Origin of the sequence: Kitasatospora sp. NPDC088548, assembly GCF_044753005.1 — a bacterium.
Classification (GTDB): Bacteria; Actinomycetota; Actinomycetes; order Streptomycetales; family Streptomycetaceae; genus Kitasatospora.
Window position 1 is genome coordinate 1 of record NZ_JBIVMI010000030.1, and the last position, 56,273, is coordinate 56,273.

Annotated in this window: 55 protein-coding genes and 2 pseudogenes (1 of these 57 running past the window's edge); 25 read left to right on the forward strand and 32 right to left on the reverse strand. The window is 70.0% G+C overall.

Annotated features, from left to right (window positions below; genetic code table 11):
- Positions 1-215 precede the first annotated feature (215 nt).
- Positions 216-4,772 carry a polymorphic toxin-type HINT domain-containing protein gene (locus ACIP82_RS30470; protein ID WP_400658092.1) on the forward strand — a complete coding sequence of 1,519 codons (4,557 nt, stop codon included), beginning with the start codon at positions 216-218 and terminating at the stop codon, positions 4,770-4,772.
- 6 nt (positions 4,773-4,778) lie between these two features.
- On the forward strand, positions 4,779-5,414 hold the full coding sequence (locus tag ACIP82_RS30475) for a hypothetical protein (protein WP_400658094.1): 636 nt from the start codon (positions 4,779-4,781) through the stop codon (positions 5,412-5,414).
- Between the two features lie 223 nt (positions 5,415-5,637).
- On the opposite strand, the gene ACIP82_RS30480 is transcribed toward ACIP82_RS30475, so the two are convergent.
- On the reverse strand, positions 5,638-6,192 hold the full coding sequence (locus ACIP82_RS30480) for an HNH endonuclease (protein ID WP_400658096.1): 555 nt from the start codon (positions 6,190-6,192) through the stop codon (positions 5,638-5,640).
- Positions 6,193-6,237: 45 nt separating this feature from the next.
- Here ACIP82_RS30480 and ACIP82_RS30485 point away from each other — a divergent pair, with 45 nt between their 5' ends.
- Positions 6,238-6,870, forward strand: coding sequence for a HEAT repeat domain-containing protein (locus ACIP82_RS30485; protein WP_400658097.1), 633 nt, complete (start codon positions 6,238-6,240; stop codon positions 6,868-6,870).
- 491 nt (positions 6,871-7,361) lie between these two features.
- Here ACIP82_RS30485 and ACIP82_RS30490 read toward each other — a convergent pair.
- Positions 7,362-7,559 (reverse strand): annotated as a pseudogene (locus tag ACIP82_RS30490) (deoxyxylulose-5-phosphate synthase); the annotation flags it as partial.
- A 366-nt stretch (positions 7,560-7,925) separates the two neighbouring features.
- Between ACIP82_RS30490 and ACIP82_RS30495 the strand changes: the two are divergent.
- The gene (locus tag ACIP82_RS30495) at positions 7,926-9,359 is read left to right on the forward strand and encodes a hypothetical protein (RefSeq protein ID WP_400658099.1); all 1,434 of its coding nucleotides are present in this window, start codon (positions 7,926-7,928) and stop codon (positions 9,357-9,359) included.
- A 236-nt stretch (positions 9,360-9,595) separates the two neighbouring features.
- Complete coding sequence (locus ACIP82_RS30500; protein ID WP_400658102.1) at positions 9,596-11,221, forward strand: FAD-binding protein; 1,626 nt, start codon at positions 9,596-9,598, stop codon at positions 11,219-11,221.
- A 220-nt stretch (positions 11,222-11,441) separates the two neighbouring features.
- On the opposite strand, the gene ACIP82_RS30505 is transcribed toward ACIP82_RS30500, so the two are convergent.
- The 4 genes from ACIP82_RS30505 to ACIP82_RS30520 form a co-directional block, all read right to left on the reverse strand.
- Positions 11,442-12,251: an alpha/beta fold hydrolase gene (locus ACIP82_RS30505; protein ID WP_400658104.1), complete on the reverse strand. Its 810-nt coding sequence runs from the start codon at positions 12,249-12,251 to the stop codon at positions 11,442-11,444.
- 104 nt (positions 12,252-12,355) lie between these two features.
- A complete protein-coding gene (locus ACIP82_RS30510; RefSeq protein WP_400658106.1) occupies positions 12,356-13,078 on the reverse strand; it encodes a hypothetical protein in 723 nt (240 codons plus the stop codon).
- Between the two features lie 30 nt (positions 13,079-13,108).
- The gene (locus tag ACIP82_RS30515) at positions 13,109-13,537 is read right to left on the reverse strand and encodes a hypothetical protein (protein ID WP_400658107.1); all 429 of its coding nucleotides are present in this window, start codon (positions 13,535-13,537) and stop codon (positions 13,109-13,111) included.
- Positions 13,538-13,542: 5 nt separating this feature from the next.
- The gene (locus tag ACIP82_RS30520; protein ID WP_400658109.1) at positions 13,543-13,989 is read right to left on the reverse strand and encodes an ATP-binding protein; all 447 of its coding nucleotides are present in this window, start codon (positions 13,987-13,989) and stop codon (positions 13,543-13,545) included.
- Between the two features lie 221 nt (positions 13,990-14,210).
- Here ACIP82_RS30520 and ACIP82_RS30525 point away from each other — a divergent pair, with 221 nt between their 5' ends.
- The 8 genes from ACIP82_RS30525 to ACIP82_RS30560 all read left to right on the forward strand — a co-directional run bounded on the left by ACIP82_RS30525 (position 14,211) and on the right by ACIP82_RS30560 (position 18,851).
- On the forward strand, positions 14,211-15,071 hold the full coding sequence (locus ACIP82_RS30525; RefSeq protein ID WP_363612170.1) for a helix-turn-helix transcriptional regulator: 861 nt from the start codon (positions 14,211-14,213) through the stop codon (positions 15,069-15,071).
- The gene (locus ACIP82_RS30530; protein WP_400658112.1) at positions 15,068-15,301 is read left to right on the forward strand and encodes a DUF397 domain-containing protein; all 234 of its coding nucleotides are present in this window, start codon (positions 15,068-15,070) and stop codon (positions 15,299-15,301) included. Before ACIP82_RS30525 ends, ACIP82_RS30530 begins: the two co-directional genes overlap by 4 nt.
- 65 nt (positions 15,302-15,366) lie before the next feature.
- Entirely contained in the window at positions 15,367-15,600 is a 234-nt protein-coding gene (locus ACIP82_RS30535; protein ID WP_400658115.1) for a DUF397 domain-containing protein, read from the forward strand.
- A gap of 446 nt (positions 15,601-16,046) precedes the next feature.
- Positions 16,047-16,433: a pentapeptide repeat-containing protein gene (locus ACIP82_RS30540; protein ID WP_400658118.1), complete on the forward strand. Its 387-nt coding sequence runs from the start codon at positions 16,047-16,049 to the stop codon at positions 16,431-16,433.
- Positions 16,430-16,789, forward strand: a complete 360-nt coding sequence (locus ACIP82_RS30545; RefSeq protein WP_400658120.1) for a hypothetical protein — start codon at positions 16,430-16,432, stop codon at positions 16,787-16,789. The genes ACIP82_RS30540 and ACIP82_RS30545 overlap by 4 nt, the downstream gene beginning before the upstream one ends.
- Before the next feature lie 123 nt (positions 16,790-16,912).
- Entirely contained in the window at positions 16,913-17,719 is an 807-nt protein-coding gene (locus tag ACIP82_RS30550) for a GNAT family N-acetyltransferase (RefSeq protein WP_400658122.1), read from the forward strand.
- 144 nt (positions 17,720-17,863) lie between these two features.
- The gene (locus ACIP82_RS30555) at positions 17,864-18,247 is read left to right on the forward strand and encodes an ASCH domain-containing protein (protein WP_400658125.1); all 384 of its coding nucleotides are present in this window, start codon (positions 17,864-17,866) and stop codon (positions 18,245-18,247) included.
- A 187-nt stretch (positions 18,248-18,434) separates the two neighbouring features.
- Complete coding sequence (locus ACIP82_RS30560) at positions 18,435-18,851, forward strand: VOC family protein (protein WP_400658127.1); 417 nt, start codon at positions 18,435-18,437, stop codon at positions 18,849-18,851.
- On the opposite strand, the pseudogene ACIP82_RS30565 reads toward ACIP82_RS30560, so the two are convergent.
- From ACIP82_RS30565 to ACIP82_RS30575, 3 genes and pseudogenes are all read right to left on the reverse strand, one after another.
- Positions 18,779-19,489, reverse strand: a pseudogene (locus tag ACIP82_RS30565) (helix-turn-helix domain-containing protein). The gene ACIP82_RS30560 and the pseudogene ACIP82_RS30565 sit on opposite strands and share 73 nt — an antisense overlap.
- Positions 19,490-19,615: 126 nt before the next feature.
- Complete coding sequence (locus ACIP82_RS30570) at positions 19,616-20,050, reverse strand: NUDIX domain-containing protein (protein WP_400658129.1); 435 nt, start codon at positions 20,048-20,050, stop codon at positions 19,616-19,618.
- Positions 20,051-20,356: 306 nt separating this feature from the next.
- Positions 20,357-20,674 carry a hypothetical protein gene (locus ACIP82_RS30575; protein ID WP_400658131.1) on the reverse strand — a complete coding sequence of 106 codons (318 nt, stop codon included), beginning with the start codon at positions 20,672-20,674 and terminating at the stop codon, positions 20,357-20,359.
- 175 nt (positions 20,675-20,849) lie between these two features.
- Here ACIP82_RS30575 and ACIP82_RS30580 point away from each other — a divergent pair, with 175 nt between their 5' ends.
- Positions 20,850-21,722, forward strand: a complete 873-nt coding sequence (locus ACIP82_RS30580; RefSeq protein ID WP_400658134.1) for a glycosyltransferase family 2 protein — start codon at positions 20,850-20,852, stop codon at positions 21,720-21,722.
- Between the two features lie 23 nt (positions 21,723-21,745).
- Here ACIP82_RS30580 and ACIP82_RS30585 read toward each other — a convergent pair whose 3' ends face one another.
- From ACIP82_RS30585 to ACIP82_RS30615, 7 genes are all read right to left on the reverse strand, one after another.
- Complete coding sequence (locus ACIP82_RS30585; protein WP_400658137.1) at positions 21,746-21,919, reverse strand: DegT/DnrJ/EryC1/StrS family aminotransferase; 174 nt, start codon at positions 21,917-21,919, stop codon at positions 21,746-21,748.
- A 228-nt stretch (positions 21,920-22,147) separates the two neighbouring features.
- A complete protein-coding gene (locus tag ACIP82_RS30590; protein ID WP_400658139.1) occupies positions 22,148-22,738 on the reverse strand; it encodes a hypothetical protein in 591 nt (196 codons plus the stop codon).
- A gap of 993 nt (positions 22,739-23,731) precedes the next feature.
- The gene (locus ACIP82_RS30595; RefSeq protein WP_400658142.1) at positions 23,732-24,736 is read right to left on the reverse strand and encodes a trypsin-like serine peptidase; all 1,005 of its coding nucleotides are present in this window, start codon (positions 24,734-24,736) and stop codon (positions 23,732-23,734) included.
- Between the two features lie 496 nt (positions 24,737-25,232).
- Positions 25,233-25,853, reverse strand: coding sequence for a DJ-1/PfpI family protein (locus ACIP82_RS30600; protein ID WP_363612130.1), 621 nt, complete (start codon positions 25,851-25,853; stop codon positions 25,233-25,235).
- A gap of 95 nt (positions 25,854-25,948) precedes the next feature.
- A complete protein-coding gene (locus ACIP82_RS30605) occupies positions 25,949-26,494 on the reverse strand; it encodes an AAA family ATPase (RefSeq protein ID WP_400658145.1) in 546 nt (181 codons plus the stop codon).
- 138 nt (positions 26,495-26,632) lie between these two features.
- Complete coding sequence (locus ACIP82_RS30610) at positions 26,633-26,875, reverse strand: hypothetical protein (RefSeq protein WP_400658148.1); 243 nt, start codon at positions 26,873-26,875, stop codon at positions 26,633-26,635.
- A gap of 182 nt (positions 26,876-27,057) precedes the next feature.
- Positions 27,058-27,492: a hypothetical protein gene (locus tag ACIP82_RS30615; RefSeq protein WP_400658151.1), complete on the reverse strand. Its 435-nt coding sequence runs from the start codon at positions 27,490-27,492 to the stop codon at positions 27,058-27,060.
- Between the two features lie 409 nt (positions 27,493-27,901).
- On the opposite strand from ACIP82_RS30615, the gene ACIP82_RS30620 reads away from it, so the two are divergent.
- Positions 27,902-29,164 (forward strand): hypothetical protein, encoded by a 1,263-nt coding sequence (locus ACIP82_RS30620; RefSeq protein WP_400658154.1) that lies wholly within the window; start codon positions 27,902-27,904, stop codon positions 29,162-29,164.
- Between the two features lie 202 nt (positions 29,165-29,366).
- On the opposite strand, the gene ACIP82_RS30625 is transcribed toward ACIP82_RS30620, so the two are convergent.
- Positions 29,367-31,403, reverse strand: a complete 2,037-nt coding sequence (locus ACIP82_RS30625; protein WP_400658157.1) for a transglycosylase domain-containing protein — start codon at positions 31,401-31,403, stop codon at positions 29,367-29,369.
- 167 nt (positions 31,404-31,570) lie between these two features.
- Positions 31,571-32,215 (reverse strand): SRPBCC family protein, encoded by a 645-nt coding sequence (locus ACIP82_RS30630; protein ID WP_400658160.1) that lies wholly within the window; start codon positions 32,213-32,215, stop codon positions 31,571-31,573.
- A 191-nt stretch (positions 32,216-32,406) separates the two neighbouring features.
- Between ACIP82_RS30630 and ACIP82_RS30635 the strand changes: the two genes are divergently transcribed.
- The 3 genes from ACIP82_RS30635 to ACIP82_RS30645 all read left to right on the forward strand — a co-directional run bounded on the left by ACIP82_RS30635 (position 32,407) and on the right by ACIP82_RS30645 (position 34,850).
- Positions 32,407-33,060: a TetR/AcrR family transcriptional regulator gene (locus ACIP82_RS30635; RefSeq protein WP_400658162.1), complete on the forward strand. Its 654-nt coding sequence runs from the start codon at positions 32,407-32,409 to the stop codon at positions 33,058-33,060.
- Positions 33,061-33,155: 95 nt separating this feature from the next.
- Positions 33,156-33,725 (forward strand): DinB family protein, encoded by a 570-nt coding sequence (locus ACIP82_RS30640; protein WP_363612118.1) that lies wholly within the window; start codon positions 33,156-33,158, stop codon positions 33,723-33,725.
- Between the two features lie 282 nt (positions 33,726-34,007).
- Positions 34,008-34,850: a hypothetical protein gene (locus tag ACIP82_RS30645; protein WP_400658164.1), complete on the forward strand. Its 843-nt coding sequence runs from the start codon at positions 34,008-34,010 to the stop codon at positions 34,848-34,850.
- Positions 34,851-34,926: 76 nt separating this feature from the next.
- Here the strand turns inward: ACIP82_RS30645 and ACIP82_RS30650 are convergent, their stop codons facing one another.
- The 3 genes from ACIP82_RS30650 to ACIP82_RS30660 form a co-directional block, all read right to left on the reverse strand.
- Positions 34,927-35,490, reverse strand: a complete 564-nt coding sequence (locus ACIP82_RS30650) for a DoxX family membrane protein (RefSeq protein WP_400658166.1) — start codon at positions 35,488-35,490, stop codon at positions 34,927-34,929.
- A gap of 627 nt (positions 35,491-36,117) precedes the next feature.
- Positions 36,118-36,981 carry a DsbA family protein gene (locus ACIP82_RS30655; RefSeq protein WP_400658168.1) on the reverse strand — a complete coding sequence of 288 codons (864 nt, stop codon included), beginning with the start codon at positions 36,979-36,981 and terminating at the stop codon, positions 36,118-36,120.
- Between the two features lie 234 nt (positions 36,982-37,215).
- Positions 37,216-38,241, reverse strand: coding sequence for a DsbA family protein (locus ACIP82_RS30660; protein ID WP_400658170.1), 1,026 nt, complete (start codon positions 38,239-38,241; stop codon positions 37,216-37,218).
- A 369-nt stretch (positions 38,242-38,610) separates the two neighbouring features.
- Between ACIP82_RS30660 and ACIP82_RS30665 the strand changes: the two genes are divergently transcribed.
- Positions 38,611-41,355, forward strand: coding sequence for a M4 family metallopeptidase (locus ACIP82_RS30665; RefSeq protein WP_400658172.1), 2,745 nt, complete (start codon positions 38,611-38,613; stop codon positions 41,353-41,355).
- 724 nt (positions 41,356-42,079) lie between these two features.
- Here ACIP82_RS30665 and ACIP82_RS30670 read toward each other — a convergent pair.
- Positions 42,080-43,054 carry a helix-turn-helix transcriptional regulator gene (locus ACIP82_RS30670; protein ID WP_400658174.1) on the reverse strand — a complete coding sequence of 325 codons (975 nt, stop codon included), beginning with the start codon at positions 43,052-43,054 and terminating at the stop codon, positions 42,080-42,082.
- A gap of 62 nt (positions 43,055-43,116) precedes the next feature.
- On the opposite strand from ACIP82_RS30670, the gene ACIP82_RS30675 reads away from it, so the two are divergent.
- The 3 genes from ACIP82_RS30675 to ACIP82_RS30685 all read left to right on the forward strand — a co-directional run bounded on the left by ACIP82_RS30675 (position 43,117) and on the right by ACIP82_RS30685 (position 44,866).
- Positions 43,117-43,296, forward strand: coding sequence for a hypothetical protein (locus ACIP82_RS30675; RefSeq protein ID WP_363610400.1), 180 nt, complete (start codon positions 43,117-43,119; stop codon positions 43,294-43,296).
- Positions 43,293-43,760: a VOC family protein gene (locus tag ACIP82_RS30680; protein ID WP_400658176.1), complete on the forward strand. Its 468-nt coding sequence runs from the start codon at positions 43,293-43,295 to the stop codon at positions 43,758-43,760. Before ACIP82_RS30675 ends, ACIP82_RS30680 begins: the two co-directional genes overlap by 4 nt.
- An 839-nt stretch (positions 43,761-44,599) precedes the next feature.
- On the forward strand, positions 44,600-44,866 hold the full coding sequence (locus tag ACIP82_RS30685) for a winged helix-turn-helix domain-containing protein (RefSeq protein WP_400658178.1): 267 nt from the start codon (positions 44,600-44,602) through the stop codon (positions 44,864-44,866).
- A 49-nt stretch (positions 44,867-44,915) separates the two neighbouring features.
- On the opposite strand, the gene ACIP82_RS30690 is transcribed toward ACIP82_RS30685, so the two are convergent.
- The gene (locus ACIP82_RS30690) at positions 44,916-46,271 is read right to left on the reverse strand and encodes a tetratricopeptide repeat protein (protein WP_400658180.1); all 1,356 of its coding nucleotides are present in this window, start codon (positions 46,269-46,271) and stop codon (positions 44,916-44,918) included.
- Positions 46,272-46,514: 243 nt separating this feature from the next.
- Between ACIP82_RS30690 and ACIP82_RS30695 the strand changes: the two genes are divergently transcribed.
- The 3 genes from ACIP82_RS30695 (at position 46,515) to ACIP82_RS30705 (ending at position 48,984) form a co-directional block, all read left to right on the forward strand.
- Complete coding sequence (locus ACIP82_RS30695; protein ID WP_388014597.1) at positions 46,515-46,670, forward strand: hypothetical protein; 156 nt, start codon at positions 46,515-46,517, stop codon at positions 46,668-46,670.
- A 107-nt stretch (positions 46,671-46,777) separates the two neighbouring features.
- Positions 46,778-47,704: a hypothetical protein gene (locus ACIP82_RS30700; RefSeq protein ID WP_400658183.1), complete on the forward strand. Its 927-nt coding sequence runs from the start codon at positions 46,778-46,780 to the stop codon at positions 47,702-47,704.
- A gap of 35 nt (positions 47,705-47,739) precedes the next feature.
- Entirely contained in the window at positions 47,740-48,984 is a 1,245-nt protein-coding gene (locus ACIP82_RS30705; protein WP_400658185.1) for a tetratricopeptide repeat protein, read from the forward strand.
- Positions 48,985-49,128: 144 nt separating this feature from the next.
- Here the strand turns inward: ACIP82_RS30705 and ACIP82_RS30710 are convergent, their stop codons facing one another.
- The 9 genes from ACIP82_RS30710 to ACIP82_RS30750 form a co-directional block, all read right to left on the reverse strand.
- A complete protein-coding gene (locus ACIP82_RS30710; RefSeq protein WP_400658187.1) occupies positions 49,129-49,623 on the reverse strand; it encodes a phage terminase small subunit P27 family in 495 nt (164 codons plus the stop codon).
- A gap of 132 nt (positions 49,624-49,755) precedes the next feature.
- Entirely contained in the window at positions 49,756-50,256 is a 501-nt protein-coding gene (locus tag ACIP82_RS30715) for a hypothetical protein (RefSeq protein ID WP_400658189.1), read from the reverse strand.
- 1 nt (position 50,257) lies between these two features.
- Entirely contained in the window at positions 50,258-50,494 is a 237-nt protein-coding gene (locus ACIP82_RS30720) for a hypothetical protein (protein ID WP_400658191.1), read from the reverse strand.
- A 375-nt stretch (positions 50,495-50,869) separates the two neighbouring features.
- A complete protein-coding gene (locus tag ACIP82_RS30725; protein ID WP_400658193.1) occupies positions 50,870-52,540 on the reverse strand; it encodes a recombinase family protein in 1,671 nt (556 codons plus the stop codon).
- Positions 52,541-53,073: 533 nt separating this feature from the next.
- Positions 53,074-53,718, reverse strand: a complete 645-nt coding sequence (locus ACIP82_RS30730) for a response regulator transcription factor (RefSeq protein ID WP_363610404.1) — start codon at positions 53,716-53,718, stop codon at positions 53,074-53,076.
- Positions 53,682-55,046, reverse strand: coding sequence for a sensor histidine kinase (locus ACIP82_RS30735; RefSeq protein WP_400658196.1), 1,365 nt, complete (start codon positions 55,044-55,046; stop codon positions 53,682-53,684). Before ACIP82_RS30735 ends, ACIP82_RS30730 begins: the two co-directional genes overlap by 37 nt.
- Positions 55,043-55,855: a CPBP family intramembrane glutamic endopeptidase gene (locus ACIP82_RS30740; RefSeq protein WP_400658198.1), complete on the reverse strand. Its 813-nt coding sequence runs from the start codon at positions 55,853-55,855 to the stop codon at positions 55,043-55,045. The genes ACIP82_RS30735 and ACIP82_RS30740 overlap by 4 nt, the downstream gene beginning before the upstream one ends.
- A gap of 165 nt (positions 55,856-56,020) precedes the next feature.
- Positions 56,021-56,143, reverse strand: a complete 123-nt coding sequence (locus ACIP82_RS30745) for a hypothetical protein (protein ID WP_400658200.1) — start codon at positions 56,141-56,143, stop codon at positions 56,021-56,023.
- 21 nt (positions 56,144-56,164) lie between these two features.
- Positions 56,165-56,273 carry the 3' end of a hypothetical protein gene (locus ACIP82_RS30750; RefSeq protein WP_400658202.1) on the reverse strand. Its footprint extends 860 nt past the window's final position, so the window shows 109 of its 969 coding nt (coding positions 861-969); its start codon lies beyond the right edge, outside the window — the gene reads right to left on this strand; its stop codon occupies positions 56,165-56,167.

Below are 56,273 nucleotides of genomic sequence, written 5' to 3' on the forward strand. Positions count from 1 at the left end.
ACCGGCTGAGCGGCCAACCCCGCAGCGGCCGGGGGTGATGTCCGGCTCCGGACATCACCCCCGGCCCGTCGGCGATCGACATCTGCTGTATGTCACGGGCGGCGCGCTCTGAGCGCGCCGCCCTGGTACCAAGCGATCGCCAGCTGTCGGCACGGGTGCCGACAGCTGGCGATCGCTTGGTACCTGAACAGGAAGGAATCTCGAGTTCAATGAAAATGTCTTCGATACCACGGGCCGGGCGGCGCAAAGTCGCCACCGGGCTCGTGGCCGGCAGCCTGTTGGTGGGGTTGCTGACGATTCCGGCGGCGGCGGCCGATGCCCCACCGGCGACAGGACCGGTCGCCGACCGGGTGAAGGCGGTGGCGGCGTGGCAGACCGGCGGGCCGGCCGTGCGCCGGGCCGCGGAGACCGCGCTGGCGGGCTCCGACGCGGACGTAACGGCGTTCGTGCTGACCGGCAGGGCCATCGCCGCGGAATACGACCTGCGGGCGCGCGTCGAGGAACTGATCGCGATCGCCGGTCCGGGGGTCCGCGAAGCCGCAACCGCCGCACTCGCAGGCCCTGCGGCCGGCCTGCAGACCTTCCTCGACAAGGGGATCCAGAACCCGTACGAGCACGACCAACGGGTGCTGCTGTCACAGATCATGTCGACCGGCAGCCCGGCGGTGCAGGACGCCGCGAACAAGGCGATGGCCGGCACGCTGGAGGACGTCACCCAGTTCCTGAACGTCGGTCAGTTCAACGCCAGGGAGCACGACGACCGGGTCAAGCTGTCCCAGCTGATGAACGCGGGCGGCCCGCAGGTGCAACAGGCCGCCAACATCGCGATGGGCGGCGGCGCCGAGGACGTCCAGGACTTCCTGCGCTACGGCTACCAGACCGCCGCGGCCCACGACCAGGAAACCCTGACCGTCGCACAGTTGGCGGACCTGACGAAGAACGCCGCCGCCCAGGCCGGCGAGCAGGCGAGAATCGCCAGGGACGCGTCCGCCAAGGCGCTCCAGGCGACCGCGCTGGCCAAACAGGCGGCGGAGCGCGCCGCGGATGAGACCCGGGCCTCCCAGGCCGACGCCGCGAAGGCATCGAACGCGGCCGACCGGGCGGCGGACGCCGCCGTTCGGGCGGCCAAATCCGTCCAGGCGGCAACGACCGCGGCCAAGGCGGCGAACGAGGCCGCGCGGCAGGCAGCGGCCGCCACAGCCGACGCGGCGGCCGCCGCCATGAAGGCGGGCAAGGCCGCCACCCGGGCGCTGTCGGCGGCCGCCGGCGCCGCCGGCGACGCTCGTATGGCCGACCAGGCGCGCGCGGCGGCCGTCGCGGCCCGCAACGCCGCGGCCGACGCCCGCACCGCCGGCGAGGCCAGCGGCTGGGCGGAACGGGCATCGACCCAGGCCAAGTCAGCGGCGCTGGACGCCGAATCCGCGGGCGCCAACGCCGCTGCCGCCGCGCAGGCCTCCGCCGACGCGGCCGCTGCCTCGGGCGTCTCCGGGGACGCCGCGGACCGGGCCAGGAACGCAGCCGCCCGGGCCAGGAGCGCCGCCGCGGAAGCCAGCCGCGCGGCGAAGGCCACCACCAAGATCGCCGACGACGCCGCCGCGGCCGCCCGTGCGTCGAAGCAGGCCGCGAACTCCTCCGCCGCGCATGCCGACGCAGCGGCGGCGGCAGCGGAGGAGGCGGCCGCGCACGCCGGCGACTCGGCCAGAGCCGCCGCGACCGCGCAGGCCGCGGCCACCACTGCCGAGGCAGCCGCAGTGACCACGGAGAACGCGGCGAAGCAGGCCCACGACATCACGGCCATCGCCCGCGCCTCCGACCAGGAGCGCCTGGACGCGCAGCAGGCCGCCGAGGTGGCCATCGCGCAGCAGGCCTACCGGGACGAGGACCTGAAGAACCGAAGGGCGGCCTGGGAGGCCGGGAAAACGACCCAGCTCGCAGCCGACACCGAGCGGCTGATCTCCGAGGCCACTGCCGCCGGGGTGGACCAGAAGGCCGCGGTGGCCAAGGGCCGTCAGGCCGCGGTGCGGCTGCTGGACGCGGGCGGCCCCTGGGCCCAGACCGCGGCGCAGACCGCACTGGAGGGATCGGACGGCGCCGTCCTCGCGTTCCTCAGCTCCGACCTCGCGCAGGCCCGGGAACAGGACGACCGCGGCAGCGTCATGGGCATCGCCGAAGGATCCACGAACCTGGAGCACAAGCTCGCGGCCGAGACCGCCTCGGTGGGCACCGCCGCGCAGGTCCGCGACTTCCTGACCACCGGCGCCTACCCCGGCCAGGAACACGACGACCGGGTCCTGCTCTCACAGATCATGACCGCCGGCGGCCCCGGCGTGCAGGACGCCGCCAACACCGCCATGGGCGGCACCCACGCCGACGTCCGCGCGTTCCTGACCAAGGGTCAGTACATCGCGCGCGAACACGACAACCGGGTCCTGATCACCCAGGCCATCGCCTCCGGCGGCCCCGAGGTGAAGGCCGCCGCCCAGGCCGCCATGGCCGGCCCCGCCTCCGGCCTCAAGCCGTTCCTCGAAACCGGCCTGCCCCTGGCCCGCCAGCGCGACGCCTTCACCGCAGCACACGTCGCCACCATCAACTCCTACCTCGCCGCCATCGACGGCTCCGTCGCCCTGGCCCGCGAATACGCGGCCCAGGCCGCCCAGTCCTACGCCACCGCCCGCGGCGCCGCCAACGAAGCCGCCGGCTACGCCAACCAGGCCCAGGCCTCCGCCGCACAGGCCGCCGACTGGGCGACGAAGGCCGCCAACTCGGCCGCACAGGCCAAGGCCTCCGCCGACCAGGCAGCCGCCCACGCCAAGCAGGCCCGCACCGCAGCCGCAGCCGCGCAGGCATCGGCCCGAACCGCCGGCATCTCCGCGAACGCGGCAGCCGGATACGCCCAGCAGGCCAAGAAGTACGCGGCGACCGCAAAGACCGCCTCCGACGAGGCCCGGGCCTCAAAGATCGCCGCTGACAAGAGTGCCGCCGAGGCCGACCAGGCGGCGAAGGAGGCGCTGGCCGAGGTCGCGAAGAAGCAGCAGGCCGACACCGCCGAAGGCAAGATGCAGCACGAGACGGCCACCGTCGACAACAACGGCCGCGTCACCTACATCGACGTCATTCCCCGGCCCGACGTGAAGTACGAGAACGTCCGCGACACCATGGCCACGTGCGTCCTCAGTGACCCTCACCTGACGACGTCGAACGGCTATCCCGTCGCCCTCCCCAAGTCCAAGGCCTGGCACACCAACGCCGCAGGCGACTCCATCTGCACGATCACCGTCACGGTCAAGGTCACCGGCACCCACGACTACTTCCTCAAAACCTGCCCCGAGCCGAACCTCTCCATCGCCGCCTGCCAGGGCAAATACAGCACCTGGGACACCCTCCTCCTCCGCAGCGAGCCGATCAACTCCCAGTACGACACCACCGTCGACATCACAGAGTTCGACTACCGCACGAAGTACTCACCGCAGGGCGCCGCCAGCCGGTTCGTGGTGGACACCGTCACCAGTGACTTCGTCAACTGCTACAAGAGTCCCGGCGTCAACGCCTCCTGTGCCTGGGCCGCATCCAACTTCATCCCGTACAAAACCCTCCTCACAGGCGTCAAGGGCGTCGTCGCCTTCCGCTTCGCCCTCGAAACGGGTGTCGAGCTCGAACAGGCCAAGCTCGCGCTCCAGGCAACCCTCAACGGCTACAGCGACGCAGTCACCAGCAAACTGCTCGCCACCGCCGACGCCATCACCGCCTTCCGCAACACCCTCAAGGACGGCGTGGGCAGTGATGCAGCGCTCAAGGCCCTTCGCGATAACCGCAACATCGACCGAGGCCTGGTGCAACAGGCCGAATTTGAAGCCGAGATCGCGGACGGGGTCCGCACGTCGTGCCGGAACAACAGCTTCCCGGCCGGCACGAGCGTGATCATGTCCGACGGGACCAGCCGGGCCATCGAGACGGTGCGGGCAGGCGATCAGGTGCTGGCCACCGATCCCGCCACGGGTTCCACCGGGTCCCAGCCGGTGACCAGCACCTTCGGGCACCCCACCACCCGCCTGATCGACATCGACACCGAGCGCGAGGGCCGGATCACCAGCACGGCCGGACACCGCTTCTACGTCGACCGGGCCGGTTGGCGCGAGGTCTCCGACCTCCACGTCGGCGACGTCCTGGTCGGCAGCGACGGGTCGCACAACCTGGTGACCGGTCTCCACGAACGGACGGACGCCACCCAGGCGGTGTACGACCTCACCGTCGACGGCACGCACACCTTCTACGTGCGCGGGCCGCAGAACACCGGCAGCGGCATTCTCGTCCACAATTGCTTCGACCTGTGGGGCGACGAACTGGGCAGGAACCAGGACGCCCGCGCCCACACCATCAAGAAGCACGTGGCCCATGGCGCCTACGGCCCGAACGGCGAATTCGCAGGGGTCACGCCCGCAGAGGCGGCAGCGCTGACTACCGCCACCGACCCGAACGGGGTGTTCGCCGACCTCAGCATCGCTGAGGATGCACTGCGATCGGCCCTCGACAAGAGTCAGGACGCGCTTCGCACCTGGGGACAGCCGGGCCAGCCGGACTTCAAGGAGATCACCGTCGATGTCGATGTCATCAGGAGCGGCCAACGCCTGACCTCGTTGGGCAAGGTGTACCCTCCGGGTGGCAGTCTCGACGCTGCTGATGCTGGAACCAGGGTCAAGGTCCGGCTGCTGAGGGCGGACAAGCACAATGGCAAGAAGTGGATCATTGGTTCCATCTTCCCGCTGGGCCGGTGATGCGTGATGACTGAGAGATACGGCGGAGACGAGTTCGGGCTGCCTCACCTGGGGCAGGTGTTCCACCACAGCTGGCGGGACGAATGGGCCACCGAGGCGCAGGCACTGGCGTACTACGCCGACGGCATGCCGCCACACCTCGTCGAGGCGCTCCTCGTCGACGCTCTCCGGGTCGCCGCTCCAGCCGTGCCGACCTGGGTGTTCGAAACGCTCTGGGCGGTGGGAAGCGAGCGCCGCCTGGAGCTCAGGAACGAGGGGATCGACCCGCGCGACTGGATCCTCGAAGTCATCCGGCTGTGCCGGGAGCGACTCCGCGCGGAGGGCCTCACTCCCCCGGAAGAGGTACCGCCCAGCCCGTACCAGCACCTGACAGGAGCCGTCCTGGACGAGATCATGATCGTCACTCCCGGCCTCCTGGAGCTGGCACAGGACTCGTCCTGGAAGTCCATCCCCGGTGTGGTGCCCGCACTCAGCCACACCGTCCTCCACGCCTGCCCCGACCTGGCGTTCCGCTTCCTCCTGCGCGCGCTCACCTATGGACCGCAGATCACCCGGAAGCAATACGAGCGGTACATAGACCTCGGGCGTCGATTCGAGTACGGGGAACTCCTCGTCGGAGGTTACGAGCACCTGACGGTCTGAGACCGTCGACGGTCACGGGCGCGCAGTGGGTAAGGATCACGTACCCACTGCGCGCCCTTGCGGTTGCCTGACGGAGCCATCTACTCGTCGGCATGACGCTCAATACCATGGCCGACGCCGTCGGAAAGATCCTCGTCACGGCCGGGTGGGTCGTCGGCCGCAAAAGCGCATCGCCTTCAGATACCGCGTGAACCGGACGATCCGGAGTGGTCGGGTAGCCGGGTCACGTTGCCGTGACCCGGCCCCTCAGAACCGGACTTGCCCGATTTCCAGGCATCCGGCTCAAGCAAGCCCCGAGGGCTTCGCAGGTTGGTGTGGTTCGTTTGCCGTCGCCCGCGTGGTGCTGGCGGTGGCATTCGGAGTGCACGAGGCGGAGGTTGTTCCACTCGTCCGTGCCGCCGTCGCGCCGGTAGGTGAAATGATGCTTGTGGAGCATCTTCTTCGAGGCCGCGAACCAGTCGATCCGCTCGTGTGAGCTGTCCGGTTCGTACTCGGCTCCGGCGATCAGCGCTTGTTTGCAGAAGGGGCAGAGCCCCTGCTGCCGCACCGCCAGGACGAGACTGGCCTTGCCCATCGGCGGTGGCGCCTTGCATCGGCGGCGTTCCCTCCAGCGCTTGGTCGGGGTTGGGTCGTCCGGGGACGCTCCGCCCTTGACGAGTTGGTGGCGGACGATTCGTGTCCAGGCGAACTTGGGAAGGAATGCGCCGCTATCGCGGCTACCGAAAACCCATTTGTCCTGCAGCGTGCCGTCCCCGTCCTTGCCGCTCTCGCTGGACATCCCGGCGCCGATGTTCGCCGGCGGGTGGCGAGTTCTTTTGCGGGGGTGGCCACTGGACTGCCGGACGGGCCGGACATCCGCGCGCTCATCACGCTGACCCGCGACGAGGATCCGGAGGTCCGTAACCGGGCAACGTTCACGCTGGGCTTCCAGGTCGAAGTCGACAGCCCCGGGATCCGGGCCGCGCTCTGGGAGCGGACGACCGACGAGCATGCGGATACCCGGGAGGAAGGCATCCGTGGACTCGCCCGGCGGCATGACCGGCGCGTCGTCCCGCTGCTGGCCGAATTGCTCAACGACCCTACTGGCGCCCACGCCCTCACCTTCAGTGCGGCTCGGATCATGGGCATCCCCGAACTGCTGCCGGACCTACTGGAGTACGAGCCCGACGGCGCCGGAGTCACCGCCGCCGTCAACGCCTGCGACCCGGTGGAACGGGCCCGGTTGGATGCATCCGCCTGGGACCTGCTGTGCGCGCTTGACCGGCTCCGCCCCGACCTGGAGGCCTCTGTGCACATGGGGCGCTTCGACTCCGGTATCCGGCTTGGCCTCGGCGCCGGCTTCGCTTCACCGGGCTACGACGTCGAGGCGCTGCTCCGGCGGGCGGGCGGCGACCCCGCGCACGCTGCCGAACTGGTCGCGGCCGACCAGCCAAGGAGCCCCGGGCAGAGCAGCTGAGCCCTGGACCGGGGACACCCGGATCATCGTCCGGCGCGAGAACGCCCCACCCGGGGCACCCGGCTCTCCCTGTTCGACCTGGAGAAGGCCGCCGCACGTGGCCACACGGGCCGGGAACGCCGACCGTTCCTGACACCGCTACGAGCCCACGGGCAATCAGGACCACTACGGGCTCGACCAAGACCCACCGGGTGTCGGACAGATCGCCGCGGTACGACCTCCTCGTACACGGTCTTCACCAGCTGATGGTCAGCCTGGTGTGCGGGCGGGTGATGCGTGTTCCGGGGCCGAGCCGGTCGTCGGGGGTGGCGGCGGGGTGAGCGGTGACGGTGGGCTGGGCGGGGCGCTTCCGGCTCCAGTGGTGCAGGAGGTCTCCGGTGAGAGCGGCCAGCTTGTCGGCGTCCGGCCCGTAGGCGGCGATGCCGAGTTCGTCGGTGTCGTCGTCAACGGCTCGGGTGGTGAGGTAGGCGAAGGCCGCGCCTTGATGGAGGGCGGCGCCCGGCGTTCACCAGGACGGAGAGGGTCCGCCAGGCGGCGGCGTCCCGCCGCCGGGGCGCGGCGAAGGCCGACCCCACATGGGTCAACGGTCCCGCGCAGCGCGGGCAGATCCGCTGCCGTTCCCTGTCGTAGGGCTGCTTGTACGAGGCCCGGCAGGGCAGGCAGACGTACGAGGTCCTCGCGTGGGCCATGGCACCAGAGCATAGGCATCGCCCCACGCCGAGTTCGACCGATATTTCGGGAGCTGCGGCCGGCCGCTCCGGAACTGGATGCGGTGCCGCACCACTCCGCGCCGATCCGGCCGACGCCACCGGCCTCACCCACACCTTCGGCGACGCTCCGCGCCGAATTGCCGTCGGCCTGGCGGTCGTGCCCGCAGACGGCGGCGAGGCGATCGCCGACCCAGCCCCTCCTTCGAGACCAGCCCGAAGTCTTCGGGGCGGTGTCCTCCAGCCCGACGGCCCGGCGGCTGCCGGCCGGTATCGATACGACTGCGCTGGGTGAAACGCGGAGACTAGGATCCCGTCAGGTCCATGTGACGAAGGGGAGTTTTTCTCATGGCGATGACGGCATCCGGGGGCGGCGTGGTAGGGATCATCACCACCGTCGCGGGCACGGGAGCACAGGGGCACGCCGGCGACGGCGGACCCGCCACCCGCGCACAGCTCAACGGGCCGGGCGGTATGGCGGTGGGTCCGCAGGGCGACCTCTACATCGCCGACACGGACAACCACCGGGTACGCAGGGTGTCGGCGAGCGACGGGACCATCACCACCGTCGCGGGCACTGATGAGTGGACGAAGGATGACAACGGTGTACCCGCGACCCGGGCACGGCTCTTCCGGCCGTTCGGGGTGACGGTGGGCCCGCAGGGCGACCTCTACATCGCTGACACGAGCAACCACCGGGTACGCAGGGTGTCGGCGAGCGACCAGACCATCACCACCGTCGCGGGCACGGGAGCACAGGGGTACGCCGGCGACGGCGGACCCGCCACCCAGGCAGAACTCCACCGGCCGTTGGCGGTGGCGCTGAGCCCGCAGGGCGACCTCTACATCGCCGACGAGGACAACCAACGGGTGCGCAGGGTGTCGGCGAGCGACGGGACCATCACCACCGTCGCGGGCACCGGGAAGAGAGGGTACGGCGGCGACGGCGGACCCGCCACCCGGGCACAACTCAATTCGCCGACCGAGGTGGCGGTAGGTCCGCAGGGCGACCTCTACATCGTCGACCAGGGCAACCACCGGGTGCGCAGGGTGTCGGCGAGCGACGGGACCATCACCACCGTCGCGGGCACCGGGAAGGAAGGACATGACGGCGACGGCGGACCCGCCACCCGGGCACAACTCAATTCGCCGGACGGGGTGGCGCTGAGCCCGCAGGGCGACCTCTACATCGCCGACGAGGGCAACCAACGGGTGCGCAGGGTGTCGGCGAGCGACGGGACCATCACCACCGTCGCGGGCACCGGGAAGGGAGGGCATGGCGGCGACGGCGGACCCGCCACCCGGGCACAACTCGATTCGCCGGCCGCGGTGGCACTGAGCCCGCAGGGCGACCTCTACATCGCCGACGAAGTCGGCCATACCGTACGGAAGGTGACGTTCACCGCCGCGGCGCCGGCGCCCGCACCGGATCCCAGCGTGCCGAAGACCCGCGCGAACCTCTCAGGACTGGGGTCCTGCAACCACCAGAAGGCCGCGGCGGGCTCTGCCTTTAAGAAACGGCTCAAGGTGACCGCCACCGACGCCGCCGACGGCTCCCCCCTCCCGGGCCTGCCCGTCCTGTTCAGCCTCTCCGGCGGCACCGGCTCCCACTTCCCCGGCAACGCCACCAGCGCGGAGGCGGTCACCGACGCCCAGGGCACGGCAACAGCCCCCGCACTCACCGCAGGCCCCACCCCGGGCCCGGTGACCATCAGCATCGAAGCCCCCCACAACCCCGGTAGCAACCCGGCCCACTACCAAGCCGAAGTCACCCCTGCCTGACCCAGGGTCCGGCCCGAGGCCGGTGTCGCGGAGGACGCCGGTGCGGTGGTCCAGCTCTGGGAGAACACGGGAGGCCGCCCCCCTTACGCGGGGTGGCGGCCTCCTTGCACAGGACTCCGATAGGCGGTCAGGTCCGGGCAGAAATCGGAATCCCTTATGGCATTTAATCCATACGGACGTTCGCTTGCCCACTCCCCTGTTAGCGTCCGGCTTGTCAGCTACTCAGCATCGAGAGAGTGAGTAAGGACATGGGGGGAAAGCAATCCCGTCCCGGGAATCCGGGCAGTACCGCAGGGGCCGCCAGGGCGTCCACCGGATCGGCCGAGAGCATCGTCGAGGGCGATGTGCGGTACGAGACGCTCAGTCAGGGGTTCAACCAGCGATTCAGCAGCAAGCCCGCGTACATCCGGCTGATCGAGAACGAAGACGATGCCGTGGCACAGCTGGACCTCGCGCTCAATGAGAAAAAGAAACTGCGGCCGACCGTCCGGGGCGGGGGGCACTGCTACGAGGGGTTCGTCGACAACACCGGGGGCGTCATCCTCGACCTCAGCACCATGAGGGGGGTGTACGAGAGTACGGACAAGTACAACCACAAGACGTACGTCGTCGAGGGTGGCGCGACCAACTGGGACGTCTACACCACCCTGTTCCGCAAGTACGGAGTCACCGTGCCGGCGGGCTCGTGCTACTCCGTCGGCGCGGGCGGCCACATCTGCGGCGGCGGGTACGGGCTGCTGTCCAGGAAGCACGGGCTGACGGTCGACCACCTCGTCCAGGTCGATGTCGTGACCGTGCAGGACGGCAAGAAGGCCACGGTGACGAGGGCCCACCGGAACGATCCCCCTGGCTCGCACGAGCGGGACCTCTTCTGGGCCCACACCGGGGGCGGCGGCGGGAACTTCGGGATCATCCTGCGCTACCACTTCACGCACGACCTCCCCAAGCCGCCGGAAAACGTCTGGATCAGCAGCATCGCCTGGCCCTGGAAGGACCTTAGCCAAGAGGACTTCACGCAACTGCTGAACAACTTCGGCAATTTCTTCGCCGAACACAGCGGCAAGGGCGAGACAGACTACCAGGACCTGTTCTCGCTCCTCCACCTCACCCACAGGTCGAACGGGAATATCACCCTGGTGAGCCAGTGGAGCAACGATGACCTCGGCCTCCTGAACGAGTTCATCGCCGCAATCGAGCGTGGAGTGGGGACTAAGTCGACCGTCCAGAGCCACACCGCCGGCGGCCTCTACCTGCCGTACCCGGAAAAGAACCGTCGGATGCCATGGTTCCAAGCCACTATGACACTCAACACCTCCGGGGACAACCAACGCGGGAAGTACAAGTCGGCCTACCACCGCAAGCCTTTCACCGACGCCCAGATCAAGGCCCTCTGGGAGGGGCTAACCAAGGTTGTGCCCGGTATCGATCTCCAGCACACCCTGGTGCAGGTCGACTCGTACGGCTGCAAGATCAACGCGCGCAAGCCCGAGGAAACGGCCGTCCCGCAACGCGACTCAATCATGAAGCTCCAGTACCAGACCTACTGGACGGACTCGAACGACGACAACAAGCAGATCAAATATCTGCGCGACCTCTACGCCGCCGTCTACAAGGACACCGGCGGCATCCCGGAGGTCAACTCCCATTCCCACCAGGCACATAACAGGTTTTTCGATATAACGACCGACGGGGCGTACGTCAACTACCCCGACATCGACCTCGGCACAGCCGAGCAGCACGACCCCGCCTACACGCGCCTCTACTACGGCCAGAACTACGCCCGTCTCCAGAAAGCCAAGGAGCACTGGGACCGGGAGAACATCTTCCACCACGCACAATCGATCACCCTGCCCAAGCACTGACGCGCCGCCGGCCCTCTACCTCCCCTGCGGGGGGTGGAGGGCCGCTCCATGCCCGCGGTCCGTCCGCCACATCGTCAACCGCGGCTCCGACCAGCGGTTCCAGTGCCAGAACGGTTGGGCCGAGGGCTCCCTGTGGGTCAGCGGGCAATAACAGCCGACAGCGCATGCCCCAGCGTGAGCCCCGGCGCGCGCTGACACGCTCACGCCCCCGATGCGCGCCTCACGCCAAGACGCGCGGCAGGGTCACCCCCACCCATTCCTCGGGCTGCGACAGATGCGGAGCGTGACCGGCGCCCACGTACAGGTGCCGTTCCGCCTTCGGCAGGGTGAGGTCGATCATGTCCAGCACCTCGCCGTACATCGGCGCGCTGTCGTCGCTCTGCGTCAGCAGCGCGGGTTCCGTGTACCGGGCGAGCGCGTTCAGGTCCAGGTCCAGCGCGTCGGGGTCGCGCAGTTCGTCCAGGTACGTCGGCGCGTTCCGGATGTAGGTGTGCCGGATCGGCGCGGGCAGTTGCTCCCACGCCCCCGGGCCGAACGCGAGCGACTCCACGAACAGCTCGGCGGCCGCGGCCGACTCCGCCTGCTCCAGCAGCTCCCGCACGGCGTTGATCCGGTCCGCGAAGGCCGTGCCGATGGGCCGCAGAGTAGGGTCGGCGAGCAGCATCGACGTCCCCGGCGGCTCGTGCACGGCCAGGCCCCGCAGGAGGTCGGGACGGGCGGCGGCGAGCCGCAGCACGACCAGCGAGCCGTACGAGTCTCCGCAGACGAAGGCGGGCGCGAGGCCGAGCCCCTGGATCAGGCCGGCCAGGTCCGCCGCGTCCTCGTACACCGAACCCTGGGTGAGCAGGTCCTCGCTGCGGCTGTGCCCGCGCCGGTCGTAGGCGACCACGGTGGTCCGCTCGGCGAGTCCGGGCATGACACGCGCCCAGCTGTCGGCGTCGCTCCAGGAGCCGTGGACCAGCACCACCCCGGGCCCGGAACCCCGGGCCTCGTAGTGCAGCGCCACCCCGTTCACCCTGATCTCGGCCATCACGGGCCTCCCGATCTCGTCGTGCTCCGGTCCTCCCCACCCACCAGCGTGGCACACCCGGACGGACCCGGGTGCGCCACGCTGAGGACCACGCCGGATGGGGGTCAGATCAGCGGGCCGAACACCCCTCGCTCCCAGTGACCGAGCCAGGAGGCGGTGGCCGAGGGCTGGTCCTGGCCCTCCGTGGACTCGTCGTACGGCAGCACGGCGGTGGGCGCGAACCAGCCCTCGCCCGGGTCGATCCGCAGCCGCAGGACGCGCAGCGGGCGGCGGAGGGTGACGAAGAACCGCAGGTCGTTGGTGCGCGGGTGGTGGGTCTCGTACCGGTCGTGGAGGGTGCGGCAGATGGACTTGATGTCGGTGTCGGCGAGGAGCAGGTAGCGGCTGCCGGGTCCGAGGTTGACGCAGAGGCGTCGGCGGGCCGTCTCCCGGGCGGCGTAGGGCAGGTTCTGGTGGTTGTCGACGTGCAGGCCGGGGCGCAGGCCGGTGTCGGCGCTGAGGTGGGTGGTGGGCTCGCCCGGCGGGTCGTCGGTCTCACCGAGGGTGACGGGGACGGGGTCACCGAGGGTGCCGACGAGCGCGGTGAGGGCATCCCGGCCGGTGACGGTCTCGGGGAGCCGGAACAGTTCGATGAGACCGCTGTCCCGGCTGAAGATGCTGGGCGCGAACCGCTCGGGGTAGCCGTCGGGGAGGGGTTCCCAGTGGCCGTCGGGCAGGACGGCGCAGGTCTCGTAGCCGGGTTCGATGGCGAGTCTGCGGATACCCGCGATCTCACAGCGGGCGTGCAGGGCGGCGGGGTCGCGGAAGGCGATGGCGGCGGGGTGCATGGGGGTGTTTCTCCGGGCGATTCGAGGGGGTCAGCGGTCGGAGCTGCGGTGCAGAGGCTGGGGGTGGGGTTGGGGCTGGGCCTGGTACCGGTACTGGCGCCGGTGCCGGCGGTCGAGGAAGGTGTCCGACCAGCTGACGCCGCGCATCAGGGCGGCGGCGAGGGTCGTCCACCAGACGACGTGGGCGGTCGCGGGCTCGCCGGGGTCGACGAGGGCGGAGGCGACGAAGGCGGTCCCGAGGCTGAGGGCGAACACGACGGCGAGGGCGGCGAGTTCGGCGGCGCTGGGGCGGCCGGTGGCCGGGCGGTCGGCGGTCGGACAGTCGGCGGTCGGGTGGCCGATGGTCCGACGGGCGGTGGGGGTGACCGGATGACCTTCGCGGGCGGCGTGATCACGTCCGGCGGTACTGCGGCGGTGCTTGGGACGGCGCCGGTGCTTGGGGCGGCAGTCCGTGGTCATGGCGTTCAACTCCTGAGTGGCGCCGGGCGGTTCTCCCCCTCGGCGAGCAGAACGCGCACCCACACGCGCTTGCCCGCACCGCGCCGTATGACCACTCCGAAGTCGAACGCCAGCTGCCGGACCAGCTCGATCCCGCGCCCGCCCTCGCCGAACCGGCGCGGGCGGCGTTCCTGGAGCGGCAGGTCGCAGCGCGGGTCCCAGACCTCCAGGCGGCAGTCACCGCCGAACTCCTGGAGGTAGAGCCGGACTTCGCCCTGCCCCTGGCAGGCGTGGACGATCGCGTTGGTCACGAGCTCGGAGACGATCAGGACGAGGTCGTCGACACGCTCGCCCTGCCACCCCCAGTCGGTGAGTCGCTGGCGGACCTGGTGGCGGGCGGTCCGGACCGAGCGGTCGTGCTCGGTGAGGATCGCCTCCCAGGTCTGGAGGACAGGTCTGCTCAAAGTGGACATGGTTCGCCCCTTCGCCTCGGTTGCGGGCGGAAATTGGCAGCACGCACGACGCGACGACGCCCCGTCAGGAGCGTGTCCGTGCGGTCACGCTGAGTGTGACGGATGCAGAATCGAACTTTCAACCCGAACACAGAAACAAATCCGTTGATCTTGAACTGGCTTGAGGTGACGGTCCATCATTGGCAACACTGGTTGTCCACACTCAGAGGGGAGGCGCCAGCTTGAAGAAGAGCCTGTCCGCGATCCGGCAGATCCGCCTCGGCGATGAACTGCGCGCTTGGCGGTTGGAGAACAACAAGACCCTGGCCGACGTCACGGTCGGCCTGAAGGGCTGGAACCCCGCTCGCCTCAGCAGAATCGAGCGCGCCCACCAGCCGATCAGCGCCGCCGATCTGAAGACGCTGCTCGACCACTACGGCGTCTCCGGCCAGGAACGTGAGGAGTTGGAGAGCCTGCTCGGGAACGGCCCGACCAAGCAGTGGTGGCGCGACCTCGACTATGCCGAAGCGATCACGCCGGCGTTCGCGGAGTATCTCGCGCTCGAAGCCGATGCCTCACACATGCTGGAGTACTTCCCCTCGGCGTTCCCCGGCCTGGTCCAGACCGAGGGATACGCAAAGGAGATGATTACGGCCGGTCTCGACTCTCCCAACGAGGAACGTGTGGAGGCTGGAGCCGAGGTCCGGATTCTCCGCCAACGCCGGCTGACGCAGGACCCGGTTCTCACGTTCGAGGCCTACTTCGGTGAGATCGCGCTGCTCGTAGCCGGTGACCAGGCAGTGTTGGCCGAACAGATCCGGCACGCGATCAAGGTCGCCCAGTACCCCAACGTCACACTGGGCATGGTGCCGCTGAGTGCCGGACGGCCAGGCATCCTTTCGTCGGGAATCGCCCTGATGCGGTTCCCTGACGATCTCGAAAACGGCTTCGCGTTCATCGAAGCCGTCGGCGGTATGCTCCCGCGTAGAACGGGACGCGACGTACGACGGGCCGAGCGGGCCATCGCCCGGGTCAAGCGGTGCGCGCTGTCTCCGGAAGACACCATCACCGCCCTTGAACGGAAGCTGGAAGAGCTGACGTGAGCAACAAGCACGACCCTTACGACCACAACTCCGCCGACGCCCAGTGGACCAAGTCCCCCTTCTCCGGTGACGGCAACGGCAGTTGCGTGATCATCGCCCGCTTCCCCAACGGCGATGTCTGGCTCGGCGACGACAAGAACCCCACTCGCCCCCACCTCGCCTTCGACCACGCCGAATGGACCGCCTTCGTCCAGGCCATCGAAGCCCACTCCCCACACTTCACCCCCTGAACTGCACCACCAGCACGGCCCTGCCCCCTCCGGGCAGGGCCATCGCGCGCGTAGGAGGAGATCCCGTGACCAAGAACCACGACCCCTACGACCACAACTCCGCCGACGCCACCTGGACCAAGTCCCCCTTCTCCGGCGACTCCAACGGCGACTGCGTGATCATCGCCCGCTTCCCCAACGGCGATGTCTGGCTCGGCGACGACAAGAACCCCACCCGCCCCCACCTCGCCTTCGACCACACCCAATGGACCGCCTTCGTCCAGGCCATCGAAGCCCACTCCCCACACTTCACCCCCTGACCACCAGCACCGGTCAACAGCCGACCCGCCTGATCTCCACGACGAAAACGACACACTGGCGGCTCGTCAGAATTGAAAACGCCTGACAGGCGGCCTCGGAGGCCCGATGCTGGTGCTCACGTCAACTCCGAGCGCAAGAATGCGCGAGGTACGTGACAGGAGGGGTATCAGTGGTTCATCGGAATCGGCCCCAACACCGGGGGCGGCGGCTCGCCGACGGTGTGGGTGGACGAGGAAGAGCGGGAACTGTTGATCCAGGGCTGGAACCTGACCCCGGAGAAGAGGACCCGGCTCAGCGAAACGGAGTGGGTGCCCGGCCACACCACCGGTATCCCTGGCCCTGGACCTGGCCCACGCCACCCTCACCGCAGGCCGCATCACCCGCCTGCGGGCCGAACGGGTGCGCCTGCAGGCTCTCCCGCGTCGTGTTCCGCGACTGCGAGCTCATGGGCACCACCCTGAGAGGCCTGACCCTCGACAACGTCCTCTTCGACGCCTGCAAGTTCGACTTCGCCACGTTCGAGAAGATCAGGGCCACCGGCCCCGTCGTGTTCTCCAGATGCGTACTGACAGAGGCGACGTTCACCGGCTGCGACCTGAGCCGGGCCGTCATCGACGAATGCGCGCTGCGCCGCACCGAGTTCGAACGCGGCTCCTACAAGGAGATGGACCTGCGCGGCAACGACCTCACCGAGCTGCGCGGTGCCGGGAACCTCGCGAAAGTCATCCTCGACCGGGGGCAGGAAGCCGAACTCGCCCGGGCCCTGGTCGCCGAGCTGGAGACCGTGTTCGGCGACGAGCTCGAAGACCCCGTACCCGGGAGGCCCCGGTGAGCCTGAAGATCGCGCTCCCCTCCCAGGAGCTTCGCAGGCGGTGCGAGTACACCACCGTCCGAATCACCACCGGCGGGACCGGGTACGAGGACGGAGCGGTCGTGCCTGCCGGACCGTGGCATCCGGTCACCACCGAGATGTGCCGGCAGTTGCAACCCGAACCCGAGACCCCCGACCCCGTACTCGTCGAGCTGGTCAGCGTCACCGGCATCGAACAGCCCCTGGCCTCGCGGGGCGTTCAGCCGACACCCCGCCCCCTCTTGACCGTGCCGACCCGGACCCTGCCGACCGCCGCGCTGCACGGTATGGACAGCGTGAAGTGCTCGTGCAACGCGGGCGACGACAACCCCCACTGATCGCAGGCGATCACTAACGCTCAGTCCCTGGCGCAACCCGCGCTTGGGCATGAGCCCTCTGTGCCGGGCGAGTAGCGTGGGTGCATGGGATTCCGCTGGGACAGGATGCGGCCCCTCCTCACCGTGCCGTACCTGCCGACACTCGGCCCGAGCCATCCGGACGCGGTGACTCCCGACCTGATGGCCGACGTGCTGAGGGTGTCAGGCACCGGCAGCTTCCTGGCCCACGACAAAGACCGCCGCTGGTCGGACCGCAAAGACGAAGCCGTACTGCTCCACGAGATCGTGCAAAACCAGGACCGGACGCTCATCCCCACCATCACCGGCCACGGCCTCCTCCGAATCCACCTCTACGGAGCCCCCGAACGCCGGACGGAAGCAAAGGAACTGGCCGCGAAGCTCACCGCCACCTACGACGCGGCCAAGGCCCGCGTCGTCTGGTTCCAGGCCACCGCGGATACCGTCGCCGCCTCCACTCGCGTTCAGCTCCGCAGTTTCGACCGCCCCGCTCCTGCGGCCGACGGCATCGAGACCCTGACCGAGCAGCCCAAGGAGGTGCGCGCCACCTTCGGCACGTTCGCGGAGAAAATGGCCGATGAGGGATTCGCCTTCCTGCATTCCCGGATCGACACTGTCGGCCCGGTCCTGACCGCCGTCCGGGAGGGCCAGGTGGCTGGAGCCATCGGCCCCATGGAGACCATGGCCGACCCGATCGGCCGAATGCGTCTGCTTCCGCAGTACTTCGGAGTGCTCCCCGAGTACCGGGGCCTGGGAATCGGCCGCCTCCTGTGGCGGGCCGCAATGCACTGGGGCCAGGAGGCCGGTGCCGACTACCAGATCTTGCAGACCGCCGCCGGCGGCGCCTCCGACCGCCTGTGCCAGAGCGAGGGCCTGTCGGATCTCGGATTCGTCTGTACCGCTGTGGTCTGAACGCAGAACGAACAGGCCGAAAGCACGAACAGCCCCCGACGGACTCGGGGTACGTAACTCACCATCTCAGACCTCGGCGAGCTGATACTGAGCGACCCCCGGCACTTCTACCGGTCCTGCACCACGACCGCATTGGAATCCCTGATGAGCACCCCCCGGCCCGCAACGCACAACTCCCGGGCAACGGGCCACCGCCCCCGCAACATGCCGATCTACAAGCAGTACTTCGACCTCATCGCCAGCGGCGAGAAGACCGTCGAAGTACGCGTCGCCTACGAGTCGATGAAGCGAATCAGGGTCGGAGACCTGATCCGCTTCACCTGCCGCCAGGACAGCTGCCTGACGCGGGTCAAACGGATCGGCACCTACCGCACCTTCAAGGAGATGTTCGGCACCGAGAAGGTGGAGGCCCTCAACCCCCACACCACCGAGACCGAACAGCTCCGCGCCATCCACGCCATCCTCCCGCCCGCCAAGGAAGCACTGGGCGTGATCACCTTCGAGATCGAGAGGGTGAGTGCCGAATGACCAGGGACCGCCGGAAGGTACTGGTGATCTGCAAGGGCAACCACTGCCGTTCCCCGATCGCGGCGCTCGTCATCGCCGAACGCTCCGGCGGCACAATCGACGTGCGGTCGGCCGGCACCCGGGATCAGGACACGGGCGTCCGTTTTCTTCAAGACCCGGCGCCCGTCCTCTGCCTACGCTGCCGATCATGAACAGCACACCAGCACCGCAGTTCGACTCCGTCGGCCTCGTCGTCTCCGATCTGGCCGCCTCGCTCGCCTTCTACCGGCGCCTCGGGATCGGGTTTCCCGATGGATCCGAAGACCAGCCGCACGTCGAGGCCGTACTTCCGGGCGGGCTCCGCCTCGTCCTCGACACCGAAGACACCATCCGCTCGTTCCACCCGACGTGGCCTCCACCAGCGGGCGGTGGCCGGGTAACGCTGGCGTTCCGGTGTACGGACCCCGAGCACGTCGACGTGGTGTACCAGGACCTTGCCGGTGCCGGCTATCACGGTGAGCTGAAGCCGTGGGACGCCTTTTGGGGCCAGCGCTACGCCACGGTCCATGACCCGGACGGCAACGGCGTCGACCTCTTCGCACCCCTGCCGAACGCCTCAGCGTGAGCTACCGTCCCACCAGGCCGCTCAGCGACTCCCCCGTCAACTCCCGCACATCGCGTGCCAGATGAGCCTGGTCCGGCAAAGCCCGTCCGTGCAGCCGTCTCCGCGAAGGGGACGCCTGTACGGGCCAAGGCGAGGGCACGTCGCAGGCGAAGGACCCTGGCCAGGGTCTTGGGGCCGTAGCCGAAGGCAGCCAGGGAGTAGCGGTGGAGTCGTCGCATGGCCAGGCCCACTGACTTCGCGGTCGCTGTGATTGAGTGGCCGGCCGCCAGGGACACCACGATCGCACGCAGGAGCGGGTCGCGGGGCTCAGCTTCGGCTGCGAGGCACAGCGCCAGATCCTCGAGGGCGGCGGCAGGGTCGGACGCCGCGTCGATCTGCTCCGTAAGACGGCGCACCTTGGCACCCGGCCAGAGGCCGGCGAGGTCGACGCGTTGGTCCCGTAGCTCGTGCGCGGGCACGCCGAGCAGGGCAGGGGCGGTGCCGGGGTAGAACCGGATGCCCGCCCACGGGGCTTGATGGCCGGAGTGTTCGAGCACTCCGGCACGTTCACCAACATCGCCGCCGGCGAGCGGATCCGCCGGCTCCCGCGACGTGAGGCGTCGGACAGCGTGAAGTGCTCGCGCAACGCGGGCGGCCATCTGCGCCCGCGGAAGCCGTCCTGGCCGCCTCGGAATCCAGGCCCCGGTACAACTGCTCGATCAGGGGGCGCCGTTCGGTGCGGCGGTTCATCGGCTTCCGCCCTTGCCGAGGGTGCGCGGACGTGGTCAGCCGAACAGGCGTCCCAGCAGGGCGCCCTGGCCGGACTGGAGGATGTGTGCGGCCTCCAGCGGGATCCAGAAGCACTCGAAGTACGTGGGCTCCTGCTCGCCGTCGTGGTCCTCCTGGCTCATCCACCGCTCCGGGGTCGGCTCGGTGAGCTCCAGGTGGAAGACGTGGCGGCGCTGGATCTCGAACCGGTACGGGCTGATGTCGTACTCGATCTCGCCGAGCTTGCGCACGATCTTGAAGTCCGTGAGGCCGGTCTCCTCCCGGGCCTCACGCAGCGCGGCGGCCTCCGGGCCCTCTCCCGGCCGGATGCTGCCGGCCGGGACCTGGATACCGACCTCCTCGTAGCTGTAGTCGGTGTGCCGGAACACCAGCAGCCGCCCGTCCCGCACGACGTAGACGAGCACCTTCTCCTTGACGACCTTCTCGGGCATCGAAACCTCCACTTGGTCATGAATGATCAGCGGAAGCCCGCAGGACCGCGGGCCACGCGCCATGGGCCCAGCCGACGGGGCGAATCCAAGGGGTCCACGATTCTAAATGTGCTGACCTGTCGTCAACTAATCTTCGGTCGACAGGACTGGATGAATGAGTCCGGTGTCTTCGGTGCTCAGTTGCGATGATTGATCGCCCGATCGTGGTGCGGTGGTCCAGTTGTGCCGGATGGCAGTGGCGAGAGCGAGTAGCCGCTGACCGGTACAGGCGAACACTCCCACTTCGGTTCGCGCGCCGCGTGTTATTCACAGCGTCGTACCGCTCGGCGCCGAAGACGCCTTCCAGGAAAACGTGGTGGCCTCTGGCGAGGGCGAGGCGCGCCAGCCGGCGGCGCGCCGGCCGTGACCCCGGTCGTCGCGGTCGTGATGGCGGTGGCCGTCGTGGCAGGCCGCCGCGGCGGCGAGGGCCAGGGCCGAGTCGTGGTCGAGCCCGTGGTGGCGGGCGAGGAGCTGAACGAGGAGGCTGACGCGGGCGTTGTGCCGGGCGCCGTGGATAGAATCGATCACGGCCGGGCCCGCGAACCAGGAGGCGTCCGGTACCAGCAGGACCGGCCGGTGTGGCATCGTGACTCGGGCACTCGGACCGGCAGGCCGCCCACGGGCAATCCAGGTCAGGGTGTGCTGGTCCATGTACTGGTGGTCCGGGAGCCGCCCTGTCTCGGCGAGTACGCGCAACGACACATCCGCGGGTTCCGGTGTCGGCGAGATCATGAAGGGTTCCTCGATGGGGTCGGGTGCGATGGACGTCACGCTGGGCGTGGTGGTGCTGACGATGGGCGACCGGCAGAAGGAGCTGCACGCGCTCCTGGACTCGGTGGCGGCCCAGGAGGGCGAGAGCGTCAAGGCCGTGGTGCTCGGGCAGGGAGTGAAGCTCCCGGAACTTCCGGCGTGGGTGGATGCCGTGGAACTGCCGGAGAACCTCGGCATCCCGGGCGGCCGGAACGCCGGGGTGGACCGGCTGCGCGAACTCGGCGGTGTCGACGTCCTGGTGGTCCTGGACGACGACGGCCTGCTTCCCCGGACCGACACCTTCCGGCTGATCCGGGAAACCTTCGAACAGAACCCGCGCCTTGGGGTGGTGAGCTTCCGGATCGCGGACGAGACGGGGTTCACCCAGCGCCGGCATGTGCCCCGCTTCGGTGCCTCGGACCCGCTGCTGTCGGGCGAGGTCACCACCTTCCTCGGCGGCGGCCACGCCATCCGCATGAGTGTGATCGACCAGATCGGCGACTTCCCCGCCCCGTTCTTCTACGCGCACGAGGAGACGGACTTCGCCTGGCGTGCGCTGGACGCCGGCTGGGGGATCGAGTACCGCGCGGACATGGTGCTGCAGCACCCCCGTACCGACCCGGCCCGTCACGCCACCTACTACCGGATGACGGCCCGCAATCGGGTGTGGTTGGCCAAGCGTCACCTCCCTGCGGTTCTGGTACCGGTCTACCTCACCTCCTGGGCGCTGTACACGCTGGTGCGGAGGCCGCCGTCGGCCGGTCTCAGGGCATGGTGGTCCGGGTTCTTCGAGGGTGTCCGGACGCCGTGTCCGCCGCGGCGTCCGATGCGGTGGAGCACGGTGTGGCGGATGACGAAGCTGGGCCGGCCGCCGGTGATCTGACAGCCGGCCCGGCAGCCTGCGGGTCAGGACCGGATGACACGGAGGGCGTCGATGACGCGCTGCACGTCCGTGCTGGTCATGGCCGGGCAGCAGGGCAGGGACAGCTGCCGGGTGGCGATCTGCTCGGTGACGGGCAGGTGGCAGTCCAGGTACCGGTAGGCAGCGAGGCGGGGAATCCCCGGCGCCGTCGAACTCACCCAGCGCGCTACCGAACTCGCCTCCCGCTGACAAACCGCCATCGATGATGCGAGTGTGGCGGGGCCCCTCGGATTCCCCGAGGGGCCCCGCCACATTGCGGTCGGGACGACCTGCTGCGGCTCGTAGGCAACGGAGCGTTCCGCCGCGTCGCCCTCGCCCTGCCCGGCCTGAACGACGGCTACCTGTCCTCACCCAGGCCCTGGTCGCCGAACTGGAGACCGGCGCTGTCACCACTCGTCGTAGTCGCCGATCACCCGGAAGCTGCCCGCGACGCCTTCGTCACCGAACACGCCCCCGTGGACGGTACGGGTCACAATGCCGTTGGTTTCGCCGCGGGGACCCACGGTGGCTACCGGAGCGCCGTTGTCGCAGGTAAAGCCGCGGAAGACCTCGATGGTCTTCCGGCTGTCGTTGAAAACACTGAAGCTACTGGAGCCCAGTCCGCTGGCCGCAGTGATACAGCCCTCGGTGGAGGCGGAGTACGTACGTTCGTTGAAGTAGATCCTTCCCTCTTCTTTGTGGCCGTAGCCGCGTCCGCCGCCCTCGTGGTCACGGCCCTCGTCCCTCTCCCCGCTTGCGCGTCCGCCGCCCTCGTGGTCACGGCCCTCGTCCCTCTCCCCGCCTGTGCTGCCGCCGCCCGAGGCAGCTGCGGCTGGGGCGGCAGGGGCGGCTGGTTGGACAGGCTCGGCAGGCGGGGCCGCCAGCTGGACAGACGGGGACGTCGGGGTGGATTCGTCAACCGAGGCATAGGTGATACCAGCGGCGGCAAGGACCGCCGCGCTTCCGGCAGCGGCCACACCTAATGTACGCGTGCGCATTTCACTTCCCTCTGTCATACGGACGTCAGCCGGGCGACCGACCTGCGACGAACGTAACGACAGCCCCTATAGCTGTCATTTCAGACGTGCCCTAGGTGTGACGCCAGGAGTCCAGCCAGGTGGAAATGCAGCACACCTCGCATACCGATGAAACATCTGCGCCTCGCAAGGCGCCCACTCCTGTACTCCGGCAGGACTTCGCGGCTTGACCTGGGACGTCGACCACCAGGGCGAGGCCCTGTCCGCCGACGGTGAGCGCTCGCCCGCCACAGCCTCGGCAAGCCCGACGGGACCGCCTACCACCTCGCCTACGCGCCGCTCGACACAGCCGTCCAGGAACTGGTCCGGGTCGCCGGGAGACGCTGTGCGGTGTCTTTCTGGCCTGACGGCCGGTGTGGGCGGTCGGGGCCCGTGGTGAGGGTGGTTGGCTGTCGCGGCTCTGAAGGGCCGTCCAGTGGCCAAGGGAGTCGAGCAGAGCGCAGGCCGGGCCGGCACCGTCCCACGCCGCACCGCACCGATGACGTCCGCACCATCTCCGAACAGCGCCTTATCGGGTGGTCCCGCGACGCCGTCACCGACAAGGAAGTCACCGACATCCGCATCCGCCTACGGCTCGTGCTCGACATCCGAGGCCCTGGCCCCGGCCGCAGGGCAGGACCCGTCACAGGTCTCCGGCAGCCGGGGCCGGTCGGCGCGCCTGCCGGGGCGCTGGGCCAGGCTCTCCCGGAGAAGACCGCGGCGGCCGGGCACAGTGCGCTCGGCCGCCCGCGGTGTCCGGGCGAGCCGCGAGGGGATCAGGGTCCACTGACCCGGGCGTTCCCGAGAGCGTCCCGCCACGACCGGCGAGCACCCGGAGGCCGGCCCGGCCGCCACCGACCCGGCACCGGCCCGAGGCCGCTCGACGGCCCGCCCAGGCCCCACGGCGCCGCACGTCGGGCACGGGTCCTGCCCGGCCGGGAGGAGGTGCCGGCCGGGCAGGAGCTTGACACGACGTCAGGCCAGGCGTGTCTGCGCCCAGTTGTAGAGACGGTGGGCGCTGTCACCAAGGCGTGTGGCGTAGAGCGTATTGGCCTGCCCGCCCGCGACTTCTTCGCTGGTGGTGGTGACGCCGACGACGGTGCCGGCGCCGGTCCGGGTGTCGAACTGTGCGAGGTGGGGACCGCCGCTCGCCCCGTGCGACATGTCGCAGGGCTCACCCCACAGGAGGGGTGCCTTGGGGCCGGGCTGGGCCGGTCCGGCGCAATGGATCATGCGTGATCCGGCGTACTTGGCGCCGGGGTCGTTGAGTCGGTTCTTCGGGTACCCGAAGGTGTGGATGAACTCGCCCTTGGCGGGCTTGGTGAACGCGATCTTCTGGCTTCCCGTGACGTCCGCGATCCGTCGTCCCCCGGCTGAGGGGTTCGCCACGAGGACTCCCGTGTCGTAGCCGGCGACGGCGACCTCCTCCGAGGTCGTCCTGCCCGGATCGGCGTCCCAGCGGGATGAGGTGGCCATGCTCTTGATGCTGAAACCGCCGAGCGGTTTCGTTCCGTTGCGGTAACCGGGCACGAAGTAGAGGTTGTGGTGCCACGTGTCGTCGGCAGCGGCAGCCCCGACGCCCCTCAGGCAGTGCGCCGCCGTGATGAGGGTGCTGCGGTTCGCGCTGTTGACGACCGTTGCGGTGCAACTGCCGTCGTAGCCGTCGGAGAAGGTGAAGAAGAGCCGGCCGACGCTCTCGTTCACCGCTCCGCCGTGCGTCCATGTGGCCCCGGGATCCAGCGTGTTCGCGGGAAGCGGCCGCGGATCGTCAGGCGTGTTGTCATCCTCGGGCACGGGGGTGATCTCGGGGACCAGGGCGCCCGCCAGCTTCATCCGCGTGGCGGTCCAGTAGGTGTCGATCCGGCTGCGCTCTTGTGCGGTCGTGGCGCCGGAATGCGTGGTGACGGAATCCGGCCCCGCGGCGAGGGCCGCGGTGGCGCCGTCCTGCGGTGCGGCCCCCGCGGGCGCGGCCAGCGCCATGCCCGCGGCCAACACGACTGCCGTCAGGACGGCTTGTGTGCACGCTCGGCTGTGGATCCTGTGGTGGTGACCGTTGATCCGACCATGTGTATGTGGCATGCGTGGCACTGTAGGGACGGGACGTCAGATTCCTGTCTAAAGAGGGTTTCATCCTTTCGTCAGTCCCATCAGGTTCCGGTAAAGAGCGTTTCATCCTTGTATCGGTAACAGACACGACGGCATCGAACACCGCTACCCGTCCGTCCAGCGTCACCGCGCCCCCAGTCGTCCCGCTCGGCGATACAGCGCCGCAAATGCATGGAGGATGGGCGAGGCCGTCAAGCCGTCACAGGAGCCCGACCATGGACGCCGCCCTCAGTTGCGAAGTTGCGGCTCGCCCCGGGCGGAACACCCCACCGGCCTCCCGCGTCACCGGCGGCCGGTCGGGCGTGCGGGCTCTGCCACGAGCAACGAAATGCCGAGTCCCAGGGCGCCCCCGGCTGGACGCGCGGCTCGGCTAGCCCAGAGTGCGGGCCCGTTCGAGCACCTCGGCCGGGGCCTTGGCCACCGAGCCGGTGTCGAAGGGGGGTTGCGGGTCGTACTCGGTGTAGAGCTGGATCGCCTGGGCCGTCACCTCGTCGGTGAGCAGGGCGGCCAGCCGGACGGCCATGTCGATGCCGGAGGAGACCCCGGCCGAGGTGATCAGCCGGTCGTGCCGGACCACCCGTTCGGGGGTGTAGACGGCGCCGTACGACTCCAGTTCGGCGGCCGCGGCCCAGTGGGTGGTGGCGGTCAGGCCGTCCAGCAGGCCGGCCGCGCCGAGCACCAGGGAACCGGTGCAGACCGAGGTGGTGAAGCGGGTGCCGGCGTGGATCCGGCGCACCCAGCCGAGGAACCCGGGGTCGTTCACCATGGTCTGGAAGCTGCCCCCGCCCGGGATCAGCAGGACGTCGCAGCGTTCCACCTCGGAGTACCCGGTCGGCACGTGCACCGGCAGGGAACCCAACACGTCCTGCACCAGGCCAGGTTCGTCCGTGACGAACCGCACGGTGGCACCGGGCACGTACGCGAGGATCTCGTACGGCCCGATCGCGTCGAGCGGCTCGAAGCTGTCGAAGAGCGGGATCACGATGTCCATGCGCCGCAGCATAGCCACCACCCGGCCGGACCTCGCCGGGACCGGTGAAACCGGCGGGTCCGGGAGTGCGGTCGTCCGAGATGGGGCCTGGTGGTTCACGGCGCGGCTTCAATCCGTTTCTTGACCGCTGCCACCCGTTCCGACAGCGGGCCCGGGGCGATCGACACGCACTCGTATCCGAGTGAGGCGTAGGCGTCCCGATGAACCTGCTCGAATCGCAGTGCCTCCTCGAAAGTGATCAGCCGCGCGTCGGTCCGTACGACAAACCCGAGGTTCTGGACGAACAAGACCTTCTTGTCGTAGATGTCCCCGGCTTGGATGCGCTCCAACTCGCAGGCCAGGGCCGAAGAGACAGGGTGGCCGAGATACCTGGCCAGGGCGTAGGTGCAGACGGGCGATCGATCGTAGATCTGCACCTCGTCCTGAAGGGACGCGGCCTGCTCCTGCCGTCGGCGCTGCAAGTCGGTGATCGCGTCCACGAAGGACGGGTTCGTCCATGGCGCCGGTTCGCCTTGGGCCTGTCGCAGGGCGATGACATCTGTCGCCGCTTCCTCGACCACGGTGTAGCCGTCGTGCTCCAGCCAACGCAGGATCGCCGTCTTCCCGGCTCCGGGGGAACCGGTCAGGATGTAGCGCTTCATCAATGCCCCTGTGTGTCGAGACCATCGCCAGAAGTCATCCGACACCCAACCACAGCGGAGACACTCGCTCAGCCCGCGAACGGGCTGAACGAGCGGGCCGCCGGGCCGGCGGCCTGCCGCTCCCGCGTGCCTGTCGACTCAGGCCCAGATGGAGAGCCGGGCCGTCGTCGGGGCGACATCGCAGAAGTAGCTGACCGCCTCCCCCCGGGCCACGTAGGCCTGGCCCGCGGCCTCACACGCGGCACCGCTCGGGTACATACCGACATAGACATATCCGGTCGTCACCCTTGTGGACGCCTGAGCAGCCGGAGCGGCCATCAACCCGCCCGCGGCCAACAGTCCAGCCAGGGCCATGGTGGAAACCGCTTTACGCATCGCCATGCCGGTACCTTCTTCCCTCTGAAAAGAGCACCGGAGTCCGCAGCCCGGCGCTTCGCCGCGAGCCTCCCCCACTCCCGGACCCGGAGCAATGGTCGAGACCAATTCGGCAGGAAGCTGCCGAGGCCGCCGTGGCGACCTCGGCAGCTCCGGCTCCGCGACGGGCTCCGCGACGGGCTCCAGCGTCAGCGCCGCGCCAGCGCCAGCACGCTCAGTCCGAACATCAGGACGCCCAGGGGGAGCTGGACCGCCGGTATGTGCGCGATGCCGAGCACGACCTGGACCGAGGCGAGGACGAGGAAGCCGGACGCGTGCCAGACGGGCCGGGGCGAGCCACCGCCCGGCTTCCACGCCGGCACCGCCGCGAGCACGTACAGCATCGACGCCCCGTACATCACCCGGGCGCCGACACCGTGCAGCGTCTCTCCGTAGGACGAGGTCAGCAGCAGTCCGGCGGAGACCGCCTGAAGGAAGGGCGCGACGTCGCCCTCAGGACGGATCTCAGGGTGCGGTCCGGTGTACACGTCCCCGCCCTTGCGGTACAGCATCCACGCGGGCGGCAGCAGCCGCAGCGCCTCCCCCAGGACCGCGGCGAGGTCGGCGCGGGCTTCCTCCCGCACCCCCTCGACGGGGCCATGATGCGGTCTGCGCTTTCGGGCAGACCGCGCGCTGCCGGTGATGTCGCGCCGTAGCGGATGCGGTCGCGGCGACGACATCGCACTCGCCGGGACCGGGCCACCGCCATGCGCTGCCGATACAAGCGCCACACGAGCGGTCAAGGGGCAGAGCCCGACACGACCCTCATTCCTGACAGCCACTCAGGCGACTCGGACTCCGGGGCCGGGAGGTCCGAACGAGTGGCCGGATTTGCGTCAGGAACCCTGCACGGTAGGGCAGTTATGCGATCACCCGCCGGGCCACCGTTCGGTCTCCGCCTCGACACCTACCGATCAAAAATGTTCTGATGATCGCACTGTATGGCTTACTTTCCAAACTTATCTGACTGTATGTCGGAGAAACGGAGGAACGGTGCGGGCTGCTCGTGGCGCAACCGCCCTGCTGGCAGTGGGGGTCGTCGCGACCTTCGCCCTGACCACGGGAGGCTCCGACTCGAAGGACAGACCGACCGCCGCCGACGTCGCTCCGTCGAGCACCGAACCCAGCCCGAGCGGCACACCGTCCGACAGCCCCAGCCCCAGTTCCAGCCCCTCGCCGACCTGGGACGGCGTGGTCAAGGTGCTCGGTGACGGTTCGACCTCCGACACCGGTCCGCAGCCCAGGCAGCCCAAGCCCGAGAAACTGAAGCCCGGCGAGAAGCCGCCGCAGTTCGTGGTGTTCTCCTGGGACGGCGCGCTGGAGAACGACGACCACCTGTTCTCGCGCTTCCGCAAGCTGGGCGCGGAGAACAACGCCCAGATGACGTTCTTCCTGACCGGCATCTACACCGTGCCCAAGTCCAGGAGCACGCTCTACCACCCGCCGCAGCACGACGCCGGCGCCGCCGCCATCGACTTCCCCACCGACGCCCACATCAAGGAAACCCTGGAGCAGCTGCGCCTGGCCTGGCAGGACGGGAACGAGATCGGCACCCACTTCAACGGGCACTTCTGCGACGCCAAGGGCGGCCGCGACTGGAGCACCGAGGAGTGGAAGAGCGAGCTCGACCAGGCGATCTCCTTCGTCACCAACTGGAAGACCAACACCGGCTTCAAGGACCTCCCGCCGCTGCCCTTCGACTACACCAAGGAGCTGGTCGGCGGCCGCGCCCCCTGTCTGGAGGGCCAGAAGGCCCTGCTCGCGGCCGAGAAGGCGGACGGCTTCCGGTACGACGCCAGCTCACCGGGCGAATTCCAGGTCTGGCCCGGCAAGAAGGAGGGCATCTGGAACTTCCCGCTCCAGATGCTTCCCTACCCGGGCAAGTCGACCCAGGGCCTCGCGATGGACTTCAACTTCCTCGCCAGCCAGTCCGGGGAGAGCACCAAGGGCGACCCGAAGAAGTACGCCGCGTGGGAGAAGGAGACCCGGGACAGCTACCTCAGCGGCTTCGAACGGGTCTACAACGGCAGCCGGGCCCCGCTCTTCATCGGGAACCACTTCGAGACCTGGAACGGCGGCATCTACATGCAGGCCATCGAGGACGTGATGAAGAGCGTCTGCAAGCGGGACGGCGTCCGCTGCGTCTCCTTCCGCCAGGTCGCCGACTGGCTGGACGCCCAGGACCCCAAGGTGCTCGACAAGCTGCGCCAGCTGGACCCCGGGCAGCCGGCCGACTGGTCGCGCCTGGTCAAGTGACCGGTCCGGGCGGGGGGGGGGGGGGGGGGGGGGGGGGGGGGCCCCCCCGCCCCCCCCCCCCCCCCCCCCGCGCCCCGCGCCCCCCCCCAGCCGGCCCCTGGGGCCCCCCGGCCCGCCGGCCCCGGGGGGGCGCGGGGCCACGTCCCGGGCCGGGGCGGCGGGGGGGCCGGGGGGGCCCGGGCCCCCCCCGGCCCGCCCCGGCCTACCGGCCGCGCGCCTCTCCCCGGCCGTCCTGGCCACCGGCCGTCTTCATGTACGAGGTCCAGATCTGGGTGGGCAGCGCGGAGTCCGGGGTGTCCGGGGCGGCGCCGCCCAGCCCCTCCAGCGAGAGCAGCTTCATGTCCTTCAGGTCCGCCCGGAAGACCGTGACGGCCGTGGACATCTGCCCGTTGTAGCCGACGAACCACCCCGCCGTACGGTCCGCGGTGGTACCGGGCTTCCCGGCCAGGTCCGGGCCCGCCTCCGCCGCCGGTTTGGCGCTCCCGGTGCGGACCGCGTCCTTGAGCGCCGCGTCCACGTCCCCCGCGACCGCCGGGGTCAGCGCCTGTACGGCGGTCGGCAGACGCAGCGCGAGCGGCGCGCCGTTCCGGGTGATCCTGAGTACCGAGTAGGGGTCCGTGTGGCTGCCTCCCGCGGCGAAGGCGGCGTACGCGTCGGCTGTCCTGATCGCGCTCGGCGTGGAGTTCCCGACCCCGAAGGCCGGCGCCAGCTCACCCATGCTGACCGGGAGCAGGCCCAGGTCCGCGGCGGTCTTCTGCACCCGGTCCAGGCCGACGTCCATACCGAGCTGCATCATCGGCCCGTTGACGGACTGCTCCACCGCGCTCCTCAGGGTGACCGTGCCCCAGTCCCGCTTGCCGTCGTTGGCGGTCTTCACGATCTTCCCGTCACGCCCCCAGTACGGCCCCTCCGGGGTCATCACGTTCACGCCGTTGTCGCCGTTGTAGGTGGTGGTGGGCAGCACCGGGGTACGGCTGCCGCCCCGCTGGCGCTGCACGCCCTGGCTGAGCCCGGCGGCGTACACCAGCGGGGTGAAGGCCGAACCGACCGGCACCGTGGAGGTGTTGGCGCTGTTGAAGCCCTGCTTCAGATAGTCGGGGCCCCCGTAGAGTGCGACGATCCTCCCGTCGGGGGCCACCGAGGCGGCACCGACCCGCAGGAACCTGTCGGCGTCACGGTTGCCGGGGTCGATCCCCTTGGTGGCGTCCTGCACCACGGCGGCCAGGGCACTGACCTTCGGCTTCTCGAAGGTGGTGTATATCTGGTGGCCGCCGAGGTCGAGCTGGGCCGACGTGATGTCGCTGTGGCTCTCCACATAGGCCCTGGCCATGTCCACCAGGTACCCGACCTGGCCGCTCAGCCCCGCCGCCTTCGGCTGGGGCCTGGGCTCGGGGAACACCGTGTACTCGGCGCGTTCGGCGGCGGAGAGCCTGCCGACCTCCACCATCCGGTCCAGAATCCAGGACCACCGCTCCTCGGCCCGGCGGCGGTTGTCCGCGCTGATCGCCGGGTCCAACTGCCCGGCCCCCTTCAACAGGGCCGCCAGGAAGGCCCCTTCGCTCGGATCGAGCTGCGAGACGTCCTTGCCGTAGTACGCCGCCGCGGCACGTTCGATGCCGTAACTGCCGCGTCCGAACCAACTGGTGTTCAGATAGCCGGCCAGGATGTCCTGTTTGCTCATCCGCTGGTCCAGCTTGATCGCGATGACGATCTCACTGAGCTTGCGGGAGATGTCCTGACGCTGGTTCAGGTAGATGTTCTTGACGTACTGCTGGGTGATGGTCGAGCCGCCCTGAGTGTCGCCGCCCGAGCCCATCTGGTAGACCGCGCGGCCGATGCCCGTGATGGAGATCCCCGGATCCGAGTAGAAGGTCTCGTTCTCGGCGGCCAGCACGGCCCACTGCACCGGCTGCGGCACCCGGTCGAGCGGCACCTCCTGCCGGTTGATCTCACCGATCCGCGCCATCTCGGTGCCGTCCGCCCAGTAGTAGACGTTGTTCTGCTGGGTGGCGAAGGAGTTCAGGTCGTCCGGGACCTCGGTGATCATGTAGAACCGGGCCAGCCATCCCGTCAGCACCATCGCCCCGAGCCCCGCCACCAGGAGCAGCTGCCGCCAGGACGGAAGCCAGCGGCGGACACCCCGCCGCCCTCTGCGCGGGTAGTCGATCCGCCGCAACGGGCGCCACCGCCGCCGTCCGGCCTTCTCCTCCTGGGCCCCGCCACCTTCGTGAGCACGCACAATCCGGTCTCCGATTCGCTCGTGGGACACCCCTCGAACACACAGACGCGATGGGAGCTGCACCAAGGTCACCGGAGACTGGTGTGATCATGGTCATACCGCGCGAGACGGCCGTCCGGCGGCCAGCCATTGACGATTGCTCAGTTGACGTACACCCAGTTATCGGGTCAGTGATTCTGGTTGTGGGCAAGGCCTTCGGCGGCGGACTTCAGGTCACGCAGCCACGATTCGAGGCCCTCGCGGAGGATCCTGGTCGCGGTGGGAACGTCCGCTTCGACCTGGGCGCCGGTGTGGGTCTCCTCGGTGCTCACGCGGACGCCACCCTTGACCTCGGTGAAGTTCCACACATGGACGCCGTCGATGCGCAGTCCTTCGCCGATCGCGGGGCCGGTCCAGCGGATGCACGAGTTGGGCTCGATCTGCCGGACGGTCGAGGTGATCTCCAGCCTGGTGACGGGAGTTGAGGGGTTGGGGGGCACCGGGGTCGTCCACCGGAATGCCGAACCCTTGCGGAAGGGGCCATGGTCGAGGCGCTCCACGGTCTCGACGGGGGCCTGCCAGGACGGCCAGCGCTCCACGTCGGTCTGCAGCTTCCAGACGGTGCGCAGCGGGGCGTTGATCACGATCTCGGCCCGGTGACGGACGAGGGCGTCGGGGTCGACGCCCTTCCCGCGGCAGGTGAGGGACGCGCCGGGCCGGGGGGTGTGGGAGCCGGCGGCCCCGGCGGGCGCGGCAGCGGCGCCGAGGAGGCCGAGGGCGAGCGGGACGGTGAACAGAGCGGCGCGGACGCCGGTGCCACGGATGCCGGACATGGAGTTCTCCTCTGTCGGTCGGGGGGTGTGAGCGCGACCGGTCGGCCGCACCGCGCGGCCGCACCGAGTTAGATGCTCACGTGTTCGTTAGAAGTTATAACGCGATGCGGAACGGCGGGTCAATGGGTTGCGTGATAGCCTCTAACGAACCCTTGAGGGTGTAGCCGAATGAATGGGGACGGTGGCAGGCCATGGCGACGAAGGGCGCGAACGCCTCGCGGGAGCGCTACCGGACCCAGGTCCGGGCCGAGATCACGGAACGCGCCTGGGAGCAGATCGCCACGGCGGGGGCGTCCGCGCTCTCCCTCAACGCGATCGCCAAGCAGATGGGCATGAGCGGACCGGCGCTCTACCGCTACTTCGCCAGCCGCGACGACCTGATCACCGAACTCGTCCGGGAGGCGTACCGAAGCCTCGCCGAGACCCTCCGCACGGCCTCCGCCACCGGTGCCGACCTGGCCGGGCTGGCACACACCCTGCGCGGCTGGGCCCTGGCGGACCCTCAGCGGTACTTCCTCGTCTACGGCACCCCCGTCCCCGGCTACCACGCGCCCGCGGACATCACCGCCATCTCCTCCGAGATCATGACGACCCTGGTCGACGCGTGCGCGGCGCTCGCCCCGGACAGCGCCGTGACCCCCTTCGGCACCTACCTGGAGGACCACCGGGACTGGGCCGCCGGCCACTCCGCCCCGCCCGAGGCCCTCCACCGGTTCCTGACCTTCTGGACCCGCCTGCACGGCGTCCTGTCGTTGGAGCTCGCCGGCCACTTCACCGGCATGGGCCTCGACCCCGCCCTGCTCTTCGCGGCCGAACTGGACGACCTGCTGGCACCCCGGGCCTGAGGTCGCACGCGGCACGACGGGGCCACCCCCGCCAACGGCCCGAAGCGATCACCGTGGAGAAACTCACTGGCGAGCCCGGGCCCTCACGAACCACCATGGAACGCATGAGCGACCAACCCGCGCGATGGAGCCAGGCCACCGTCCACCCCGACATGTGGGCCGACCCGGACGACGACCCCCGCAACAGCGAAGGAGTCAGTCCGGACGGCGAACTCGCGACGCTGCAGGACTTCCTGACGAACTACCGCATGACCCTGCGGATGAAGTGCGAGGGCCTGGACGCGGAGCAACTGGCCCGTCGGTCGGTTCCGCCGTCGACGATGTCGCTGCTCGGCCTGGTTCGGCACCTCGCCGAAGTGGAACGGGACTGGCGCAACTGGATCAGCCCCGGCGATCCACTGCCGAAGCTGTACGGCAAACGTGACGCGGACTTCGACGGAGCCGTCGCCGAGCAGGCCGAGGTCGACGCCGCGTACTCCGATCTGGCGCGCGAGCAGGCCGCGACCGACGCCGCGCTGGCCGAACACCCGGATCTGGGCGAGCGCCTGGGGAAGGACGGGATCGCCGCGCGGGAGCTGATGGTGCACAGGATCGACGAGTACGCCCGTCACTGCGGGCACGCCGACCTGTTGCGCGAGTGCATCGACGGACGGGTGGGCCAGTAAGGGGCCAGGGCTTGTCTGACAAGCCCTGGCGCGCCGAGCCGCACCCGGGACGGTGCGCCTGAGCGGTCGTCGACGCAGGCGATCAACGCCCCCGGCCCGCACCGTCACCGACCCGCCGGACGCCCCTCGGCAGGATCGGCCTTCCATCACGGTTGGGCGACCATCCTTCCACCTGACTCGAACTGACTTTCGCTTCAAACCCCGGGACCGATAGGTTTCAGCCTTCACGAAACCGATCTCGATTTTCTCCGGGGGATCCCTTTGTCCACTGTGCCTCCCCAGGTGCCCCAAAGCGCCGGCCCGGTCGGCGCCAACCCGTACGCCGACGGGACCGCGGCACCCACCGCGCCCAGCCCGTACGCGTATGCCGGCCCCAACGGCGGTGCGCCGCAGGCCGGGCCGGTCCCGGGCCAGCAGGCCTACGGCCACCCCGCCGCCGGCCCCGACGGCTATGCCGCGGCGGGTCCGGCCGGCTACCCCGGGTACGGCGAAGCGGCGCTCTCCTGCCGTTTCTGCGGCTCGGTCCCCGCGGTGGAGGCGACCATCCGTGGCCACCAGGGCTTCCTGGTGATCATGCGATTCCTGAAGCTCCAGGGCCCGTTCTGCCGCAGCTGCGGCATCGCCGCCCACCGCAGCATGACCGCGAAGAGCCTCTGGCAGGGCTGGTGGGGCATCGCCTCCCTGCTGATCAACCCGGCCACCATGCTGCTCAACCTGCCGCAGCGCGCGAAGATCAACAAGCTCGCCCCGCCACTGCCGGGCGCCCCCGGCCAGCCGATGAACCCGGGCAAGCCGCTCTTCCAGCGCGTCGCCGTCCTGGGCCTGCTGGTCCCGTTGCTCGTGATCGGCGCGATCGTCTACAACGTGCAGTCCGACCCTTCGTTCGCCTCGGTCGGCGACTGCGTGCACAACAAGAACGCGATCGTCACCGGGGTCACGGACAACCACCCGGACGTCGTGGTGCTCTCCTGCTCCGACCCTGACGCCGACGCCAGGATCGTGGGCAAGGTGAAGGACAGCTCCAACGGCGAGACCGCCTGCAGGCAGTTCAGCGACGCCGACGGCTACTACACGGAGGAACAGGGCAGCGACCAGTTCACGCTCTGCCTGCACTTCCTGAAGTAACCGCCCGACGCGACCGCGCACCACAGGCTGAGGGGACGTCCGACTCCGGACGTCCCCTCAGCCTGTTGCCCCTCGGTCAGAGGGTCACCCCTTTCAGGGACAGCACGATGGCCGCGCCGATGCCACCCATTCCCAGGGCGATGGCCATACTCCACCACCCGCCCCGGCCCCAGCGGAACGGGCGGTCCAGCGCCAGGCGTCCGGGGCCGAGGGCGGAGACCGCGATCGCGATCAGCGACAGGCACAGCGGGTACTCCAAACCGCCCTTGTCGGCCCACAGGCCGCCGCTCGAACTGACGGACATCGCGTTGATCATCACCCCGACCACGGTGGCGGCCGCCAGCGGGGTGAGCAGCCCGAGGGCGAGGCCCAGGCCGCCGCACAGTTCCGAGGCGCCCCCCAGCGCGGCGAAGAGGGTACCGGGGCGGTAGCCCAGGGCCTCGAAGCCCTTGCCGGTCGCACTCAGACCGGCGCCACCGAACAGGCCGAAGAGTTTCTGGGCGCCGTGGCCGGCCAGCAGCAGACCGGCCAGCCGGAGCACCAGCAGGCCGACATCGGCGGCGGACACCGGCGGCGCGTGCACGGAGGCCGGGGCGGAGCAGCGGGCAGAGGCCCGCAGCCGCTCGGCGGTCATTTTCATGGCGAGGTTCACCTCCCGCGCGCCGCCACCGCCGCGAGCAGGGTCGCCTCCCGAGGCGTCGGCGCGCAGATCGGGTCGGCCGGGCGCGGCTCGCGCCGCCGTCGACCTGGTCCAGGAACAGCCGGACCGACACCGCCTCACCGGAGGCATCCGCACGTCTCACCGGTAACCCTCCGAGAAGGGAAGCCGTGATCCAGCACCGTCTGTATCCACTCTACGCAGCGGCCGGGGGGACGGTCTCCGCCATCCGTTCCCGCACCTCCCGTGCGGGCTGCCGCTAGGGGCGCCGCAGCGGCCGGAATCGTGAAAACTATGTTTCATGAGTTCCGAAGGACCCCCACCCCCACCTGCGGCCCCTCAACCGCCGGGGCCTGATCTCCCCAGTTCACTCCGGTTCACGGCCCGCTCGGGCTCGCGAAGCACACCCCTCCGATGCCACCTTTGAAAGGCGTCTTTCACATCCAGGACGGATCACGCCGCCGGCCCCAGCAGGGTCACGATCACGGACGTGCGCGTGGCGGATCCGGCTACGGGCAGGGCCGGTCGGCGACCTCCTGAAGCAGCGGGGCAGTCCAGGTCCGACAGCCTTCCGCACCCCGGGGAAACCTCACTTCCCTCCGGTACGGATCAGGACGACTGGGCCGAAGGCGACGCCGCGTGCTCGGGCGATTGCGCCGGCGAAGAGGAGGGCGTCGGCGAGGGGGCCTGCGAGGCCCGGTCGGCCTCGGCGATGGCTTCGAGCACCGCGCCCTCGAACGCCTCCTTCGAGGCCATGGCCCCACCGGTGTGCGGGTCGAGTTGCTTGCCGTTGAGCAGCATGGCCGGCGTCCCCTGGAATTTGTGGTGGCGGAACTCCTCCGTGACAGTGCGCACCCAAGCCTCGTGCGTTCCCTTGTTGACGCATTGCTCAAAAGCCGGCGTCCGCAGTCCGGGGACATTTTCGGCGAGCCGAAGGAGTTCCGCCCGGTCGGCGAACCTGTCGTTCTTCTCCTCGGGCTGGTTGGAGAAGAGGACGGCATGGTAATGGGCGAATTTGGCCAGGTCCTGCGCGCACGCGACGGCGTTCGCCGCTCGCAGGGACCCCTTTCCGCCAAGGCCGGCGTCGATGGCCGCGAGGGGGTGGTACTCCAGGCGCAGCCGGCCGGACTGGATGTACCTCTGCAGCACCTCGCCGAGGCGCGCCTCGGCCGCCCGGCAGGCGGGGCAGCGGAAATCCTCGTAGACCTCCAGGACTGCCGGAGCCTTCTCCGCTCCCACCTCGATGGCCTTGCTGTCGGCCACGGTTCCGAGGGGCGCCAGTGCGGGTCCGTCGTCCTGGGAGCGGTACGTCTGCACGGCGATCCCTGTGATCACCGCAGAGGTCACGACGGCGGGCACGAGGCCGAACACCATGAAACGGCGTCGACGTTTCGCGAGAATCTCTCGCGCCGCGCGTTCCGCGCGCCTGCGCTCATGTGCGACCAGCTTTCCATTCCGATTCGCCCGGCTCATGTTCCCCTCGTTCGCTGGTTGGTTTTTGCGCGTTGGCCCCGCAGTATTCGGTACGGGTTTTGTCCGTCGACGACACGGAATATCTCTCCGCCCCTCTGCGCCCACGGCCGAATTCGCCCCGGGCCGCCGTTTCCCAGCCGCCCTCAGCCCCCGGGCCGGTCCTGCGCGCACCCGCCGACGTAGACGGCCTGCCCGGAGTCCCCGCTGCGGAGCCCCGGCCGAGCCGACCGGTCGTCAGCCGCCGGAAGCGTGTGCCGGCTCCCTGGTGCCGGAAGCCGCAGCCGTGCGCTCGGACGCCTCTGCCGCCCTCACCCTGCTGGGCGAGGCGGACGCCGAGGCCGAGTGCGAGACGGTGGCGGCCGAGGCAGGCGGGTACGGCGGGGTGTTCACCGGCGGGTGGAAGCCCGGGTCCTTCAGTGCGAGGTCCTCGACCGTCTTCCACAGCTTGGTGACGGCCCCGTCACCGTCGATGTCGACCCGGTCGCCGTTGAGCACGACCACCGGCGCGTCCGCGTGGAACTGCTTCGTGAACGTATCGGTCCCGCGGGTCACCCAGCCCGCGTGCGCGCCGTCGTCGACGCACCGGTCGAACGCCGCGGACCGCAGCTCGCCCACCCGGTCGGCCAGCGAGAGCAGGTCCTGCTTCGCGTCCGGGTTCTGCTTGCCGGCCGCGACGAGCACCTCGCGGAAGGCGGTGAACTTTCCCGCGTCCTGGGCGCACGCCGCCGCGTTGGCGGCCCGGGCCGAGGTCTTGCGGCCGTCGGTCGCCACCGGGTGGTACTGGATGATCAGGCGATTCTCGACGACCAGCTGGCGAAGCGTCGGGCCGAACCCCTCGGCGAACTTCCGGCAGGCGGCGCAGTCGTAGTCCTCGTAGACCACCAGCGTGGCGGGTGCCTTCTGATAGCCCACCGAGATCGAATCCCCGCTGGACCCGGACGGGGGTTCGACATGATCGGGTCCGAACCCCGAACGGAACAGGAATCCGCTGCCGACGACCACGGCCACCACGGTGACGGCCGGCAGGAGGCGCTTGCGGGTCCGGTGCGTGGACCCGGTCCGGAGGAATCGCCTCCGGCCGGACGGCGCGGGAGAGTCATCTGTCGGATTCGGGAAATCCTCGTCGCCCCAGGAGGCCATGGGATTCGTTCCAATCGGGTCGGCACTCGCCGGCTGGCTGTCGAGTGATTGTCGGCTTCCCCCGTTTATAGACACGAGCCGAGCGATGGGTTTCTCACCGTACCGATCGTCAATCAGCAATCATGCGAACGTAGCAACGCCGCGACAGGGCGGTGGCCCGGGAACAGGGTGTTCCCGGGCCACCGGTCGGGGCCGGCCCCTCCCCCGCGCACTCATAGACAGGTCATCGACATATCTCGGTCGATGACCTATGGTCGTTGCACGGCGGGACGCCGGCCGCAGGAGTCGGCAAGCGTCGTACGCTGCGTCAACCGCTGCCCTCGGCAAGGTCCCTGCCGTCTCCGCAGGCCGGACCAAGGTGCTCGTCGACGCCATCGGACGGCCCATCGGCTCCCTCGCGTGCCGTCACCGCCGATCCCGCATCCAGTACTCCGCGTTCCATGTTCCGCATTCCGTGTTCCGTGTTCCGTGTTCCATGGGAGGACCGCAGTGCACCATCGTTCCCGCGCGCCCAAGGTGCTCGGCGTCGGCATAACCGCCGTCCTGGGCCTGGTCCTGGCCGCGCCGCCCGCCCTGGCCGGACCGGCCGCCGACCCCGACCCCGTCCCCGGCCTGGTGTCCGGCCAGGACACCGCCGCCCCGCAGTTGGTCACGGGCCTGGCCGAGCCGGCCCCCGGCGACCCGGCGGCCGCCGCCCTGGCCCATCTCGCGGCCCACCCGGACCGCTACCGGATCGACCCCGGGCAGCTCGCCGAGATCGGCGCCGAGCGCACCGCCGACGGCCGACGAACCGTCAGGTTCCAGCAGTACCACGGCGGTATACCGGTGCTCGGCGCGCAGTACCTGGTCCACCTCACCGGCGAAGGCGCCGAGCAGCGGGTCGAGTCGGTCGGCGGCAAGTACTTCACCGGCCTCACCGCGCCGACCACTCCCGCCGTCCCGGCCGGGACACTGCGCAACCTGGCGCTCGGCTCGCTCACGGACCGGCGCGCCCGGGCCGGGGCCACCGCCGAGGACCACGGCCAGGTGATCCTGCCCGGCGGCACCGGCCGGCTGGCCCAGCACTTCACCCTGCGCGGCACCGACCCGGACACCGGCGGTCCACTGGTCCGCGAGGTCTACCTGGACGCCACCGCCGGCGCGATCGCCCTCGCCCACGACGCCCGCACCCCGTACACGGCCGGCGACGGCACCACCGCCCCCACCGCGGCCGCCACCGCCCGCGCCGAGGCCGGGGCCGAACCCGCCACCGGCACCGCTCCGGACGCCTTCGGCCGCTCCGTCAAGGTGAACATCGGCCGTCTCCCGGACGGGAGTTACCAGCTCACCGACCTCACCCGCCCCGCCACCATCGCCACCCACGACGCGGCCGGCCGGGACTACAACGACTTCCGGGGCGGCATACCCGCCGACAGCCTCCCGGCCCGTTCCCCGGGCCCGGACTTCCCGGCCTCCACCGGCAGCAGCGGCGCCACCGACGCCCACCTCAACGCCGCCGCCGTGTACGACTTCTACCGCGACCGGCTCGGCCGGGACGGCCTGGACGGCAAGGGCGGCCCGATCACCTCCGTGGTCAACGTGACCAACGGCGGCGCCCCCTTCCCGAACGCCTTCTGGGACGGGAAGAAGATGGTCTACGGCGACGGCGGCACCACGTACCACCCGTTCTCCGTCGCACTCGACGTGGCCGGGCACGAGATGACCCACGGCGTCATCGAGCACACCGCCGACCTGGTCTACGTCGGCCAGCCCGGCGCCATGAACGAGGCACTGGCCGACTACTTCGGCAACGCCATCGAGGTGACCGCCCGCGGGATGTCGATGAGCGACCCGAAGGCCGCCCTGCTCGGCGAGAGCCTCTGCCGCACCGGCACCCCGGAGGACTGCGCGCAGCGCCGGCTGGACGACCGCCGCACCACCGTGGACGACTACCTCGGCGCGGGGGGCGGTGTCGACAACGGCGGGGTGCACCTCAACTCCACCATCATCGGCGGCGCGCTGTGGGACATCCGGCGCACCCTCGACCCGCTCACCGCCGACCGGCTGGTCTACCGCGCGCTCGCCGACTACCTCACCCCGCTGGACGACTTCGTCGACGGCCGCAACGCGGTGCTCGCCGCCGGCCGCTCGCTCAAGCTCACCCGGGACCAACTCCGCACGGTGGCAGACGCGTTCGACGCCCACGGCATCCGCGCCGGCTGGGAGAACCGGCTCGGCCTGGACAGCCGCACGCTGCTGCGCGACGCCTCCACCCCGGTCGCCCCCGCCGCCGCCAACGGCCGCTGGGTGATGACCAACAGCGACCCGGCCGGCAAGACCCCGACCGCGCTGTACACCGGCTCCACCACTGCCCCCGACGCCCCCACCCGGATCAGCCCGGAGGACGGCCGCCTGCACGGCTGGGCCGCCACCGACGGCAGGTCCGCCGCGTGGCTGGCCATCGGCCCCGACGCCCAGGGCGCGTGGGGGATGGAGGTGCTGACCCGCCCGCTGTCCGGCGGCCCGGTCCGCAGCCTGTTCCGCTCCTCGACCCAGCAGCCCAGCGACGTCCAGATCTCGGGCGACGACGTGGCCTACAAGGTGACCGACTTCGCCACCGGCCGAAGCAGGCTCCACCTCTCCCACAACGGCGCCCCGGCGGTGGAACTCCCGCTGCCCGACGGCCACGACCTGTCGGGCGTCACCCTCAAGGACGGCGTCCTCGGCTGGTCCGAGACCTGGACGGTCGGCGAGAAGCGGGTCTCCGCACCGACCGTCTACTCGATCGCCGCCGGCAAGGTCACCGCCCAGTACCTGGTGGGCGACCCGAGCGGCAGCACCGGGACCGAGGCCACGTCCACCGTGCTCGCGGGCGGACGGCTGCTCTGGGTGGAGACACCCGGCGACCGGACCAAGCGGAGCTCCATCCGCTCCGGCGCCCTGGACGGCTCCGGTGTGACCGACGTGCTGTCCGGCACCTCGCCGTACGCCCCGTCGTGGACCACCATCACCGCCTCCGACCGGGCCGTCACCTTCGCGGCGCCGGGCAGCAAGCCCGCCGGCGGCTGGACCAACGCCGCGCTGCCCAAGCTCTGGCAGCTCCCGCTCACCGGCGGCACCCCCGAGCGGCTCTCCTGCAACCGCGGCGGCCAGGAGAAGGCCGCGGCCGACCAGGGCACCCGGGTGATCTGGCTGGACGCCACCGCCGGCCGCACCGACCTGGTGGTCCGCAACCGCCCGGCCGGCTCCTGCTGATCCCCCTCACCCCCCGGCCCGGCCCGCCACCCCTCCGGTGGCCGGCCGGGGGGGGGGGGGGGGGGGGGGGGGGGGGGGGCGCGCGCCCCCCCGGGGGGGGGGGGCCCCCGCCCCCCCCCGCGGGGGGGGGGGGGGGGCCCCCCCGGGCGCGGGGCCCCCCCCCCCCCGGGCCGGCCCCGGGCCCCCCCCCCCCCCCCCCGCCCCCCCCCCCCCCCCGGGGGGGGCGGGGGGGGCGGGGCGGGGGGGGCGCCCCCGCCACGGCCCTCGGCCCGGAGGGAACAGCACGGCCCGGCCACTACAGGTGGGCCACGGTCCACGAACGCTGAAGCCGGCTCACCACGCCCGCACGAGCGGGGCCGGCGACAGGCGAGGGCTGCGGTGCCGCCCTCGCCTGTCGCCGGGAACCGCCGGAATCGACGTATCCGGCGGTTGCTCAGAACAGCGGGTACCGCCGCACGTAGACGCCCTGCTGACCGTCGGCACCGCCGGGGACGAGCGCGCCGCCGGAGGAGAACAGCACCGTCGTGCCCAGCGCGTCGACGGCGCTGCCCGACCCGGCCTCGACCTGGGTGCCGTCGGCCGCGACGCTGACCCGTTCGGTCCGGCCCGTCCACAGGTCGTGGCGGAAGACGTCCTGGTGCCCGTTGGCGTCGCCCGGGACGAGGTTGCCGGAGCGCCGACGGCGTCAACGGCGTCGCCGCCTGCGCGGGCACACTGGCGCACATCAGCACGGTGAGCTCCTCGCACCGGCCGACAGCAGCCTCTCCGCCAGCACCCGACAGCGACTCGCGAGCTCCGGAGGGTCGAGCACCTCGAAGTCGTGCCCCAGCAGAAGCACGTGCATGAGCACGAAGTCGAGGCTGCCGGCGCCACTGAGCACCTCGCAGAGCCCGCTCCCGCGCGGTCGCACGACGGCCGCCGACGCCGGGATCTGCGCGCGCACCGTGTCGGCCGACGCGTGCACGAGGAAGCTTGCCCGGTGCGGGTAGACCCGGCTCGCCACCCCCTCCTGCACGTACGCCGCCGCGTCGGGCGCCGCGCGCGGGCGGAAGCGCCAGGTCCGTGCGGACGCCTCGGTCATCCGGTCGACGCGGAAGCTGCGCCAGTCGTCGCGGTCGAGGTCGTAGGCGAGGAGGTACCAGCGCCGGTCGGAGGCGACCAGGCGGTACGGCTCGACCCGCCGCCGTCGCACCCCGCTCCCGGAGGGGTAGTCGACGCCGGCCTCGACCTCGTCGCGGCAGGCTCTGGCCAGCGTCATGAGCACCTCGGAGTCGACCGGCGTGCGGCCTCCGCCGAAGAACTCCACCGAGCCGGAGAGCGCGCGCACCTCGTGCCGCAGCCGGGTGGGCAGCACCCGGTCGAGCTTGGTCAGCGCCCGGAGCGCGGTGTCGCCGGCGACCGCGCCACCCGCGCCGGCGAGCAGCGACACCGCGGTGGCGATCGCCTCCTCGTCGTCGAGAAGCAGCGGCGGCAGGTCCTGCCCCGGACCGAGCCGGTAACCACCGCCGACACCGCGGCCGGCAAGCACCGGATAGCCGAGCGCGCGCAGCCGCTCGACATCACGCCGTACCGTGCGCGACGTGACCCGGAGCCGGTCGGCGAGCTCGGGGCCGGTCCAGACCTGACGCTGCCGCAGCAGCCCGAGCAGGGTGAGCACCCGCTCCGTCGTACCCCGCTCGTCACCGCGTGCCCCGTCCATGCCACCCACTCTGCCAGGGGTAGCGGACCGATCCTGTCCGCCAGAGGTGTCAGGGTGGCTCCATGAACGCGGACGAGTCCTTCTGGCCGCCGGTGCCGGACGTCTGGAACCTGCCCGAAGTGCCCACGGCCGGTCCGGTGCCGCCCGTCCACCGCGAGCCGATCCACCGTCTGTCCGAGGTCCGCCTGCTGCGCGGCCTCTCCCCGCACACGAGACCCGCTACGAACGGAGCAACCCGATGAGCCGCCACCTCCAGGTCACCTTCGACGCCCACGACCCGCGGGCGCTGTCGTCCTTCTGGCGCGACGCACTGGGTTACGTCCACCCCGGCCCGCCCGGAGTCGACCTGCCCGAGGACGCCGACCCGCTGGCCGCGTGGGACGACTTCCTCGCGCGGATCGGCGTACCGGAGGAGCAGCGCAACACGAAGTCGGCCATCGAGGACCCGGACGGGCACGGCCCGCGGGTGTTCTTCCAGCAGGTGCCGGAGGACAAGGCCGCCAAGAACCGCGTCCACCTCGACGTCCGCGCGGCTCCCGGACTGCGGGGCAAGGAGCGGATGGCGGTGCTGGAGGCCGAGTGCGACCGGCTCGTCGCACTGGGCGCGGCACGGGTGCGTCGCCACGAGCCCGCTCCCCCGATGAACGCCGGCTTCATCGTGATGACCGACCCCAACACACGTGACTACCAGTTCTGTGCAGCATAGCCGCAGGTCAGGTAACAAAGAAGCCCCGCCCGGCACTTGGCCGAACGGGGCATCTTGCTATCGGGCTGGACTCACCCGGAGGAGCGAACGTCGTGGTGCGGAACCGCCCAGCAGTCACGCGACCAGAACCGGGTAACCCCGTCTGTCCACGGTCGGCAGTCGTTCGGCGTGCGGGGCTCGTAGCGGACCGTGTATCGGGCTCCGGCGAGGATCAGCCACCCGTCCCGCGCGCACTGCCGTAGGCCCCTCGTGTTGCCTCGGCAGGTGCCGTCCGGAAGCCGCCTGATGAACACCCGAGCCATCACGCCACCGGCCCAGCGAGAGCGTGTGCGCCGGGATAGGTGTATCCGGGATCGGGGAGACCCAGCACCACCGCGCGGAGCGCTTCTCGCCGCTCCCACTGGCGCTGCCTCTCGTCGTACTCGCGTTGCATCTCGTCCAACTCGGCGAGCCATGCACCGTGGTCTATGTACGGGCGGACCACTGTGCCCGTGTACAGCTCGTGCGACTCGGCCCACGGTCCGCGCAGGTGGGGCCGAGCAGCCCCGGATATCGGTATCGGAGTAGGGGCGGAACCGGTTGCGGAGCGGTATCGGCTGCGCGCCGGAAGGCCGAGAACCAGGACTCGGAGTATGGCCAAAACGATAAGATGACGCACGTCGGCAGCTCCCTAATAGCTGTGCGGACGAATGGCCCCGGTGACTGGTCGCACAGTCCCGGGGCTCCTTTGGTTGGCGGTGCGGATTTCGACCGTACCCAACTCCTATAGGTACGTCTAGATACGTTCCTGCTCGTAGCGAAACGCGCGAGGTCGTTTGGGTCGCCCTACGCTTTTGAGCATGGACGTAACCCCGATCGACCCGGACGCCGAGGCGCACCCGTATCAGCAGATTGCGGCGGACATCATCCGGGCCATTCAGTCCGGGGAACTGCGAGTCGGGGCCCGCGTGCCGTCCGAGAGCACGTTGATCCAGGCATACGGCGTTGCCCGGAACACTGCCCGCCATGCGGTCGAGTATCTGCGCTCCGAAGGGTGGGTCCGGACCCTTCCGCAGCGCGGCACATTCGTGGCGGACCGGACCGGCCAGACCGCCGGAGACCAGTAGACCCCGCCCACCGGACTTGACCGGTAGGGCGGAGCCGGGTGGGTGCGGGTCAGGCTCGGACGAGTTCGGCAGCGCGCTGCCCCAGGTCTGCGGCGCCGGGGATTCCGCGACGGGCCCAACTCGTCATTGTGGTACGGACTTTGTGAAGGTCCTTCTTGTGCCGGTCCGAGACGACTCCGTCCATGAAATCCAGCGACTGACCCCAGATCCCCACAGCTTCGTCGTGACGCCGCTGGGCAGCGACGGACCGGGCCAGATTCCCGAGCGTCAGGGCGTGAATGCGCCGGAACGCCTCGGGGTCACGACCGGCGAGGGCGGCCCGGTGGTGGCGCTCGGCCGCCTGGTGGTCTTTCAGCTCGGCCAGCGTCTTGGCGGTGTGAGAGGCGACGGTTGCCGCTACCGGCCCGGTAGCCGCCGTGAAAGACGCGGGCGGCGTCGCGGTGTCGAGCATTGCGTCCTCGGCTGCGAGAAGCGCCGCCGCAGCCCTCTTCCCGCTTCCCACGGCTCCGTACGCCCTGGCGCTCGTGATCAGCAACAGGGCTTCGGTCTGCGGGTCCACCTTCCCGCGTGCTCGACGTAGGGACTCCTCCGCCAGTTCGACGCAGAACTCCGGCTGCTTGAGGTTGAGAGCCTGATGGGCGAGAGCGCGCATCATCCAGGCTCCGTGTCCTGTCGGATCGCTCTCGCAGGCGAGTTGGTAGCCGAGGAGGTAGTACCGCTGTGCGGCGCCCTCCCGGCCCAGGTCGTGGTACTTCCAGGCGGCGAGGTACGACAGTTCGGCCGCCACGCCGTAGGCGTCCCGGCGAATCGCCTCGGAGGGGTACACGGCCTGGAGCATCGGCACCACCGTGTCGGTCAGGTAGGTGGTCACCGCACTTAGCCCGTGCCCACCGCCAAGACGCTCGTCAGCGGCGGTGAACACGCTGGTGATGTGCCGGACGGTGGCCACCTCGCCGACGCCCACCCGGCCGCCGGTCCTTCCCGCTCGCAAGGTGGCGGCGACCGCTTGGTGATCGTAAGTCAGCGGCAGGGCCACAGCTGCGGTGGCGAACACACTGGCGAGGAAGTCACGGCGGGACTGCATCACGGCTCTCCCGAGGTCGGCGGCGGTGGCCAGCGGGTCGGCACTCATAACCTCCCCGATCGCTTCCGACCCTAATCCGATCTCCGCCACGGTCACCTTGCGGCGCGTCTTCCGGGTAAGGGCCTCGGCGAGGTACATCGGTGTGCGGCCAGTGGGGGTTCCGCCGGCCACCCAGTGAGCGACGGCCGAGGGTGCCGTTGCCAGGTGCTCCCCCGCCTCGGAAGCGACCGCGCGCACTGTCGTCGCCAGTGCTTGGTACGTGCATCCGGCCTCGGCGATGACACGGGTCAGTGCCTCGTTTGGCGCCTTAGTGTCCGTCAACTGTCGCCCCTAATTGCGATCTTGAACGGGTTGAACGGGATCGGTGTGCTCCCACCGTACCCCCGGAGCGTGACTGGCTGTTCACTGATTGCACCGACAGGCCGGGGGCACCCGCCCGGCCGGTACGGCAAGGCAACACCGGCCGCAAGCCGTGCGGTGCACCCGCCAGCGGTTCGCAGACTCCTCCCCGAACCTCGGAGGGGAGCACCAATCCGCAGTAGTTCCCATGGAAGGAGCAGGACTATGCCCGCCAACATCGAGGTCAGCAACCTGACGCGCCGCCTGGACCACTCGGTGCCGGACGGCGACTTCGCGCCCGTGGCCGTCGCGTCCCTGACGCGGAACCTGGACCACATGGTCCCGGACGGCGACTTCGCGCCCGTGGCCGTCGAGGTCTGACGGCAACTAGCAGTTGATGCCGAGTAGTTGACGGCATGGCGGGTCGGCTCGGGCAGCCACCGGGCCGGCCCGCATCGCCTCACAGTCCCGAGCAAGGAGAGTCCGCAGTGAACACCACCATCGCCACCAGCGTCCCGGCAGGCTCCTTCTTCGACCTCAGCCGGAAGGACCCGGAGCTTCTCCGCCTGCGGGAGGAGGGCGCCGAAAGCGCCCTGCCGTTCGCCCTGATGGAACGCCTCATCAAGTCCGGCACCCCCTACGCGCAGCACGCCCGTTCCCTGCGCAGCGAGAACGTGACCGTGGCCGGTGTGTCCTTCGACTGGTTCGACGCCCAGCTTCCCGGCGAGATCGCCGACGAGATCAGCCTGACGAACTACGAGATCGCCGAGCACACCGACGAACGCCGCGAGGCACTGTCCGAGGCGTTGGACCGGCTGTCGCTGGTCCACCCCGAGGGATTCGCCCGCGTGCGCGAGTTCGTCCGTGGCCTGCTGTGGGTCGGGCTCACGCCCGGTGTCCGCGCTTCTTCGCTGACCAGTTCCAGTGACCCGGCGCTCCCGTACGTCGTCGTGTTCTCCGACAAGGCCCGGCACCACATCCCCCCGAACACGGTCAGCCCGGAGCCGTCTCCCCGCTTCCTGGCGGAGAACCTGCTGCACGAGGGGACGCACCAGTCGATCAGCTTCCACATCCTTCAGCACCAGGTCTTCGCGGACGGGTACTCGTCCAAGGAGTCCCCGAAGATCGAGATCCGGTGGCGAGCGGGGCAGGGCGTCGCGCGCAACCAGTACTGGGAGGTGGACCGGGCCTTCCACGCGACCTGTGTCTACAACCAGCTGTTGAGGTTCCGCCGCACCGAGCTGGACCGGAACGACCTGACCGCCAACGAGCGCGCGTGCTTCCAGGCCGCTTATGACGAGGGCCTGCCCGCCGTCCGCTACCTCATGCGCGAACTCGAACTCCTGAGTGAGAACTTCACCCCGCACGGGGTGGAGCTGCTGGCCGACCTGCGCCAGCAGACCGACCGCCTGTAGTGCCACCCTGAGCAGAACCGAACGAGGAGGGTCCGGTGCTCCAGCACCTCATCACACAAGACGCCGGCCTGCGGATGATCCCGACCGACCGGGACAAGTTGACCACGGCGATTGGCCAACTCCAGGACGATCTAAGGGCTTTGCCCGAGGAAGCCGACCCCGCTCGCACCCGGACCCTGTCCAGGTGGATCGGCATCGGGCAGATGTGCTTGGGCCGCCATCAGGAGGCCCTTACGTTCCTGCGGCAGTCGCTCGACTTGGCCGCAGCGAGCGGCAACACCCGAGCGGTCGTCGCCACCAGCCTCAACCTCGGCGACGCCCACCGCTACGCCGGTGACATGAGGGCAGCGGACGCGCTCTACCGCAGCGCCCTGGGGACCGCGCGGAGCCACAACCCAGAGCTGGTGGACTTCGCGCTCCAGCACACCGGTAAGTACCTGATGGAGCGCGGTGACCTCGCGGGTGCTGAGGCTCATCTCCGGGAAGCGCTGCGGCTGCGGATCGCCAAGGGCGACACCGAGCTGATCGGCTCCACACAGGCAGCACTCTCGCGGGTGGAACTGCTGATCGACCGCGCCGCCGCACCGGGATCGGACGACACCGCGCCTCGCCAGTGGAACGGCCGGTGGACCACGTGGCTCCAGGCCCACACCACCGCCCGCAGCCCGGACCGGTGGGCGGAGGACTTCCCCGCCATCCGGGGCGCCGTGCGCGGGCTGACCGCGCATCAGCGAGTCCACCCGCGACACCTGCGCGACCAGCCGTTCCCGGCTGAGCTGATCACCGCGATGGCGCAGGAGGCGGAGGAGGCCCTGACCACCAACGGCTACCTTCACAACGGCAAGTGGAACGCGGCCGTGGGCGACGCCGCGAACCGGTTCACCGGGCAAGTCGATCTCGCCGCAGTCGTCACGGAGTCCACGGGGCTGGAAGTCGAGCAGCCGCACAACGGCGTCTATATCGGCTATCTGGAGGAGGGGCAGTTCCTCGACTTCCACGTTGACGAGTTCGGGTTCGGCGAAGCCAACCTGATCCTCTGTCTCAAGCACGAGCGTTCCGCCGCAGCTCCCACCGTGAGCGCTACCGTCTTCATCGGCGCCGACGGCTACCGTGCATGTGATCTCGCGGCGGGCGAATGCGTCGTGTTCGATGGTGCGATCACCCCGCACGGAAGGACGCCTCTCGGCGCCGGAGAACGCGTGACCCTCATCAGCTTCGGATTCCGTGCCCGTGATGCGGCCAAGCGTTCAGCCGCTCACCTCCCGGCGGCCCCGCACTGAGCACAGCGGGCACCCGCGCTTCGCGCTGACTGCGACGCGATTCGCCAAACGCAGAAAGGCCCCGCCCTGACCCCGCAGAGAGGGGACAGGACGGGGCCCTTGCGATTCCGACAATTGATCAAGTCGCATGGATTGATGGGGCGTTCAATCCCAGATGTCGGAGTCGTCGTCCGGCTGGGGCGGCGCTATGGCCACGCGAGCACTCGGCGACAATCCCAACTCTCGAATATAGCGCGCAAGTTGGGAGCGGTACTGTGCCGCGATGGTGGCGGCGCCGTTCTTCACCGTGCCACGCTCGGCCGTGACCATGAGTCCGCGTTCGGACAGGTCGCGCTCGGCCTGGTCGATACGGGCCACACAGACGCACAGATCCTTGACGGTCGAGTGGTCCACCTCACCGAGTCCGGCGGCCACTTCGAGAATCGGCACAACACGCTGCCACTCAGCCGAAGCCATTTCCCGACAGCGGATATTGGCTGCCTGGATCTCGGCGGCCGGCGATTCCTTGAACACGTCTCGCCAGTCGGGCTCGGCGAGAACAGCTCGCGGGACAATCACCCCCTCTCTGATCTCGGCCTTGGACGGGTTTCCCTCGCGCGCCCGTATTGCCGCTGACTTGGGTCGGTACCGATCAGCCATGGTCTCCTTTCTTGCTTTCTGTAACGGGGCACGGGGCACCCAAGAATGGCCACAGCCCCGGCGCGAGTTTCTGGCCTCCCTGCCGATCACCCTTGGGCACGGACGGGAGTACCCCCCTGGGTGGCGGGCCGCTCAGTCGCCCTGCGCGGCCACATAGTCCTCACGCTGAGCCACGAGGCTCTGATTGAAATCGTCGGCAAGCTGCATTGATTCCTTTTCGACGCGATCCATGATCTCATCGAGAATCTGTGCCGCGTAATAGCGCTGCTCGGGTACGGTTACGGCTTCACCGATGATTCGCTGTGCGCGCTGCGCCTCGGTCATGACGTATCCGCGCTTGTGCCGGGCGGCCCGGTACTCCACATATGCCGCGAACCAGGGTTCGGCCGACAGCGTGTCAAGGAACCGCTGATGGACGTCATCGCCCGAGTTCGCGGCTTCCTCGGCCCGGCCCATCCAAGTCCCGGCGAACTCTCGGCTGTACTCGATCTCTCGTTCCGCACGGCGCACCTTCTCGGCGTTCTCGGCGGCACGCAACTGCGCTTCGGCATCGGCCAGCGGGCCGGACACCTTGTCGATCTGCGCTTGCAGCTTGGCGACCCGCTCGGCGGCCTTCTCGATCTCGGCGCTCATATCAGTTGCCGCCCTTCGTGGTGTCGCGCCCGAACTGGGCTGCGATCTTCTTCGCGTTCTCGTAGTAGCCAAGGGACATGCGGACGGTGGTGCCCATGCGGTCGTACGCTTCGGGGTTCGAATCGCGCATTGCGGCCAACTTCTCCATGCGCTCGTCTCGCTGCCACTCGGCAGCACGGGCCGCATCCTTGTCCCGGGGGCCGTCCAGATAGCCGAACCGGTGCAGTGTCTCGCTCATGGTGTTCTCTCCGTTCGTCAGTGCCCACGGCGGGGCTTCCCGGTATACATAGGGAGCGCCCCTTGCCCGCTTTCCTCGGTAGTAGTAGGGAGCGGAGGTTTCCCGGCTTCGCTCGCTCCCCCCTGCCGTAGTGAAGGGCGGAGGTTTCCGGCCAGCGGTGGTGAGGTGGCGAGAGTGGTCCTGTTTCTTGTTTTTTCTTAGTTTTTTCTATGCGTTCTAAAAAATAGGCAAGAACCACCACCCACCACCCCTCTGCCGCTGTCGGCCAGTCCGGGCCGGCTGAGCCAAAGGCCACAGGCGCCCGCCTGCGGGCATAAGAGAGCCCCGGCCGACCACGGGGGGCCGACCAGGGCTGTACGGGGCTCTATGGGGCGCTTAAGCGGCTGCGGGCACCAGTTCGGGCACCGTGGCGGCGTCCCATGCGGAAAGCTCCTCGGCGGCCTCATCGAGTTCGCCGGACATGGTGAAGTCCACCCGCCGTGTGTCGAGCGTGCGCCATCCGCCACGGGTGCCCCGGCGGACGTTCAGGCGCACCCCGGCGTCAACGAGCATTCCGCGCCGTTCGGCCGTGTCGGCAGCCTGCCAGTCGTCGGCGAAGGTGCGCCCGGTCCCCGTGGTGATGCGCTGTGGCTCGGTCTTCTCGCGGGCCTCCAGCTCGGCAATCCGGCTGTCCAGCGCGTCATGACGCTTCTGCCACTCCTGCGCGGCGTGCTTGGACTTCTGCTGACCCTGGATTTTCAGGTGCGCGGTGAACTCGGCCACGGTCGCGTTCAACTCGGGCTCGGGGTCGTACCCGGGCACCACCACGGTTGTCCTGGTCTGGATTCCGCCGACCAGGCGCAGGAACTCGGCTATCACGTACTCATCTGCCCAGTCTCCCCGGATGTTCGCGGGGGCTTCGCACTTGTCGCCCCGGGCGTGGTAATTGCACTTGTACGTGGGCTGCTTGCCTTCCTGCTTGTTCAGGTACATGCGCCCGCCGCACGAATCGCAGTGGATGACGCGCAGCAACAGCGCTTCCGTGTCGGACCGGTCCCCGTTGTTGATGCTGCGTTCGTCCAGAACGGCGCCGATCTGGTCGAACTCCTCACGCGTCAGAATCGGCGTCTCACTGCACATGACCGGGTTGCCCTGGTCGTCGCGCACAGGCACGCCGTCGTGCATCTTCCACCCCAGCAGAACCTCATTGCGGAGCATCCGGGTAATGACAGCCGGAGTCCACTGGAACGTTTCCCGCACGACGTGCGAGCCCTTCGCCCCACCTGTCTTGCCGCCTCGCTCGCGGCCCATCTTGTCGGCCCAGTAGTCACGCGGGCTCAGCACGCCATCGGCGTTCAGCCCCGCAGCGATGGCGGACACGGTGGCGCCCTCCAGCAGCTCACGGATGATCCGCTCAATGACCGCCACGGCGTCCGGATCGGGTACCAGCGTCCAGCCCTTGCCGCCGAACTCCTCGGGCATCGGGGCGGGCATGTAGCCGTACGGCGGGCGGCCACCACCACGCCAGCGAAGCGGCATCCTGCGCATGGCGGCCTGCGCGCCGCTGACGCGGTCGCTGATGGACTGCGACTCGAACTGTGCGGCGAAAGCCAGCATGAACAGTTGGAGTTCTGCCATGGGGTCCATGGGGTTGCGGAAGTCGAACACCTGCCGACCCCCGCCCAGACCCTCGGCGAAGATCAGTACCTTGCGGTGCTCGCGCGCCCAGTTGGCGAGGGCGTACATGTGCCCCATGGACCGGATGGCACGGTCGAACCGCCAGAACACAAGCGCGTCGTACGCCTGCGGGTTGCTGAGCCAGCGCAGAAGTTGCGGGCGCTCCCACGGGGACGTCTTGGACGCGCTGACGTCAAGGTCCACCGCTTCGCGCAGCGCGTCACCCTCGCCGAACGTGACCCGCAACTCTCCGGCTACGTGGTCGCACGCTTCCCGCTGACGCTCGGGGCTGGTGGTCTCGTCCGTCAGGACGGACAGTCGGATGCACCGGACGCCCCGAAGGGTCTCGGTGAACACGGTGCCGGACAGTGGATTGCGAGCATCTTCCATGCTCTGTGTGGGGAGCAAGGGTTGCCCGCCGGGGAGCGTGGCCGATGTACCTTCCATGCCCACTGTGAAGGGCGAAGGTTGCCCGCTGCCCCGCTCCGAGCCCCTGACCAGCGCAGATGCCGCTGCCATCTCTCACACTCCAGAACATCCAGTTCTGTGTGTCGGGAGACCCCGAGGGCAACGAGTTCTGCCTGGACTGACGCGGCTCGGCTGTGATCGCGGAAAGCCGCAGGGGCTGGCGTCGGGGCGGGCGCCTTGCGGGTGCCCGGAGTCGCCGCGGATACTCGGGTGCGCACCACGCACGGCTGCACGGGGAGCGGGGAGAGAGCCGCTGTGAGTCGGTCCCGTCTGCACCGCCGGATCCACCGGGACTTCCCCGAACCCGGGTCGGCCCCCGAGATCATCCGTCTGCTGGCGGAGTTCGACGCGGACTTCGGCCCCACGCACGGCCAGGATTCGGACCGAAGACCGACCCGCCGACCGGCGAGGGCTGAGGGACGGCTTCGAGGGCCCGGTCGGCCTCGGCCCCGGGCTCAGCGGTCGAGGTAGGCCAGGACGGCCAGGACCCGGCGGTTGTCGTCGTCGGAGGCGGGCAGGTCGAGCTTGGCGAAGATACTGGCCGTGTGCTTGGTGACGGCGCTCAGGGTGATGTGGAGCTGCTGGCCGATCGCCGGGTTGGAGCGGCCCTGTGCCATCAGTTCCAGCACCTGCTGCTCGCGGGGCGTCAGCGCCGTCGTGCGGCCGCGGGCCTCGCCGCGGCTGAGCAGTTTGGCGATGACCACCGGGTCCATCACGGTGCCGCCGCTCGCGACCCGGGTGACGGCGTCGACGAACTGGGCGGCGTTGGAGACCCGGTCCTTGAGCAGGTAGCCGACCGCACCGGAGCCGTCCGCCAGCAGCTCGCGGGCGTAGAGCCGCTCGACGTACTGGGACAGCACCAGGACGGGCAGGCCGTGGGTACGGCGCCGGGCCTCCAGGGCGGCCTGGAGGCCCTCGTCGGTGAAGGAGGGCGGCAGGCGGACGTCGACCACGGCGATGTCCGGCCGGTGGTCGGCGAGCGCCCTGCGCAGGGAAGGGCCGTTGTCGACGGCGGCCACGATGTCGAAGCCGTGCTCCTCCAGGGTGCGGACCAGTCCGTCCCTCAGGAGGAAGAGGTCTTCGGCGAGGACAACGCGCACGGGATCTCCAGGAGGATCGCGGTGGGGCCGCCGTCGGGACTGCGGACGGTCAGGGTGCCGTCGAAGACGGCGATCCGGCGCTGGACCCCGCGCAGACCGGTGCCCCGGGCGGGGTCCGCGCCGCCGCGGCCGTCGTCGGTGACCTCGGCGGCGAGCACACCGTCGCGGTGGCCGAGCCTGACCTCCACCCGCCCGGCACCGCTGTGCTTGGCGGCGTTGGTGAGCAGCTCGCTGACCGCGAAGTAGACCGCCGACTCGACGGGGGCGGCGGGCCGGCCCGGCAGCTCGGCCGTCACCTCGACGTCCAGCATGCTGTCGAGGGCGAGGGCGCGGACCGCGTCGGCGATGCCGCGGTCCGCCAGGACCGGCGGATGGATGCCGCGGATCAGGTCGCGCATCTCCTCCAGGGCGCGGGAGGAGGCCTCGCGGGCTCCGGCGAGCATGGACAGGGCGGCCTGCGGATCGTTGTTCACCAGCTTCTCGACGCTGTCGATGGTCATGCCGAGCGCGACCAGCCTGGCCTGGGCCCCGTCGTGCAGGTCCCGTTCGATCCGGCGGAGCTCGGCGGCCTGGGCGTCGGAGGCGTCGGCGCGGGTGGTGGAGAGATGGTCGACCCGCAGGCGCAGCCGGGCGGTCCGGGTCGGCGCGAGCAGGACCGCCGTCCAGCGAGCGTGCAGTCGCAGCGTCCACGGGCCGACCAGGAGGCCGGCGAGGATCAGCGCGAGGCCGACGGGTACCGCGGCCAGCGCGGCGCCGGACGAGTCCACCTGGATGACGGTGTACCAGTTGCTGCCGCCCGCGCGGTCGATCGGCCCCCAGACGAAGGGCTGGACCAGTGCGCCGTACACGCCGTACAGCACCAGCGCGCCCGGCAGCCCGGCGATGACGCCGCCGATCCACGGATCGGCACTCGCCCACACCAGGTCGCGCCAGGTGGCCGGGTCGCCCAGCAGGGCGAGGCAGGTACGGACCCGGCCGCCGAGGCCGGGCTCCCGCGGCGGCGTCGGGCGGTACGGTTCGGGGATCGCCACCCCCGTCCACCGCCCGGCGCGGCGGCGGGCGGTGCCGGCGAGCCGTCGCAGCGTCCCGACGGCGAGCGGGAGCAGGAGCAGCCCGACTCCGGCGCCCAGCAGCCAGATCGCGAGGTTGACCAGGCAGGCGACCAGCCCGGCCGACAGCGACAGGGCCCACAGGGCCGCGGCCCGCCCCAGCGCGACCGGCCGCTCGGCCCACGCCGTACGGGCGGTGGCCGCCGTTCGGCGAGCGCTGCCGCCGGTGGTGGTCGGCGTGTCGTCCGGTGTACGGGTGGCAGAGGATCCGGTGTTCATCGGACGGCCTCCGTGCGCCGGACCCGGTGGCCGGCCACCGCCAGCGCGACCGCGACCGCGACCGCGGTCGAGCAGCCGGCGAGCGCGGTCATGCCGGCGACGTCACCGCCCTCGATGTCCAGCACGCCGAGGGTGCCGAGATTGATCAGGCAGTGGAGGGTGCCGGCCACCAGGAGGGTCCCGGTACCGGCGCCCGAGACCAGGACGGCGAGTATCACCGAGACCGCGACGGTCATGACCATGAACGCCGTCATGAACGCGGCTCCGAACCGCAGGTACTGCACGTGCCAAGCCCCCCAGAGAACACCCACCACGACCGCTGCCGCCACCGGCGAACGGCCGGCCTCCAGCCGCCGCTGCAGAAAGACGCGCCAGCCCAGTTCCTCGCCGCACGCGCCGACCCACTGCAGGACGACCAGCAGCCACCACGGCCCAGCCAGTTGACCGGCGTCCGTGAGGTGCACCGGCCGTCCGGCCAGCGCGAGGACGCCGAGCGACAGCCCCAGCACCGCGACAACCAGACCCGCACCGGTCACGCAGCGAACGAGCACGTCACGGGTGGGCCGCAGCCACCTCATGCTAGCCGGACCGGCCGCGGGCCTCCTCCCCCGCCTCAGCAGCACCGTCACCACCACGGCGGCGACGGCGGGGCCGAACTGGGGGAGCATCAGCAGTCCGGGGTCGAGCGGGAGCATCGGCTGCAGAGCCAGCAGCAGACCGGCCACCACCCAGGTCAGCAGGGTGAACAGCGGGACCGGCCAGAACTCGCGGGCACGCGTCGCGGCGACGCGCTGCTGGGCATGGGACATCCGTGCACCTGTTCTTCTCGTCGGAGGTGTCGTTCTGACGACACCTACGACGATCGCGCCCGGCCCTGTGGCACGCACTGCACCGGACCTCACTCCGGGGGTGTACTTCTGCGCACCCCTGAGCACTTACCGGAGGCGACGGACGGCCCCGCACGGCCTCCGCGCTCAGTACGGCAGGTAGTAGCCGAGCACATCCGCGGTGAGCGGCGGGAGGAGCGCCCGGAACAGTTCCTCGTCCCGGGCGTGCCCGGGACTCGGTTGTTGCCACCTGGACAGGAGCGTCGTCACCGACCTCACGGGTCGGAACAGCTAGCCGCCGATCGCGGCGACGGCCTGGTTCCCCGCCTCCAGCACGAGCTGCCCGAGCGCGGTGCCCGCCGCGGGCATGACCAGCTCGACCAGCCGGTCGGCCGTGCGC

Coding starts and splice junctions, on each gene's coding strand:
- ACIP82_RS30520 (WP_400658109.1), bottom strand. CDS start 13,989: ATGTCCACTTTGAGCAGACCTGTCCTCCAGACCTGGGAGGCGATCCTC.
- ACIP82_RS30515 (WP_400658107.1), bottom strand. CDS start 13,537: ATGACCACGGACTGCCGCCCCAAGCACCGGCGCCGTCCCAAGCACCGC.
- ACIP82_RS30595 (WP_400658142.1), bottom strand. CDS start 24,736: ATGGCGCTGGCCGCGCCCGCGGGGGCCGCACCGCAGGACGGCGCCACC.
- ACIP82_RS30470 (WP_400658092.1), top strand. CDS start 216: ATGTCTTCGATACCACGGGCCGGGCGGCGCAAAGTCGCCACCGGGCTC.
- ACIP82_RS30655 (WP_400658168.1), bottom strand. CDS start 36,981: ATGAGCCGGGCGAATCGGAATGGAAAGCTGGTCGCACATGAGCGCAGG.
- ACIP82_RS30720 (WP_400658191.1), bottom strand. CDS start 50,494: ATGAGCGAGACACTGCACCGGTTCGGCTATCTGGACGGCCCCCGGGAC.
- ACIP82_RS30480 (WP_400658096.1), bottom strand. CDS start 6,192: ATGTCCAGCGAGAGCGGCAAGGACGGGGACGGCACGCTGCAGGACAAA.
- ACIP82_RS30630 (WP_400658160.1), bottom strand. CDS start 32,215: ATGTCCGGCATCCGTGGCACCGGCGTCCGCGCCGCTCTGTTCACCGTC.
- ACIP82_RS30560 (WP_400658127.1), top strand. CDS start 18,435: ATGAACAGCACACCAGCACCGCAGTTCGACTCCGTCGGCCTCGTCGTC.
- ACIP82_RS30670 (WP_400658174.1), bottom strand. CDS start 43,054: ATGGACGGGGCACGCGGTGACGAGCGGGGTACGACGGAGCGGGTGCTC.
- ACIP82_RS30675 (WP_363610400.1), top strand. CDS start 43,117: ATGAACGCGGACGAGTCCTTCTGGCCGCCGGTGCCGGACGTCTGGAAC.
- ACIP82_RS30475 (WP_400658094.1), top strand. CDS start 4,779: ATGACTGAGAGATACGGCGGAGACGAGTTCGGGCTGCCTCACCTGGGG.
- ACIP82_RS30600 (WP_363612130.1), bottom strand. CDS start 25,853: ATGGACATCGTGATCCCGCTCTTCGACAGCTTCGAGCCGCTCGACGCG.
- ACIP82_RS30735 (WP_400658196.1), bottom strand. CDS start 55,046: ATGAACACCGGATCCTCTGCCACCCGTACACCGGACGACACGCCGACC.
- ACIP82_RS30590 (WP_400658139.1), bottom strand. CDS start 22,738: ATGCGCACGCGTACATTAGGTGTGGCCGCTGCCGGAAGCGCGGCGGTC.
- ACIP82_RS30635 (WP_400658162.1), top strand. CDS start 32,407: ATGGCGACGAAGGGCGCGAACGCCTCGCGGGAGCGCTACCGGACCCAG.
- ACIP82_RS30580 (WP_400658134.1), top strand. CDS start 20,850: ATGGACGTCACGCTGGGCGTGGTGGTGCTGACGATGGGCGACCGGCAG.
- ACIP82_RS30610 (WP_400658148.1), bottom strand. CDS start 26,875: ATGGCGATGCGTAAAGCGGTTTCCACCATGGCCCTGGCTGGACTGTTG.
- ACIP82_RS30640 (WP_363612118.1), top strand. CDS start 33,156: ATGGAACGCATGAGCGACCAACCCGCGCGATGGAGCCAGGCCACCGTC.
- ACIP82_RS30605 (WP_400658145.1), bottom strand. CDS start 26,494: ATGAAGCGCTACATCCTGACCGGTTCCCCCGGAGCCGGGAAGACGGCG.
- ACIP82_RS30680 (WP_400658176.1), top strand. CDS start 43,293: ATGAGCCGCCACCTCCAGGTCACCTTCGACGCCCACGACCCGCGGGCG.
- ACIP82_RS30710 (WP_400658187.1), bottom strand. CDS start 49,623: ATGGCTGATCGGTACCGACCCAAGTCAGCGGCAATACGGGCGCGCGAG.
- ACIP82_RS30695 (WP_388014597.1), top strand. CDS start 46,515: ATGCCCGCCAACATCGAGGTCAGCAACCTGACGCGCCGCCTGGACCAC.
- ACIP82_RS30740 (WP_400658198.1), bottom strand. CDS start 55,855: ATGTCCCATGCCCAGCAGCGCGTCGCCGCGACGCGTGCCCGCGAGTTC.
- ACIP82_RS30540 (WP_400658118.1), top strand. CDS start 16,047: ATGGGCACCACCCTGAGAGGCCTGACCCTCGACAACGTCCTCTTCGAC.
- ACIP82_RS30715 (WP_400658189.1), bottom strand. CDS start 50,256: ATGAGCGCCGAGATCGAGAAGGCCGCCGAGCGGGTCGCCAAGCTGCAA.
- ACIP82_RS30570 (WP_400658129.1), bottom strand. CDS start 20,050: ATGCCCGAGAAGGTCGTCAAGGAGAAGGTGCTCGTCTACGTCGTGCGG.
- ACIP82_RS30575 (WP_400658131.1), bottom strand. CDS start 20,674: ATGCCACACCGGCCGGTCCTGCTGGTACCGGACGCCTCCTGGTTCGCG.
- ACIP82_RS30650 (WP_400658166.1), bottom strand. CDS start 35,490: ATGAAAATGACCGCCGAGCGGCTGCGGGCCTCTGCCCGCTGCTCCGCC.
- ACIP82_RS30685 (WP_400658178.1), top strand. CDS start 44,600: ATGGACGTAACCCCGATCGACCCGGACGCCGAGGCGCACCCGTATCAG.
- ACIP82_RS30505 (WP_400658104.1), bottom strand. CDS start 12,251: ATGGCCGAGATCAGGGTGAACGGGGTGGCGCTGCACTACGAGGCCCGG.
- ACIP82_RS30495 (WP_400658099.1), top strand. CDS start 7,926: ATGGCGATGACGGCATCCGGGGGCGGCGTGGTAGGGATCATCACCACC.
- ACIP82_RS30510 (WP_400658106.1), bottom strand. CDS start 13,078: ATGCACCCCGCCGCCATCGCCTTCCGCGACCCCGCCGCCCTGCACGCC.
- ACIP82_RS30725 (WP_400658193.1), bottom strand. CDS start 52,540: ATGGAAGATGCTCGCAATCCACTGTCCGGCACCGTGTTCACCGAGACC.
- ACIP82_RS30555 (WP_400658125.1), top strand. CDS start 17,864: ATGAGCACCCCCCGGCCCGCAACGCACAACTCCCGGGCAACGGGCCAC.